50 protein-coding genes and 1 pseudogene are annotated in these 57,671 nt (G+C 63.4%); 23 read left to right on the top strand and 28 right to left on the bottom strand.

Annotated features, from left to right (window positions below):
- Positions 1-46 precede the first annotated feature (46 nt).
- The 3 genes from AC1DS6_RS30350 to AC1DS6_RS30340 all read right to left on the bottom strand — a co-directional run bounded on the left by AC1DS6_RS30350 (position 47) and on the right by AC1DS6_RS30340 (position 3,487).
- The gene (locus tag AC1DS6_RS30350; RefSeq protein ID WP_477103771.1) at positions 47-1,306 is read right to left on the bottom strand and encodes a Zn-dependent hydrolase; all 1,260 of its coding nucleotides are present in this window, start codon (positions 1,304-1,306) and stop codon (positions 47-49) included.
- The gene (locus tag AC1DS6_RS30345; protein WP_477103770.1) at positions 1,303-2,538 is read right to left on the bottom strand and encodes a diaminopropionate ammonia-lyase; all 1,236 of its coding nucleotides are present in this window, start codon (positions 2,536-2,538) and stop codon (positions 1,303-1,305) included. Before AC1DS6_RS30345 ends, AC1DS6_RS30350 begins: the two co-directional genes overlap by 4 nt.
- A 70-nt stretch (positions 2,539-2,608) precedes the next feature.
- Complete coding sequence (locus AC1DS6_RS30340; protein ID WP_477103769.1) at positions 2,609-3,487, bottom strand: MurR/RpiR family transcriptional regulator; 879 nt, start codon at positions 3,485-3,487, stop codon at positions 2,609-2,611.
- Positions 3,488-3,792: 305 nt separating this feature from the next.
- Here AC1DS6_RS30340 and AC1DS6_RS30335 point away from each other — a divergent pair, with 305 nt between their 5' ends.
- From AC1DS6_RS30335 to AC1DS6_RS30320, 4 genes are all read left to right on the top strand, one after another.
- Positions 3,793-4,587: a transporter substrate-binding domain-containing protein gene (locus tag AC1DS6_RS30335; protein ID WP_477103768.1), complete on the top strand. Its 795-nt coding sequence runs from the start codon at positions 3,793-3,795 to the stop codon at positions 4,585-4,587.
- A gap of 130 nt (positions 4,588-4,717) precedes the next feature.
- Positions 4,718-5,377, top strand: coding sequence for an amino acid ABC transporter permease (locus AC1DS6_RS30330; RefSeq protein WP_477103767.1), 660 nt, complete (start codon positions 4,718-4,720; stop codon positions 5,375-5,377).
- Between the two features lie 18 nt (positions 5,378-5,395).
- Entirely contained in the window at positions 5,396-6,046 is a 651-nt protein-coding gene (locus tag AC1DS6_RS30325; protein WP_477103766.1) for an amino acid ABC transporter permease, read from the top strand.
- A 14-nt stretch (positions 6,047-6,060) separates the two neighbouring features.
- On the top strand, positions 6,061-6,825 hold the full coding sequence (locus AC1DS6_RS30320) for an amino acid ABC transporter ATP-binding protein (protein WP_477103765.1): 765 nt from the start codon (positions 6,061-6,063) through the stop codon (positions 6,823-6,825).
- 156 nt (positions 6,826-6,981) lie between these two features.
- Here the strand turns inward: AC1DS6_RS30320 and AC1DS6_RS30315 are convergent, their stop codons facing one another.
- Positions 6,982-7,899, bottom strand: a complete 918-nt coding sequence (locus AC1DS6_RS30315; protein WP_477103764.1) for a sterol desaturase family protein — start codon at positions 7,897-7,899, stop codon at positions 6,982-6,984.
- A 367-nt stretch (positions 7,900-8,266) separates the two neighbouring features.
- On the opposite strand from AC1DS6_RS30315, the gene AC1DS6_RS30310 reads away from it, so the two are divergent.
- The 13 genes from AC1DS6_RS30310 (at position 8,267) to AC1DS6_RS30250 (ending at position 22,846) form a co-directional block, all read left to right on the top strand.
- Positions 8,267-9,034 (top strand): DUF4410 domain-containing protein, encoded by a 768-nt coding sequence (locus AC1DS6_RS30310; RefSeq protein ID WP_477103763.1) that lies wholly within the window; start codon positions 8,267-8,269, stop codon positions 9,032-9,034.
- 323 nt (positions 9,035-9,357) lie between these two features.
- Positions 9,358-10,152, top strand: a complete 795-nt coding sequence (locus AC1DS6_RS30305; protein WP_477103762.1) for a class II aldolase/adducin family protein — start codon at positions 9,358-9,360, stop codon at positions 10,150-10,152.
- Positions 10,153-10,209: 57 nt separating this feature from the next.
- The gene (locus AC1DS6_RS30300) at positions 10,210-11,775 is read left to right on the top strand and encodes an ABC transporter substrate-binding protein (RefSeq protein WP_477103761.1); all 1,566 of its coding nucleotides are present in this window, start codon (positions 10,210-10,212) and stop codon (positions 11,773-11,775) included.
- A 31-nt stretch (positions 11,776-11,806) separates the two neighbouring features.
- The gene (locus tag AC1DS6_RS30295) at positions 11,807-12,781 is read left to right on the top strand and encodes an ABC transporter permease (protein WP_477103760.1); all 975 of its coding nucleotides are present in this window, start codon (positions 11,807-11,809) and stop codon (positions 12,779-12,781) included.
- A complete protein-coding gene (locus AC1DS6_RS30290) occupies positions 12,778-13,620 on the top strand; it encodes an ABC transporter permease (RefSeq protein ID WP_477103759.1) in 843 nt (280 codons plus the stop codon). Before AC1DS6_RS30295 ends, AC1DS6_RS30290 begins: the two co-directional genes overlap by 4 nt.
- Complete coding sequence (locus tag AC1DS6_RS30285; RefSeq protein ID WP_477103758.1) at positions 13,617-15,278, top strand: ABC transporter ATP-binding protein; 1,662 nt, start codon at positions 13,617-13,619, stop codon at positions 15,276-15,278. The genes AC1DS6_RS30290 and AC1DS6_RS30285 overlap by 4 nt, the downstream gene beginning before the upstream one ends.
- Positions 15,275-16,279: a 2-hydroxyacid dehydrogenase gene (locus tag AC1DS6_RS30280; protein ID WP_477103757.1), complete on the top strand. Its 1,005-nt coding sequence runs from the start codon at positions 15,275-15,277 to the stop codon at positions 16,277-16,279. The genes AC1DS6_RS30285 and AC1DS6_RS30280 overlap by 4 nt, the downstream gene beginning before the upstream one ends.
- A 78-nt stretch (positions 16,280-16,357) precedes the next feature.
- On the top strand, positions 16,358-17,767 hold the full coding sequence (locus AC1DS6_RS30275; protein ID WP_477103756.1) for an aspartate aminotransferase family protein: 1,410 nt from the start codon (positions 16,358-16,360) through the stop codon (positions 17,765-17,767).
- On the top strand, positions 17,767-18,699 hold the full coding sequence (locus tag AC1DS6_RS30270; RefSeq protein WP_477103755.1) for a DMT family transporter: 933 nt from the start codon (positions 17,767-17,769) through the stop codon (positions 18,697-18,699). The genes AC1DS6_RS30275 and AC1DS6_RS30270 overlap by 1 nt, the downstream gene beginning before the upstream one ends.
- Before the next feature lie 4 nt (positions 18,700-18,703).
- Complete coding sequence (locus AC1DS6_RS30265) at positions 18,704-19,438, top strand: GntR family transcriptional regulator (protein WP_477103754.1); 735 nt, start codon at positions 18,704-18,706, stop codon at positions 19,436-19,438.
- A complete protein-coding gene (locus tag AC1DS6_RS30260; RefSeq protein ID WP_477103753.1) occupies positions 19,435-20,463 on the top strand; it encodes a histone deacetylase family protein in 1,029 nt (342 codons plus the stop codon). Before AC1DS6_RS30265 ends, AC1DS6_RS30260 begins: the two co-directional genes overlap by 4 nt.
- Positions 20,460-21,533, top strand: coding sequence for a phosphotransferase (locus AC1DS6_RS30255; RefSeq protein WP_477103752.1), 1,074 nt, complete (start codon positions 20,460-20,462; stop codon positions 21,531-21,533). Before AC1DS6_RS30260 ends, AC1DS6_RS30255 begins: the two co-directional genes overlap by 4 nt.
- A 20-nt stretch (positions 21,534-21,553) precedes the next feature.
- On the top strand, positions 21,554-22,846 hold the full coding sequence (locus AC1DS6_RS30250) for an aspartate aminotransferase family protein (RefSeq protein WP_477103751.1): 1,293 nt from the start codon (positions 21,554-21,556) through the stop codon (positions 22,844-22,846).
- Between the two features lie 1,130 nt (positions 22,847-23,976).
- Here AC1DS6_RS30250 and AC1DS6_RS30245 read toward each other — a convergent pair.
- The 10 genes from AC1DS6_RS30245 to AC1DS6_RS30200 form a co-directional block, all read right to left on the bottom strand.
- The gene (locus tag AC1DS6_RS30245) at positions 23,977-25,038 is read right to left on the bottom strand and encodes a phosphotransferase family protein (protein ID WP_477103750.1); all 1,062 of its coding nucleotides are present in this window, start codon (positions 25,036-25,038) and stop codon (positions 23,977-23,979) included.
- A gap of 164 nt (positions 25,039-25,202) precedes the next feature.
- Complete coding sequence (locus tag AC1DS6_RS30240; protein WP_477103749.1) at positions 25,203-26,276, bottom strand: porin; 1,074 nt, start codon at positions 26,274-26,276, stop codon at positions 25,203-25,205.
- Between the two features lie 204 nt (positions 26,277-26,480).
- Entirely contained in the window at positions 26,481-27,422 is a 942-nt protein-coding gene (locus tag AC1DS6_RS30235) for a Bug family tripartite tricarboxylate transporter substrate binding protein (protein WP_477103748.1), read from the bottom strand.
- 147 nt (positions 27,423-27,569) lie between these two features.
- Positions 27,570-28,550, bottom strand: a complete 981-nt coding sequence (locus AC1DS6_RS30230; protein ID WP_477103747.1) for a Bug family tripartite tricarboxylate transporter substrate binding protein — start codon at positions 28,548-28,550, stop codon at positions 27,570-27,572.
- Positions 28,551-28,808: 258 nt separating this feature from the next.
- A complete protein-coding gene (locus AC1DS6_RS30225) occupies positions 28,809-29,612 on the bottom strand; it encodes an SDR family NAD(P)-dependent oxidoreductase (protein WP_477103746.1) in 804 nt (267 codons plus the stop codon).
- A 56-nt stretch (positions 29,613-29,668) separates the two neighbouring features.
- Positions 29,669-30,469 carry an enoyl-CoA hydratase/isomerase family protein gene (locus AC1DS6_RS30220; RefSeq protein WP_477103745.1) on the bottom strand — a complete coding sequence of 267 codons (801 nt, stop codon included), beginning with the start codon at positions 30,467-30,469 and terminating at the stop codon, positions 29,669-29,671.
- Complete coding sequence (locus AC1DS6_RS30215; RefSeq protein ID WP_477103744.1) at positions 30,466-31,746, bottom strand: acetyl-CoA acetyltransferase; 1,281 nt, start codon at positions 31,744-31,746, stop codon at positions 30,466-30,468. The genes AC1DS6_RS30220 and AC1DS6_RS30215 overlap by 4 nt, the downstream gene beginning before the upstream one ends.
- Complete coding sequence (locus AC1DS6_RS30210; RefSeq protein WP_477103743.1) at positions 31,728-33,203, bottom strand: carotenoid oxygenase family protein; 1,476 nt, start codon at positions 33,201-33,203, stop codon at positions 31,728-31,730. Before AC1DS6_RS30210 ends, AC1DS6_RS30215 begins: the two co-directional genes overlap by 19 nt.
- A gap of 45 nt (positions 33,204-33,248) precedes the next feature.
- Positions 33,249-34,997, bottom strand: a complete 1,749-nt coding sequence (locus AC1DS6_RS30205) for a class I adenylate-forming enzyme family protein (protein WP_477103742.1) — start codon at positions 34,995-34,997, stop codon at positions 33,249-33,251.
- A 3-nt stretch (positions 34,998-35,000) separates the two neighbouring features.
- Positions 35,001-36,440 (bottom strand): carotenoid oxygenase family protein, encoded by a 1,440-nt coding sequence (locus AC1DS6_RS30200; protein WP_477103741.1) that lies wholly within the window; start codon positions 36,438-36,440, stop codon positions 35,001-35,003.
- Between the two features lie 117 nt (positions 36,441-36,557).
- Here AC1DS6_RS30200 and AC1DS6_RS30195 point away from each other — a divergent pair, with 117 nt between their 5' ends.
- Positions 36,558-37,346 (top strand): IclR family transcriptional regulator, encoded by a 789-nt coding sequence (locus AC1DS6_RS30195; RefSeq protein ID WP_045240215.1) that lies wholly within the window; start codon positions 36,558-36,560, stop codon positions 37,344-37,346.
- Positions 37,347-37,388: 42 nt separating this feature from the next.
- Here the strand turns inward: AC1DS6_RS30195 and AC1DS6_RS30190 are convergent, their stop codons facing one another.
- On the bottom strand, positions 37,389-38,165 hold the full coding sequence (locus tag AC1DS6_RS30190) for an IclR family transcriptional regulator (RefSeq protein ID WP_045240214.1): 777 nt from the start codon (positions 38,163-38,165) through the stop codon (positions 37,389-37,391).
- 200 nt (positions 38,166-38,365) lie between these two features.
- On the opposite strand from AC1DS6_RS30190, the gene AC1DS6_RS30185 reads away from it, so the two are divergent.
- From AC1DS6_RS30185 to AC1DS6_RS30175, 3 genes are all read left to right on the top strand, one after another.
- A complete protein-coding gene (locus tag AC1DS6_RS30185) occupies positions 38,366-39,040 on the top strand; it encodes an alpha/beta fold hydrolase (protein ID WP_477103740.1) in 675 nt (224 codons plus the stop codon).
- Between the two features lie 218 nt (positions 39,041-39,258).
- Positions 39,259-39,675: a limonene-1,2-epoxide hydrolase family protein gene (locus tag AC1DS6_RS30180; protein WP_477103739.1), complete on the top strand. Its 417-nt coding sequence runs from the start codon at positions 39,259-39,261 to the stop codon at positions 39,673-39,675.
- A gap of 49 nt (positions 39,676-39,724) precedes the next feature.
- A complete protein-coding gene (locus tag AC1DS6_RS30175) occupies positions 39,725-40,750 on the top strand; it encodes an SDR family NAD(P)-dependent oxidoreductase (protein ID WP_477103738.1) in 1,026 nt (341 codons plus the stop codon).
- Positions 40,751-42,280: 1,530 nt separating this feature from the next.
- On the opposite strand, the gene AC1DS6_RS30170 is transcribed toward AC1DS6_RS30175, so the two are convergent.
- From AC1DS6_RS30170 to AC1DS6_RS30110, 13 genes are all read right to left on the bottom strand, one after another.
- Positions 42,281-43,492, bottom strand: coding sequence for an MFS transporter (locus tag AC1DS6_RS30170; RefSeq protein ID WP_477103737.1), 1,212 nt, complete (start codon positions 43,490-43,492; stop codon positions 42,281-42,283).
- Positions 43,493-43,496: 4 nt separating this feature from the next.
- Positions 43,497-44,705, bottom strand: a complete 1,209-nt coding sequence (locus AC1DS6_RS30165) for an ABC transporter substrate-binding protein (protein ID WP_477103736.1) — start codon at positions 44,703-44,705, stop codon at positions 43,497-43,499.
- Between the two features lies 1 nt (position 44,706).
- Positions 44,707-45,492 carry a GntR family transcriptional regulator gene (locus AC1DS6_RS30160; protein ID WP_447430116.1) on the bottom strand — a complete coding sequence of 262 codons (786 nt, stop codon included), beginning with the start codon at positions 45,490-45,492 and terminating at the stop codon, positions 44,707-44,709.
- 39 nt (positions 45,493-45,531) lie between these two features.
- A complete protein-coding gene (locus AC1DS6_RS30155; protein ID WP_477103735.1) occupies positions 45,532-47,670 on the bottom strand; it encodes an acetate--CoA ligase family protein in 2,139 nt (712 codons plus the stop codon).
- A 199-nt stretch (positions 47,671-47,869) separates the two neighbouring features.
- Positions 47,870-48,631 (bottom strand): enoyl-CoA hydratase/isomerase family protein, encoded by a 762-nt coding sequence (locus AC1DS6_RS30150; protein ID WP_477103734.1) that lies wholly within the window; start codon positions 48,629-48,631, stop codon positions 47,870-47,872.
- Between the two features lie 5 nt (positions 48,632-48,636).
- Positions 48,637-49,359: an ABC transporter ATP-binding protein gene (locus tag AC1DS6_RS30145; RefSeq protein ID WP_477103733.1), complete on the bottom strand. Its 723-nt coding sequence runs from the start codon at positions 49,357-49,359 to the stop codon at positions 48,637-48,639.
- Positions 49,356-50,114 carry an ABC transporter ATP-binding protein gene (locus AC1DS6_RS30140; RefSeq protein ID WP_477103732.1) on the bottom strand — a complete coding sequence of 253 codons (759 nt, stop codon included), beginning with the start codon at positions 50,112-50,114 and terminating at the stop codon, positions 49,356-49,358. Before AC1DS6_RS30140 ends, AC1DS6_RS30145 begins: the two co-directional genes overlap by 4 nt.
- Positions 50,111-51,064, bottom strand: coding sequence for a branched-chain amino acid ABC transporter permease (locus AC1DS6_RS30135; RefSeq protein ID WP_477103731.1), 954 nt, complete (start codon positions 51,062-51,064; stop codon positions 50,111-50,113). Before AC1DS6_RS30135 ends, AC1DS6_RS30140 begins: the two co-directional genes overlap by 4 nt.
- Before the next feature lie 50 nt (positions 51,065-51,114).
- On the bottom strand, positions 51,115-51,981 hold the full coding sequence (locus tag AC1DS6_RS30130) for a branched-chain amino acid ABC transporter permease (RefSeq protein ID WP_477103730.1): 867 nt from the start codon (positions 51,979-51,981) through the stop codon (positions 51,115-51,117).
- 440 nt (positions 51,982-52,421) lie between these two features.
- On the bottom strand, positions 52,422-53,087 hold the full coding sequence (locus tag AC1DS6_RS30125) for a hypothetical protein (protein WP_477103729.1): 666 nt from the start codon (positions 53,085-53,087) through the stop codon (positions 52,422-52,424).
- Entirely contained in the window at positions 53,050-54,033 is a 984-nt protein-coding gene (locus AC1DS6_RS30120) for an AAA family ATPase (RefSeq protein ID WP_477103728.1), read from the bottom strand. The genes AC1DS6_RS30125 and AC1DS6_RS30120 overlap by 38 nt, the downstream gene beginning before the upstream one ends.
- Before the next feature lie 25 nt (positions 54,034-54,058).
- Positions 54,059-56,044 carry a helix-turn-helix domain-containing protein gene (locus AC1DS6_RS30115; protein ID WP_477103727.1) on the bottom strand — a complete coding sequence of 662 codons (1,986 nt, stop codon included), beginning with the start codon at positions 56,042-56,044 and terminating at the stop codon, positions 54,059-54,061.
- The gene (locus AC1DS6_RS30110) at positions 56,025-56,672 is read right to left on the bottom strand and encodes a hypothetical protein (RefSeq protein ID WP_045243260.1); all 648 of its coding nucleotides are present in this window, start codon (positions 56,670-56,672) and stop codon (positions 56,025-56,027) included. Before AC1DS6_RS30110 ends, AC1DS6_RS30115 begins: the two co-directional genes overlap by 20 nt.
- Positions 56,673-56,880: 208 nt before the next feature.
- Here AC1DS6_RS30110 and AC1DS6_RS30105 point away from each other — a divergent pair, with 208 nt between their 5' ends.
- Both AC1DS6_RS30105 and AC1DS6_RS30100 read left to right on the top strand, forming a co-directional pair.
- The gene (locus AC1DS6_RS30105) at positions 56,881-57,285 is read left to right on the top strand and encodes a group II intron maturase-specific domain-containing protein (protein WP_477103726.1); all 405 of its coding nucleotides are present in this window, start codon (positions 56,881-56,883) and stop codon (positions 57,283-57,285) included.
- An 83-nt stretch (positions 57,286-57,368) separates the two neighbouring features.
- A pseudogene (locus tag AC1DS6_RS30100) lies at positions 57,369-57,671 on the top strand (DDE-type integrase/transposase/recombinase); the annotation flags it as partial.

Below are 57,671 nucleotides of genomic sequence, written 5' to 3'. Positions count from 1 at the left end.
GCGTTCAGGGTAGCGGTTCAGGCTAGTGGCAGGGGCTTGGCGTCGATCACGGCCGGTCGGCGAGTTTGAGCACCACCTGCAGCAGGATCTGCGCGCCGTCGATGAGGTCGTCCGGCTCGGTAAACTCGCGCACGTTGTGGCTCAGGCCTTTCACGCTGGGCACGAAGATCATGCCGGCGGGGCAGACGCGGGCAAGCATTTGCGCATCGTGACCGGCGCCGCTGGGCATGCGCATATGGGTGAAGCCAAGCGCTGCGGTTTCCTGCTCGACCAGGTCGATGACCATAGGATCGAATGCCACCGGCTCGAAACGTGCCAGCCGGCGATGGCTAAGAGTTAGGGTTTCCGTCTCGCAGGTTTGCTGGGCGAAGGCGAGGACTTCCGTTTCGGCTTCGGCGAGCCGCCGTTCATCGGTATTACGCAGATCTACGGTGAAGACGGCGCGGTTGGGGATGACGTTGATCAGGTTCGGCTCGAAACGCATGGCGCCCACGGTGGCGATCTGCCGGCCGCCGTAGCGCAGCGCCAGGTCGTGCACGAAATTGGCGACGCGCGCGGCGGCGTAGCCGGCGTCGTGCCGGAGCTCCATAGGCGTGGTGCCGGCGTGGTTGGATACTCCGTCGATGGTGAATTCGGTCCAGGAGATTCCCTGCACCCCTTCCACCACGCCAACCTGCAAGCCCCGCAGATCCAGCACCGGGCCTTGCTCGATATGCAGCTCCACGAAGCTGTCGACGCGCGGCTTGCCTACGGGCGCCTGGCCGTCATAGCCGATGCGCCGCAGCTCGGCGCCTACCGTGACGCCATCGATGCCGGTAGTGGCCAGCGCGTCTTCCAGTGGCATTCCGCCCACATAGACCAGCGAGCCCATCATGTCCGGATGAAAGCGCGCACCCTCTTCATTGGTGAAAAAGGCGACGGCGATGGGGCGACGCGGACGCAGGCCAGCATCACGCAGCGTGGCGACCACTTCCAGGCCGGCCAGCACCCCGTAGTTGCCGTCGTAGCGGCCGCCGGTTCGCACGGTGTCGATGTGCGAGCCGATCATGACAGGGAGCAGGTCTTCGCTGCCGGGATACACGGCCACGCCGTTGCCGATGGCGTCGATGGTAACGGTCATGCCCAGCGCCTGCATGCGCGCCACCGTCCAGTCGCGGCCGAGTTCGTCGGCATCGGTCAATGCCAGGCGGCACACTCCGCCCCCTTCGATGGCACCGAGTTGCGCGAGATCGTCCAGGCTTTGCAGCAGGCGCTCGCCGCGAATGCGCGGCGCGGGATCTGCCTTTGGTGCGCTCTGCTCGCTCATGCCGCGGCTCCGGCGCGCACTGCGTCCGCGCTGCGGCCAACCAGTTCAGCGTACAGCGCGGGATCCGTGTCGGCCTCGCTGCCGATAAACAGCAGCCGGCTCTGGCGGTTGAGCCCGAGCGCCGCGCAGGCCTGCGGGTCTTGCATGGCGGCGATGGCAGCGGCCAGCCCGGCCACGGCGGATTCGCCGGCCACGATCACGGGATCGTCGCCCTGCGGTTGGGCCAGCAGGCGCATGGCTTTTACCGCGGATGCGTCGTCGACCGTGCAGAATGCGTCGGCGCCTTCGGCAAGGATTTCCCAGGCGAGCAGCGAAACTTCGCCGCAAGCCAGGCCGGCCATCAGCGTATCCAGCTCGCCGATGACGGCGGTGACCTTGCCAGCGCGCGCGCTTTGCATCAGGCAGTCCGCCTTGGCGGGTTCCACCACGGTGAAGACGGGGCGCTGCCTGTTCTTGCCATCCTCACGTTCCCAGAAGTAGCCGCAGACGGCGGCGGCAAAGCCACCCACGCCGGCCTGGATGAACACATGCGTGGGCCACGCCGGCAGCGCATGGACGGCTTCGTCCACCATCAGCTGATAACCCTGCATGACATCGCGCGGCACGTCCATATAGCCGGGGTACGAGGTATCCGAGATCACGTACCAGCCATTGACCCGCGCATCGGCATCGGCTTGCTGCACGGCCTGGTCGTAGTTGCCCGTGGTGCGTACCACCTGGGCGCCGAAGCGTTCGATGGCGGTCTTGCGCCCTTCGCTGACGGTGGCGTGGATATAGATCTCGCAGCGGCAGCCGAACAGCTGGGCGCCCCAGGCCACGGAGCGGCCGTGATTGCCGTCGGTGGCGCAGGTCACGGTGAGTTCGGCGCACATGCTGCGCAGCTCCGGCGTCCCCAGGTCAACGATGCTTAGCTCGCGGCCGATCCGGTACCCGATTTCGCGGCAAAGCAGGCGTCCCACGGCATACGCACCGCCGAGCGCCTTGAAGCTTCCCAGCCCGAAGCGCGAGCCTTCGTCCTTGTAGTGGATCTGGCCGACACCCAGCGCGGCCGCCAGGTTCGGCAGGGCTTTCAGCGGCGTGGGCTGGTAGCCCTCCCAGGCGGAGATCTCGCGGCGGGCGGCGGCCAGGGCCGGCTCGCTCAGGATGGCGGCTCGCTGTGCACCATAGGGTTCCGCGCGGCTCAGGGCCGGGTTGGGGAAAAGATCGAGCGAGAGGTTGGGGAGCTTGGTCATGCGTGTGTATTGGTCCAGTCAGAATGCGTTATTGCGTGATGTTGATGGCGGCGCTGCGTGCCAGACGATCTCAGTGGCCGGTCTCCAGGTCCCCGAGCACGTCGTGCGCGCGCTCCACGCGCGCCATGCGTGCGCGCGAACGTTTGCGGGAGCGGCCTACCATGGCGGTGGCTAGGTAGTTCACCAGGCTGACGGCGGCAACGTAGGAATCGAAAACCTGGCCGCCGTGGTGCGAGCAGCGCAGCACGGCGGCGGCCTTGGCGGCCAGCGTGGAAACCGGGGTATCGCTGAGCAGGATGAGTTTGGCGCCAGCCTCCCGGGCCAGTGTCACCATGCCGTTCAGGCGTTTCGCACGGCGTCGGAAGTCCACCGCCAGCAGTACGTCCTTGCTGTCGATTTCGGCCACCAGTTCGGCATCCTTGCCCGCTTGCTCATTGAGCAGGTACACCTCGCGGCGCACCTGCGAGAGCAGTGCATTGGCATAGAAAGCCAGCATGAAGCTGTTGCGGTAACCTACCACCCACACGCGGCGCGCGCCGGCCAGTTCGGTGAGCGTGGTTTCCAGCGCGCGCTCGCTGAGTTGTTCCGGCAGGCTGGCGAGCCGCCGGCTGTCGAGTTGCAGGTGCGCCTCCAGGCCGGCCACGACCGATTGCGCGCCCCCCGACTCGGGCGGCAGCCCGTTGTGTTCCATCAGGTACAGCGGCGATTGCTCGGAGACCTGGTCCCGCAGCGCTTGCCGGAAGGCGCTGAAGTCCGCATAGCCGAGGCGGCGGAAGAAGCGCGCCGCGCTCGCCTTGGAAACGCTCGCCAGCTCTGCCAGTTCGGTGGCCGAGTAGCTGAGCAGGTCTTTCTGCCGCATGAGCAGCACGTCGGCCAATTTCTTGTCCGCTGAAGAGAGTTCGCCGTAGCACTGGTGGATTTGCGCTTCCAGCGCGGGTTGAATGGCCATGTCGGGTCCGTGCCTCCGTTCCGCTTGCCCGCACCAAAGTGGTCCGGGCCTGCACAATGATGAAACCTTGATTTCATGTTTTGGTGCGCATGAAACCGTTGTTTCAGTGTTGGCGGCCTTTCATGCAAGGGCAATGCCAAGTCAGTGGCGCTGTCGGGGAGGCGTCCGCCAAGTGCTTGATTTCAAGGCAATGCCGTCGAAAGAACCCCCTTCGCATTCGCCCGCGCGGCCGGCATCGCCAGCAGTGGCACACAACTTGCGTTTCAGTCCCTCGTGTTCCCCGACCGACTGACAAAGGTGCCTTTATGAAACGCAGACAGTTCACCGCCATCGCCAGCCTGATCGCAGGCGCCGCACTCATCGCTATGGCACCCGCCAAAGCCGACGATTCCCTGAGCGCCGTGATAGGCAAGAAGTCGATTGCGATCGGCATCCCGACCGACTTCGCGCCGTATGGCTTCATGGGCACTGATCTGAAGCCGCAGGGCCTGGACGTGGCCGTGGCGCAGATGGTCGCCGACAAGCTCGGCGTCAAGGCCGATCTCGTCCCAGTGAGCACGCCGAACCGTATCCCTTACCTGCAGACCAAGAAGATCGACCTGATCGTCTCGGCGCTAGGCAAGAACGCCGAGCGCGCCAAGGTGATCGACTTCACGATCGCGTATGCGCCCTTCTACCAGGCGGTGTTTGGTCCGAAGGCAATGAGCATCAAGAGCTTTGCCGATCTTGGCGGCAAGACCATCGCGGTCACGCGCGGCACCATCCAGGACGATGTGCTGCAGCAAGTGGCGCCGCCCACGCTGAAGATCCAACGCTTTGAGGACGACAACTCCACCGTGGCCGCCTTCGTCTCGCAGCAAACGCAACTGCTGGCCACTGGCGCCGCCGTGGCTGCCGCGGCGATTGCGAAGAACCCCAAGGTAGAGGCCGAGTACAAACTGCTCCTCAAGGATTCACCCAACTTCATCGGTGTGCGCAAGGGCGAAAACGCGCTACTGGAGAAGGTCAACGAGATCCTGCGCAAGGCAAAGGCGGATGGCACGCTCAACGGCTACGCGCAGCGCTGGCTCGGCCGCGGCATGGGCGAATTGCCGGACTGATCGCAAACGGGTGAACGGGTAAGCGGATCGCATCGTTTCCGGCCCCGTGCGCGAGCCCCACGTTGCCGGCGCACTGGCCTGCCTCGCGGGTCAGTCCCGCCGTAGACAAAGAACTCTCTAGCTGCACTGCATGATCTCCTTCGACTTTGCGCCGGTTCTCTCGCAATGGCCCATGCTGCTGCGTGGCCTGTTGCTGACGATTCTCCTGACGGTGTTCTCCGGGGCCCTCGGCACGCTGGTCGGCATCGGCTGCGCCTGGGCGCGCATCCATGGTTCGGCATGGCTGCGCGCACTGGTGGGCGGCTATGTAGAGGCAATCCGCAATACGCCGTACATCATCCAGCTGTTCTTTATCTTCTTCGGCCTGCCTTCGATTGGCGTGCGGATGCCGGCGGAAGTGGCGTGCGTGCTGTCGATGACGCTAAACCTCGGCGCCTATGCATGCGAGATCATCCGCGCCGGGCTGGAGTCCACGCCGCGCGGGCAGATCGAAGCCGCGCAGAGCCTGGCGCTCAACCGCTGGCAGATCTTTACGCGCGTGGTGCTGCCGCCTTCGCTGTCGCGCGTGTGGCCGGCGCTGGTGAGCCAGGTCATCATCGTGATGCTGGGCTCGGCGGTATGCAGCCAGATCTCCACCGAAGAGCTTTCCTATGCGGCCAATATGATCGCCAGCCGCACTTTCCGCAATTTTGAAGCCTATATCGTTGCCACGTGCGTTTACCTTGGCCTGGCCGTGGTGCTGCGCGAGATCCTGAACTGGGTCGGTCCGCGCTTCATCTTTGGCCGCTGAGATCGGGAGGCATACACCATGGTTGACTTTTCACTTTGGGACATTTTTCGCAACCTCCTGCTGGCGCTGCGCTGGACAGTGGGGCTGTCGCTGATCGCTTTCGTCGGTGGCAGCGTCGTTGGCATGATGCTGCTGGTTGCACGCATTGCGCGCTTGCCGGGCGCAGTGCGCGGCGTGGCGCTTTACGTACGGCTGTTCCAGGGCATTCCGTTGCTGATGCAGTTGTTCCTGTTCTACTTCGGGCTGGCGTTGCTGGGCGTCGAGACCTCGGCGCTGTTCGCGGCGGCACTGTGCCTCACGCTATATGCCAGCGCCTATCTCACGGAGATCTGGCGCGGCTGCATCAACGCCATTCCCAAGGGCCAGTGGGAGGCCTCCGCCAGCCTGGCGATGAATCTGCGCGAGCAGCTTCAGCACGTGATCCTGCCGCAGGCCGCGCGCATCGCGGTGGCGCCCACGGTGGGATTCCTGGTCCAGGTGATCAAGGGCACCGCGCTGGCCTCGGTGATCGGCTTCGTGGAAGTCACCAAGGCTGGCCAGATGATTTCCAACGCCACCTTCCAGCCCTTCCTGGCTTACGGCTGCGTCGCGCTGCTGTACTTCGCCCTGTGTTTCCCGCTGTCGTTGTGCAGCCGCCGCCTTGAGCGCCGCCTGCAGCCCAAGCATTGAGGTCCGGTCATCCCATGTCCAAGCAAACCGAAACCACCAAGCCCTTTTCCCTCGTCGATATCCAGGGCCTGCGCAAACGCTTCGGCGCCAACGAAGTGCTCAAGGGCATCGACCTGCAGATCGGGCGCCGCGAGGTGGTCTGCATCATCGGCCGCAGCGGCTCGGGCAAAAGCACCTTGCTCCGCTGCATCAACGGACTGGAAAGCTTCGATGAAGGCGCGCTCAGCGTCGATGGCCAGGCACTTCGCCATGGCGACGCCCGCGCCATGCGCGACCTGCGGCAGAACGTTGGCATGATCTTCCAGAACTTCAACCTGTTCCCGCACCTGAGCGCCGGCCAGAACGTGATGCTGGCGCCTACGCTGGTGAAGGACACACCCAAGTCCGAGGCCGGCAAGCGTGCACTAGCACTGCTCGAGCGCGTGGGCCTTGGCGACAAGTTCCACAGCTTCCCCGACCAGCTATCCGGCGGACAACAGCAACGCGTGGCAATCGCCCGCGCGCTGGCTATGGACCCGGCCGTGCTGCTGTGCGATGAAGTCACCTCGGCACTCGATCCGGAGCTGGTCGGCGAAGTGCTGGGCGTGGTGGAAGGCCTTGCGGCGGAAGGCATGACCTTGGTCATGGTCACGCATGAGATGAACTTCGCCCGCAAGGTCAGCGACCGCGTGGTCTTCATGCATCACGGGAAGGTGCATGAGATGGGCTCGCCGGAGGAAATCTTCGGGGAACCGAAGTCGCCGGAACTGAAGCAGTTCCTTTCGGGGCTGCATGGTTGAGCCTCTGGAAAGCTGCGCCGGAATTTGGCGACGCCAGAGGCTGGAGCCAACACCACAGGCCCGCGAACCTGATGGCGCTTGGCCCAGCGATAGACGCCCGGTGATGCCCCGGGCGTTCTTTGATCAGGCTTGGCTTGTGGACTGTGCCGCCGTCATTTAGCGGTTCGTTACGGGCACCGCGGCGTGCGCTTCCTGGACTTGCCGGCGCAGATTCTCGGTGGTGTCGCCCTTGCCGTCCGGGCTCCAGCCCGGGGGCAGGGCCAGATAGCTGATTGCGTCCCACAGGTTGCGTGCCGAAGCGATGTCCCGTCCCAGGCTGACCCAGTGTTCGAACTGGTTGACGATCGGGTTGTGCGTCGTGGTCGGCGTGGTCAGGCCGTAGACGCAGGGTTCGTCGTCGCGTTCTTCCACATAGGTGCCGAACAGGCGGTCGAAGATGACCAGCACGCCACCGAAGTTCGCATCCAGATAGTCGATGTTCGAGGCATGGTGCACGCGGTGAGCCGAGGGGGTGTTGAACACGTATTCAAACCAGCCGAGCTTCGGGATCCAGGTGGTGTGGAGCCAGAACTGGTACAGCAGGTTGAAGCTCAGGGCAGCCAGCACGACTTCCGGACGCACGCCGAGCCAGACCAGCGGGACGAAGAACACTGCGGTGCCGGTGAGCTTGCCGGTCCAGCCAAGGCGGTAGGCCGTGCCCAGCGTCAGTTCGTTCGGCGAGTGGTGAACCGCATGCGTTGCCCAGAAAAAGCGGATGCGGTGCGAAGCGCGGTGGTACCAGTAGTAGCAGAATTCCTGGCCGATGAAGAGCAGCAGCACCATCAGCGCGCTGTTGATCTCGACCGTGAAGATGCGATGTTCCCAGGCGAACGAGAAGATCGGCGTGGCCAGCGACAGCGGAAGCAGCGCAATCAGCTTGCGGCCGGCGAGGTCGGCCAGCGACATCCAGACTTCGTGCCAGGGGTAGGCCTTGCCTTCCTTGCGCGCCTTGCGGGCCAGGAAGCAGGCCTCGACCAGTGAGACTGCCACGATGAACGACGTGACGAAGAACGCGATTTTTGCGAAGTTATGCATGTTCATTCCAATGCAGTGAGTTGGACGCATTGTCTGCGGGAGGGGCCGCGTTCGCGTCGGTGAGGCAAATGTAGTAGCCGGCCGCGGCGAACGCCATGCGGGAAATATGTCGCCGGATGTCACAGCATCCCGCCTGCACGCGCCGGTCAGAGTCGTGACATCGCGCGAAATAGTTGCCGCCTGGCGTGCAGCGCCTGCGTTTTCCATACTGTCGTCAGCGCGATGCACCGCACAGCACGCAGCAAGAAGCGATGAGCGGCAGACGTGCAGATATGTACTCCGATGGTTTGCGATCCGGTGGATCCAATGATTGTCGGTGACAGCTTCCCGACAATTCCCGGCCGACCGTGCCGAAGAAGGATCCGACATGCAAACCTCTTTCCAATTCCTGCTGAAGAAGAACGCCACCCGCATGACCATCGCCGCCGTCGCGGCCGGCTCGCTGCTGATGACCGGCTGCGCCAGCGCCGGCGTGGCTGGTGTCAGCCAGACCCTGGCGCAGCCGCAGGCGCGTGCCGACGTCATCTACGTGCAGGCCTTCGATGCCAGCCCCGACCAGGTGAAGCTGGACAGTGGCATCGCACAGAAGCTGAAGACGATGGTCAGCGGCAGCGCCCCGGCGAACGAGCAAGTGCAGGCCGCACAGGCAGCGCGCGAAGAGGTGTCCGACGAGATCGTGCGCCAGCTGCGGGCCAAGGGACTGAACGCGGTGCGCAGCGATGCCCCGGCGCCGGCCAACGGCAATGCGCTGATCGTCGCGGGCAACTTCCAGAAGCTCGACGAAGGCATGCGCCGCCGTCGCATGCTGATCGGCCTCGGCGCGGGCAAGAGCGAAGTCGGCGCTTCGGTCCAGCTGCTGTACAAACCTGCCGACGGCACGCCAGTGCTGCTGGAGACCTTTACTGCCAACGCCGACAGCGGCCATATCCCGGGCATGGCCGAAACCGCTGGCGCAGGCGCCGCAGCCGGCCATCTCGCAATGAGCGCCGCAGCGGCTGCGAGCGTGCACGGCGCCACGGAAGCGAAGCGCACCACCCTTTCCGGCGACGCGCAACGCCTGGGCGATTCGATTGCCAAACAGGTGCTGGCAGCCAATGCGGCCAACGGCTGGGTCACGGCCGCGCGCGCCCAGTAAGCAGTCGCCCTGCTCCCTATTGGCGCCGCCCCCGGCTTGCGGCGCCACCTCCCGTTCAGAATGCCCATCCGCCTGCCTGCCCGGCGCCCTTCTCTTGTGCGTCGCACCATTCGCGGGCACGGTTCACGCTTCCGGCGCCCCCGCGCTCCGCCCTCTTTGCGACAAAAAACCCTTATAAATCAGATTCTTAAATCCACATCCCGACAGACTCGCACGAGGATGGGAAAGGTGGTCCGGAATTTGCGTTATTGGTGTAACTGCCTACTGTCGACAGTTGAATATCGACCTACAGTCACCCTATCGCCAATCCGAGGACATAAAATATGGGCAATAACGTCTCTTCCCGCCTGGTTCCTGCCATCTCCGCGGCTGAGCAACGGGTGCGCGAGGATCTCGCCGCCGCATACCGCCTGGTCGCGCTGCATGGCATGGACGACAGCATCTACACCCATATTTCGGCGCGTGTGCCGGGCACGGAAGACCGCTTCCTGATCAACCCCTTCGGGATGTTGTTCCGGGATATCACCGCCTCATCGCTGGTCTGCATCGACCTTGACGGGCACATCATCAGCGGGCCGCCGGGGCAGGACGTCAATCCCGCGGGCTTCACGATTCACAGCGCAGTGCACGCCGCGCGCCACGACGCGGCCTGCGTACTGCATACGCATACGGTGGCTGGCGTGGCGGTATCTTCGCTGGCCTGCGGCCTGCAGCCGTCCAACCAGTGGGCGCTGCAGTTCCACGAACGCGTTGCGTATCACGATTTCGAGGGCATTGCGCTTGACCATGAAGAGCGCGTTCGCCTGATTGCCGATCTCGGCCCCGATAAGCGCGCCCTGATCCTGCGCAATCACGGCCTGGTGACGCTTGGCCGCAGCGTGGCGGAGGCCTTCATCCTCATGCACAACCTCGAGCGCGCCTGCCGCGTGCAGGTGGCGATCCAGTCGAGCGGCCAGTTGGTCAATCCGGTGCCGGAGGCCATCCGCGAGAAAACTGCGCGCCAATACGAAAGCGGCGATACCAACCGCCTGCCCGGTTCACCCGACCCGTACGCGCGTGAGTGGCGCGCCTTGCTTGAGCGGCTGGAACCCGCCGCTTCCACGTCGTTCCGCGACTGACACCCTCACGCTTTCGTCTTGCCAGTTCCACATACCAAGCCCCCAGGAGAGTCCGCCATGAATCGTCGCCAACTGATCAAAATGGGTTTCGCCACCGCCGGGTTGTCGCTCGCGGGTGTGCCGTTCCACGTTCTCGCGGAGGGCAAGAAGGGCGGCGTGATCAACGCGCTCGTGCAGCCGGAGCCGTCCGGCCTGATGATCGGCATTACCCAGAACGGCCCCACCCAACTGATCTCCGGCAACATCTACGAGGGCCTGCTGCGCTATGACGAAAAGCTGGAGCCGCAGCCGGCGCTGGCGACGTCCTGGGCGGTCAACCCGACCGGTACCGTGTACACATTCAAGCTCAAGCCCAAGGTCACCTGGCATGATGGCAAGCCGTTCACCGCGGCCGATGTGGTGTTTTCCGCCGATGTGTTCCTGCGCAAGACGCACGCCCGGCTGCGGGCCAACCTGGCGGCCGTGGAGAGCATCCGCGCAGTGGACCCGCTCACGGTGGAATTCAAGCTGAAGTATCCGTTTGGCCCGTTCCTCGGCATCTTCGAAGTGGGCACCATGCCCATGGTGCCCAAGCATATCTACGAGGGCACGGATTTCCTGACCAACCCGGCCAACGCCAGGCCCATCGGCACCGGACCGCTGAAGTTCAAGGAATGGGTGCGCGGCTCGTACATCCAACTGGTGCGCAACGATGCGTACCACCAGCCCGACGTGCCGCTGGTCGACAGCGTGTACTTCCACGTGATTCCCGATGCCTCCGCACGAGCCGCGGCGTTCGAGTCCGGCAAGGTCGACCTGGTGCCCGGCGGCACGGTGGAGTACTTCGACGTGGCGCGCCTGAGCAAGCTGCCCGGCGTGCAGGTCACCACCAAGGGCTGGGAGTTCTTCGCGCCGCACTCGTGGCTGTGGGTCAATAACCGCAAGGCGCCGATGGACAACATCAAGTTCCGCCAGGCGTTGGCCTTTGCCATCGACCGCGATGCGATCGCCAAGGTGGCATGGCAGGGTTATGCGAAAACCGCCACCGGCCCCTTCAACAGCCACATCAAGTACGCCAGCACCGATGTGGCCAAGTATCCGCGCGACCTGGCCCGGGCCAAGCAGTTGCTGACCGAATCCGGCTACAAGGGCGAAACGCTGCGCCTGCTGCCCCTGCCCTACGGCGAAACCTGGACCCGCTCCGCTGAAATCGTGCGGCAGAACCTCCAGCAAGCTGGCGTGAAGATCGAGATGACGCCCACCGACGTGGCCGGCTGGGGCGAGCGCCTGAACAAGTGGGACTACGACCTCGCCTTCACCTATGTCTACCAGTACGGCGATCCGGCACTGGGCGTGGCGCGCAACTACACCTCGGATAACATCGCGCAGGGCTCCCCCTTCAACAACGTCGAGGGCTATCGCAACGCCAAGGTCGACGAGTTGTTCCAGGCCGGCGCGCGCGAGATGGATCCCGCCAAGCGGGCCGCGATTTACCACCAGGTGCAGAAAATCCTGGTCGACGAAATGCCTGTGGTGTGGATGCACGAGCTCAACTTCCCCACCCTGTTCCGCTCCCGCATCAACAATCCCATCAGTTCCGGCATCGGCCTGAACGACGGCCTCGGCCGCGCCTGGCTGGCGTGATGGCAGTCATCTTCATCTCGGGGGCAAAGCCATGAGTCGTACGCAGCGCATGCTAGGCCGGGTGGTACAGGGCGTGATCGCGATCCTGGTCATCGCGACCGTCAACTTCCTGCTGATCCGGGCCGCGCCGGGCGATCCGGTCTCGGTGATGGCTGGCGAGGCCGGCGCATCCGACCCTCAGTTCGTCGCGCAGTTGCGCACCCAGTTCGGGCTGGACAAGCCGGTGCCGGAGCAGTTGGCCACCTACCTCGGCCATGTGGTGCAGCTGGACCTGGGCTACTCGTACCGGCAGCAGCAGCCGGTGCTGGACCTGATCCTGCAGCGCCTGCCCGCCACGCTGATCTTGACCGGCAGCGCCTTCCTGCTCTCGGTGCTGTTCGGCGTGGTGTTGGGGGCATGGGCGAGCCGGCGCGCGGGGAGCTGGGTGGATAACGCCATCACCCTGTTCGCCCTGGTGTTCTACGCCACGCCGCTGTACTGGCTGGCGATGATGGCGGTGCTGCTGTTCTCGGTGAAGCTGGACTGGCTGCCCGGCTTTGGCTACTTCACCGTGGGCGCGGACCTGCACGGCCTGGCGCTGGTGTTCGACATTGCCTCGCACCTGGTGCTGCCGGCGCTCACGCTGGCCCTGTTCTACATGGCGGTGTATGCGCGCATGACCCGGGCCTCGATGCTGGAGGTCGCGCAGATGGACTTCGTCAAGACCGCGCGTGCGAAGGGCGTGCGGCCAGGGCGTATCCAGCGCGCCCACATCTTGCGCAACGCCCTGCTGCCGGTGGTCACGCTGGCCGGCATCCAGGCCGGCGGCATGATCGGCGGCGCGGTGCTGACCGAGACCGTGTTTGCGTGGCCCGGCATCGGCCGCCTGATGTTCGACGCCCTGCTGCAGCGCGACTACAACCTGCTGCTGGGCTGCTTCCTGGTCACCGCGGCCATGGCCGTGTTGTTCAACCTGTTGACCGATTTCGTCTACACCCTGGTCGACCCGCGGATCGAGATGCAATGAAAAATACTTTCTGGCGGCGTTTCTGCCGCAACAAGGCAGCCGTGCTCGGCATGGTGGTATTGGCGGCCTTTGCCGTGCTCGCGCTGTTCGGCCCGTGGATGGCGGGGAACGATCCCTGGGACATGGTGCAACAGCCGTTCCTGCAGCCCATGCAGGAGGCCGGCTTTGCCATGGGCACCGACACCATGGGGCGCGACATCCTGGCGGGCGTGATCCACGGCGCGCGCATCTCGCTGCTGATCGGTGTCGTGTCCACCGTGGTCTCGCTGCTGATCGGCGTGACGCTGGGCGCCATCTCAGGCTACTTCGGCGGCTGGATCGATGCAGCGTTGATGCGCTTTACCGAGTTGTTCCAGGCGGTGCCGAGCTTTGCGCTGGCGCTGGTGCTGGTGGCGATCTTCGAGCCGTCCATTGGCTCCATCGTGGCCGCGATCGCCATCGTGTCCTGGCCGCCGGTGGCGCGCCTGGTGCGCAGCGAGTTCCTCACGCTGCGCCAGCGCGACTTTGTGCAGGCCGCCAAACTGGCCGGGCAATCGACGCCGCGCATCATCCTCTCGCAGATCCTGCCCAATGCCAGCTCCCCCATCGTGGTGATGGCGTCGCTGATGGTGGCGACCGCCATCCTGCTGGAATCCAGCCTGAGCTTTCTCGGGCTGGGCGACCCTAACCATATGAGCTGGGGCTATATGGTGGGCTCGGCACGCACGGTGCTGCGCCAGGCCTGGTGGATGGCAGTATTTCCCGGCACGGCCATCCTGCTCACGGTGCTGGCACTCAACATGGTGGGCGAAGGCCTGAACGACGCACTGAACGCGCGCCTTGGCGGGAGCGGACGATGAGCACACCGGTACTTGAAATCCAGGGCCTGAGCATCCGCCTGCCGGCCGGCGGCGACCGCGCCCTGGCGGTGCAAGGCGCATCGCTGACGCTGGCTGCCGGCCAGACGCTGTGCGTGGTGGGCGAGTCCGGCTCGGGCAAATCCATGATCGCCAATGCGGTGATGGGCCTGCTGCCAAGGCCACACGTGGAACCGGTTGCCGGGCGCATCCTGTTCGAGGGGCAGGACCTGCTGCAGCTGGATGACACCGCCATGCGCGAGTTGCGCGGCCAGAAGATCGGCATGGTGTTCCAGGAACCCATGACGGCGCTCAACCCGGTGATGCGCATCGGCGACCAGATCGCTGAAGTATTCGACGCGCACCAACGTCTGGGCGCGGCCGAGAAGCGCAGGCGCATCGTGGCGGCGCTGGCCGATGTCGGCCTGCCCGATCCGGAACTGCTGTACGACAGCTATCCGTTCCGCTTGTCGGGCGGGCAACGCCAGCGCGTGATGATCGCGTGCGCCATGGCGCTGGAGCCGCGCCTGCTGATTGCCGACGAGCCCACCACCGCGCTCGACGTGACGACCCAGGCGCAGATCCTGCAGTTGATCCGCGACCTGCAGAAGCGGCGTGGCATGGCCGTGCTGTTTATCACGCACGATTTTGGCGTGGTGTCCGAGATCGCCGACCAGGTGGTGGTGATGCAGACCGGCACCATTGTCGAAGCCGGGCCGGCCGCGCGCGTGCTGACCGAGCCGCAGCATCCCTATACGCGCAAGCTGATCAGCGCGATTCCCGGTGGCCATTTGCGCCAGCCGCCCGTGCAGGCGGAACGCAACCGCGTGCTGCAGGTGCAGGACCTGTGCAAGACCTACCGCACCGGCGGCAGCCTGCTGCGGCGCGGGCGCGAGGTGCAGGCCGCGCGCAACGTGAACTTTGAACTGCTGCGCGGACAGACGCTCGGGCTGGTGGGCGAATCGGGCTCCGGCAAATCCACGGTGGGTCGCTGTATCGTCGGTCTGGCGCCGTTCGACAGCGGCCGCATTGTGATCAACGGGCGCAACCTGTCGCAGGGCAGCGGCTTGCTGCAACGCTCCGGCGGCAAGCTCCAGATGGTATTCCAGGATCCCTACGCCTCGCTCAATCCCCGCCACCGGATCGGTGCGGCCATTGCCTCCGGCCCGATCGCCCAGGGGGTCTCGCGCGAGGAGGCGCGGGCCCGCACGATCGAGCTTCTCGGGCTGGTCGGGCTGGGCCCGGAGGCTGCCGAGCGCTATCCGCACGAGTTTTCCGGCGGGCAGCGCCAGCGCATCGGCATTGCCCGGGCGTTGGCCATGCAGCCGGAGCTGCTGGTGGCGGACGAGCCCGTCTCCGCGCTGGATGTGTCGGTGCAGGCGCAGGTGCTGGAGCTGTTCGCCAAGGTGCGCGAACAGTTCAAGCTGGCCATGGTCTTCATCACCCACGACCTGCGCGTGGCGGCCCAGATGTGCGACAAGATCGCCGTCATGCAGCGGGGCGAAGTAGTCGAGTACGGCGAGACGGCCCGCGTGCTGAGCGCGCCCGAGCATCCGTACACGCGCAAGCTGATCGAAGCCATCCCGCGCCTGACACGGGCGCAGGAGATTACCGAGGCACGGGAGCCGGACCGCCTGCAGGCGGTCGGAGGCTACGCATGACGCGCACCGGCCCCGAAGATGCAGCCGCGACATTGGGCATGAAGGACATGACGACTGGCGAACCGCCCTGCGTGGCACTGCTTAGCAGCGTGCTCGACATGAGCTACCTGGTTCCCGCCTTTCGCGCGGCGGCGCCCGGGCTGGACCTGCGCGTGGGGCCCGACCTGGGTGCGCTCGACGAGATCGATGCCGCGGTCTGCTGGGTGCCCCCGCCCGGGTTGCTGGCCGCCATGCCGAAGCTGCGCCTGGTGCAGTCGCTGGGCGCGGGCATCGACCACCTGCGGAGCGATCCGGACCTGCCGTCCGGGCCAACCGTGTGCCGCATCGTGGATACCGCGATGGCCGGCAGCATGACGGCCTATGTGACATGGGCCGTGATCCAGCACCAGCGCAGCATGGGCGCCTATCTGGCCAGCGCGGCAGCCAGGCAATGGCAGGAGCAGCCCATCGTGGCGCCGTCGCGGCACCGCGTGGGCATTGCAGGGCTTGGCAGGCTGGGCATTGCCAGCGCCCGCGCACTGCAGGCGGTGGGCTATTCGGTGCGCGGCTGGAGCCGTAGCGCCAAGACTGACTTGCCCGAGGGTGTCGATGCGTTCCACGGGCAGGACGGCCTGGATGCCTTCCTGGCAGGCTGCGACGCGCTGGTCTGCCTGCTGCCGCTTACCGCGCAGACGCAGGGTTTCCTGTGCGCCGACCTGTTTGCCCGCCTGCCGCGCGGCGCGCATCTGATCAACGTGGGCCGCGGCAGCCATCTGGTCGAGGCCGACCTGCTGCGCGCGCTGGACGAGGGCACGCTGGGTGCTGCCACGCTGGACGCCTTCCAGCACGAGCCGCTGCCGGCGGAGCACCCGTTCTGGCGGCATCCGCGCATCGTGGTCACGCCGCATGTGGCGGCCCGCACCGATTCGGCTACGATCGCGCGCCAGACGCTGGATAATCTGGCGCAACTGCGCCGCGGGCAGCGACCCGCGGTGGCAGTGGATCCGGCGCGGGGATACTGATCCTGATGAGCCTGGCCTTGCCATGCCGCTGCCCTCCCCTCCAACACACCAGACAACGACAACAGGACGTCACCTGACATGACCGTCGCCTTGCCCTCGCACGCCGCCCTTGCTGCCGACGATATCGCGGCCCATCTGCACCCCTTTACCAACCTGGCCGCTCACCCCGGCGTCGACCCGCTCGTCATCACGAAGGGCGACGGCATCTACGTGGAGGATGACCAGGGCAAGCGCTACCTGGAAGGGATGTCGGGCCTGTGGTGCAGCTCCCTCGGGTTCAGCCATGCGCGCGTGATCGAGGCTGGCGTGCAGGCGATGCGCACGCTGCCCTACTATCACACCTTCAACCACCGCTCCAACCCGGCGGCCATCATGCTGGCCGAAAAACTGGTCGCGATGGCGCCCGTGCCAATGTCCAAGGTGTTCTTCGCCAACTCCGGCTCGGAGGCCAACGACACCGCAGTCAAGCTGGTCTGGTACTACCACAACGCCATCGGCAAGCCAGACAAGAAGAAGATCATCGCGCGCACCAACGCCTATCACGGCGTCACCGTGGCAGCGGCGAGCCTGAGCGGCCTGCAAGCCAATCACCGCGATTTCGACCTGCCCATCGACCGCATCCTGCGCACCGGCTGCCCGCATCACTACCGCTACGGCGCACCAGGCGAGAGCGAAGCGGCATTTGCCAGCCGCCTCGCCCGGGAGCTGGAAGCGCTGATCCAGGCGGAAGGCCCGGATACCATCGGCGCCTTTATCGCGGAGCCGGTGATGGGCGCGGGCGGCGTGATCGTGCCGCCGGCGACCTACTTCGCCGAGATCCAGGCCGTGCTACGCCGCCATGACATCCTGCTGATCGCCGACGAGGTGATCTGCGGCTTCGGGCGGACCGGCGCGATGTTCGGCTCGACCACCTACGGCATGCGGCCAGACATCCTCACCTGTGCCAAGGCGCTGTCCTCCGGCTACATGCCGATTTCGGCCGTGATGGTATCGGAGACGGTGCACGCGGCGATAGCCGCCAACAGCGGCAAAATCGGCACATTCGGCCATGGCTTCACCTACTCGGGTCATCCGGTCACCACGGCGGTAGCGCTGGAAACGCTGCGGGTCTATGAGGACGACAGCATCCTCGACCACGTGAACGCGGTCGCGCCCCGCTTCCAGCAAGCGCTCCAGGCATACGCCGGACGCCCGCTGGTGGGCGAGGTACGCGGGGTCGGCCTGCTGGGCGCGATCGAGCTGGCGGCGGATCCGGCGGCGCGGCGCGGCTTCGACCCCGCGCTGAAGGCTGGCCCGCGCCTGGCACTGCTGGCGCAGGAGCAAGGCCTGATCGTGCGCGCCATTGGCGACACCATCGCGTTCTGCCCGCCGCTGATCGTCACCGAGGCGCAGATCGACGAACTATTCGCGCGTTTCGAAAATGCCATGGCGGCGCTGAAGCGTGAGCTCGCGGCCAGCAGCAATGGCGGCAACAAGGCTGCGGCCTGATGACCGGCCCCGCCAATCCATCGCTACGGCTTACCACGGCAAGCGCGCGCCGCGACGGCATCCTGCTGTTTTTCTGCGCGCTGGTGGCGTTTGCCTGCTACGACGCCTTCTGCAAGTGGATGCTGCGCGACCACTCCGCGCCGATGATGAACCTCACCCGCTACGTCTCGGTGAGCGTCATCGCGCTGGTGTGGCTGGTGCGCGAAGGCGACCTGAAGCTGTGGCGCACGCCCTGCAAGTGGCTGTTACTGGCGCGCGGGCTGGCGCTCGGGATCGTGGCCAGTTGTTTCATGGCCGCGCTGGTGTACATGCCGCTGGCCGAGGCAACGGCGATCTACTTCACCGCGCCGCTAATCATGGTGGCGCTGTCGCCGGCGGTGCTGGGCGAGCGGGTGGGACGCGCGCAGTGGGCGGCCGTGCTGGCCGGCTTCGGCGGCATGCTGCTGATCGTGCGGCCAGGCGGTGACCTGCCCTTCGTGGGTACGGTGCTGATGATGGTCTCGGCCGTGTGCTACGCGGCCTTCCAGCTGCTGACGCGCCGGCTGGCCGGCGTGGTCGCCGGGCCGGTGCTGTACGCCTGGACCGCGCTGATCTGCCTGGTGGTGACCGGCGTGCCCGCGCTGGTGACGCCGCCTGAGGTCATGCCGTCCGCGCCCGATATCATGCTGATGATGGCCGGCGGCGCCTGCAGCGGCCTGGCCCAGCTCCTGCTGCTCGCCGCCTTCCGGCGTGTGGCCGCCTCCACGCTCGCGCCGCTCAATTACTTTCAATTGCTGCTCGCCGTGCTGATCAGCACCTTTGTCTTCCAGCGCCCGCCCGACGGCGTCGCGCTGGCGGGCATCGTGCTGATCATGCTGTCGGGCGGCTACCTCGCATTGCGCGGGCGGCCGGTGCCATCAGGACAGCCGGTCGTGGCCCGCCCCAAGGACTAAGCCCATGTCTGATTCCATCTACAAAGACACCTCGCCCTCCTCTCCATTTGCCTCGATCGAGGTTTCCGACCTGGTGGCGGCGGTAGAGGCCCAACTCACCCAGGCCATCGTCGAAGGGCGGCTGCCGCCCGGCAGCCGTATCGTCGAGGCGGACATCGCCCGCCGCATGAATGTCAGCCGCGCGCCGGTGCGCGAGGCGGCCCGGCGTCTGGAGCGGCAGGGCGTGCTGATCTCGCGGCCGCGCCACGGCTTTGCCGTCCGCACGGTGACTGTGCGCGAAATCGACGACCTGTTCCAGGTACGGCTGAACCTGGAACTGATGGCAGCGTCGCTGGCCTGCAAGCAGGCGCCCGAGGCCGGCCTGAAGCAGCTCCTGGCCATGGTCGAACGCATGGTGCTGGAGGCCGACTCTTTGCCGCAGATCGAGCGGGTGGCGCGCGACCTGGCCTTCCACACAGCCATTTGCGAGCTGTCCGGCAATGCCTACCTGCATCGGATGTTCTCCCAGATGCAGACGGAGATCCGCATGATCGTGGCGTTGATCGACAGCGTCTACCACGACCCGAAGGCCGTGGCGGAGACCCACCGCCCAATCGCCGAAGCGATCTCCCGGCGCGACGAAGCCGCCGCGCAAGCCGCGGTGCGGTTCCATATCGAAGACGCCTGGGTGAATGTCCGGGCGGTGTTCATGCAGAAACAAGGCGCCACCGAGGCGCCTCCGATGGAGTCCGTCCTATGAAAGTCGCCTACAGCGATCAACATCTCGACCACGACCCGCACGCGTTCATGGTGCGCGGCAAGATGAAGCGTAGCAACGAGCAGCCAGAACGCGCCCTGCGCCTGCTGGCCGCGGTGCGCGCCGACGGCCACGACGTGATCGCCCCCGCCGGTCACGGTCCGGGCCCGCGCGCCGCGATCCACACGCCGGAGTATCTGCGCTTCCTGGAAACCGCGTACGACCGCTGGCAGTTGCTGCCCGATGCCTCTGAAGAAGTGCTACCCAACATCCATCCGTTCCCCGGACAGCCCTGCACCTATCCGGACAGCGTGGTCGGCCAGGCGGGCTTCCATATGGGCGACGCGGCCTGCTCCATCGGGCCCAACACCTGGCGCGCGGCGGTCGGCTCGGCCGACGTAGCTACCCACGCCGCGCAACTGGTAGCAGACGGCGAACGTGCCGCCTACGCGCTGTGCCGCCCGCCGGGCCATCATGCCTATGCGGACCGCGCCAACGGCTTTTGCTACCTGAACAACACCGCCATCGCCGCGCAGCATCTGCGTCGCCACCATGAACGCGTCGCTATCCTCGATATCGATATGCACCATGGCAACGGCACGCAGGGCATCTTCTATCGCCGCAACGATGTGTTGACGGTGTCGCTGCATGGCGATCCGATGCTGTTCACGCCCTTCTTCACCGGCCATGCGCATGAGCGCGGCGAGGCGGAAGGGCTGGGTTACAACATCAACCGCCCGCTGGCCCGCGGCACCGGCGACGAGGCCTATCTGGCGGCCCTGCGCGACGTGTGCCAGAGCATCCGCGCATTCGCGCCCGGCGCGCTGGTGGTGGCGCTGGGACTGGACGCCCACGAGCGAGACCCGTATCAGGCACTCGCGGTCACCACGCCCGGCTTCGCCCTCATCACTGCGGAAATCGCCCGGCTCGGCCTGCCGACGGTGCTGGTGCAGGAAGGCGGCTATCTCTCCGACGACCTCGGCCCCAACCTCTCCAGCGCGCTGCGCGGCTTCGCGAGCGCAGCATGAATGGGCCGGCAAATGCGGCGCTGGCTGCCGGCCCCCAAGCGGTGGATGTGCTGAGCGAAGGCTCGCCCGAAGTCCCGTTGGCGTGGGCCATGGACTTGCTGGCGCGGCAGTACGGGCTGGCGGGCCGGCTCTCCGCGCTGACCGGCGAACGCGACCGGAACTTCCTGCTGGAGACCCCGGCGGCAAGCTATATGCTCAAGGTCTCCCATCCCGCCGAGTTGCCGCTGGTAGCGGACTTCCAGACGCAGGCGCTGCTGCATATTTCAGCGACCGATCCCATGCTCCCCGTGCAGCGTATTGTGCCGACCCTGACGGGACAGCCCTCACTGGTCGCGCGGCCGGCCGGCGGCGATGCACGCGTGGTGCGGCTGTTCAGCTACCTGCCGGGCGAGCCGCTGCCAAAGGCGCAGCGCTCGCAGGCGCAGGCGCGGGAACTGGCGCGCACGCTGGCCCGGCTCGACCTTGCGCTGCGCGGCTTCCGCCATCCCGCCGGCGAGCTTGAGCTGCCGTGGGATATCCAGCGCGCCGACCGTGTGCGGGGCCTGCTCGACTGCGTCCCGGACAAAGCGCGCCGCGAGCTGGCGACACGCGCGCTGGATCGCTTCGCCACCAACGTACAGCCCCGGCTGCCGCGCCTGCGCGCCCAGCCGATCCACAACGACTTCAATATCTATAACGTGCTGGTCGACCCGCAAGACCATGCGCGCATTGCGGGTGTGCTCGATTTTGGCGACATGGTCCATGCGCCGCTGATCGACGACCTGGCCGTCGCCGCCGCCTATCAGCTGGATCCGGCCGGCGATACGATGGCCACGCTGGCGGACTTCGTCGCCGCTTATCATGCGGTGCTGCCGCTGGAAGCCGATGAGATCGACGTGCTGTTCGACCTGGTGCAAGCCCGGCTGGTGATGGTGGTGGCCATCAGCGGCTGGCGCGCCGCGCGGCATCCGGAGAACGCCCCTTACCTGCTGCGCAACAATGCGGTCTCCTGGGACCGGCTGGCGGCCTGCGACGCCATTCCCACCGAACAGGCACGCGACGTCCTGCGACGAGCTTGCGGGCTGGCGTGACCACGACACCAAGGAATCCGATGACCCCTTCCGTTCCCGAACTGGCCGAGCGGCGCGCGCGTGTGCTCGGGCCGGCGTACCGCCTCTTCTACGAGGAGCCGCTGCACGTCGTGCGCGGCGAAGGCGCGTGGCTTTACGACGCCGGAGGAGAGCGCTACCTCGACGCGTATAACAACGTCGCATCGGTCGGCCATTGCCATCCGCAAGTGGTGGAAGCCATCGCCCGTCAGGCAGCCCAGCTGAACACGCACACGCGCTACCTCCATGAAGGCATCCTGGATTACGCGGAGCGCCTGCTGGGCACAATGCCGGATGCGCTTGGCCATGCCATGCTCACCTGCACCGGCAGCGAGGCCAACGACCTGGCAATGCGCATCGCCCGCGCCCACACCGGCGCGCAAGGCCTGATCATCACGCGCTTTGCCTATCACGGCGTCACCGCATCCATTGCCGAGGCATCGCCTTCGCTCGGGCGTTACGTGAAGCTCGGCGACAGCGTGCGCACCGTGCCGGCTCCGGACAGCTACCGCGTCCCGCCGGCGCAACTTGGCGCCGTATTTGCCGAGGGCGTGCGGCACGCCATCGACGACCTGCGCGCACAAGGCATCCGCCCGGCCGCGCTGCTGGTTGACACCGTGTTCTCCAGCGACGGCATCTTCACCGATCCCCCCGGCTTCCTGAAAGACGCCGTCGCCGTCATCCGCGCGGCCGGCGGCGTGTTCATTGCCGATGAGGTGCAGCCTGGCCTGGGCCGCACCGGCGACGCGTTCTGGGGATTCCAGCGGCACGGCGTGGTACCCGACATCGTTACCATGGGCAAGCCAATGGGCAACGGCCACCCGCTCGCCGGGCTGGCTGTGCGCCCCGAGGTGCTGGAGGCGTTTGGCCGCGAGTGCCGCTATTTCAATACCTTCGGCGGCAACCCGGTCTCGGTCGCCGCCGGCATGGCGGTGCTGGACGTGATTGAGCAGACGAAACTCACGGCGCAGGTACGGCGCGTTGGCGCGCACCTGCGCGAGCGGCTGGCCGGCGTCGCGGCGCGGCACCCGCTGATTTGCGATATCCGTGGGGCCGGCCTGTTCGTCGCGGTGGAATTTGTGAACGGTAGCGATACCGGGCAGCCAGCGACAGCGCAAACCGCCCGCATCGTCAACGGCCTGCGGCGCCGCCATGTGCTGGTCGGTGCCACCGGGGAACATGCCAACATCCTGAAGATCCGTCCTCCCATGGTGTTCACGGAGGCGCATGCCGACCTGCTGGCCGATACCCTGGACGCGGTGCTAACCGACGTGGAGTACGCACCCCCGACATAGGAAACGGTCGCAATGCCTGCGCTGCGTCGGCAGCGGCTGTTGAGGGAAGCCATCAAAAAGGGCCTGGGATATTGATTGACATGGCCACGATACGCGCTGCTGTCCTATCCATGGAAACTGCCGCCGAGCAAACTCGTCGAGTTCATGGTTCAAGAGTCGTGAAGTGTAGTAACAATGTTCCGCTTGCGAAGTAAAGTTGATCCGCGACCTGATTACGCTCATTTCGCCGTCTCACGGCTTTCCTTTACTGCTGCAGTTCGGGGAGCGCGTGTCCCCTGCGCTCCTACTCTCACGCCGCCAAAAGGCTGCCTGGCTTTTTGTTCAGCGGCTTAGATTGCAGCCTATTTTGGCCATGATGCGCGAGAACGCTCCTTTTACTCAACGAGATCGAAGCCGCCTAGTCTGTGCGAAACGTAGTAAAGATGCGCCCAAGCGACGGACCTGCGATCGTTTCAACATTACTTCGCGCTACCGGATGGTATCAACATTACTACTTGAAAAATCGTAGTAATGTTGGTGCGTAAAATCGCAAACTTATTGATTTTACTGGCTTTGCGCTCGGACTTTGCGTAGCATCTTTACTACACTTCACGGCGGGCGGCAATTTTTTACTCCATTTGCACAAAAAAAGAACGGCCGCCCCGGCCAGATTCCGGGTGGCCGCAAACGAGCACCAGCTCGGTGTCGATCCTTAGATTCGGTATGAAGTCAGGCTAAGGCGCGCCAGATCCTCCACCTGCCTGACATTACCGCCACTTGGCCGCTCCTTCTTGAACGTCTTGCCGAACTTCCTGATAAAGATGAGCCGCCGACGGTTTGGGTGATCATGGCCACATGCTGAAGCCCTTGCGCAAGCACCTGACCCCGCCTGTCAATATTTGATCTGGGTGGACACTATTTGCAAAATTCGGTGCCGCAGTGAGGTCTGCTTCGAAGCTACGGTGTTTGGCCATCTTCAAAAATGCGGTCTGGAAGTCAAAACTATGGCTCCCCAAAGCGTATCCCGCGGATGGAAGGGACGCATGGGCCCGTTTCCTGGCCGGTACGTATGCGTCGATGCGGCCGGGCAGCCGGGTCGCGACCACCAATGCGCGCCGCAAATGTGCCAACACGAAATCTTGGTCCAGCTCTCAATCCACCCGTTGCGCCTGCGCCCAAGCCAGCTCGGCCACGCGCGCAAAGCGTTCGCCCATAGCATGCGCGTCCGCATTGGACGCCGTGCCGCGCGCAACTCTGCCCTTGATGCCATGCAGGATCGCGGCGAAGCGGAACATGTTAAAGACGATGTAGAAATCCAGGTTCGAGATACCATCCCGGCCTGTGCGCCTGCAATAGGCGTCGACATATGCCGCCTCGTCCGGCAATCCCAAGGCTGCCAGGTCCAGCCCCGAGATGCCACCCAGGATATCAGGCGGCATGCGGAACATCATTACATGGTAGGCAAAGTCGGCAAGTGGATCACCGAGGGTCGACAGTTCCCAGTCCAGCACCGCCAGCACCCGGGGCTCGGTAGTATGAAAAATCATGTTGTCGGCCCGGAAGTCGCCATGGGCAATGGCAACCTCCTCGGCGGCAGGCAGATGCCGAGGCAACCAGTTGGCGAGCAGATCCATCGCGGGATGCCGACCGGCCACTCCGTCGCTCAGGTACTGGCCCGACCAGCGGGCCACCTGGCGTGCCACGTAACCGCCAGGCTTGCCGTAATCGCTCAAACCGATGAAAACGGGATCTATCGTATGCAGCCGGGCCAGCGTCGCGTTCATCGCGTCCATGTACGACGCCCGGTCATGCCGTGACACATCGGAGAAGCTGGCATCCCAGAAGATCCGCCCTTCAACCATATCCATGACGAAGAACCAGCTGCCAATCACCGACTCGTCGGTGCAAAGCCCGTGAATATACGGCACCGGGAAATCCGCTTGGCCGAGCGCCGCCATCACTCGCGCTTCGCGCTCCACCGCATGGGCGCCCTTCAGCAAGGCACCGCGCGGTTTGCGCCGCAGCACATAGCTGCGACCAGGCGTGGTCAGGCGGAATGTGGGGTTGGACTGCCCGCCCTTGAACTGGTCGATCGTGAGCGGCCCCGCATAACCCGCCACATTCTGTTCCATCCAGCGCTCCAGGGCCGTCTGGTCGAACTGATGCTGCTCGCGCACCGGCACCGTGCCGGCGAAGTCATGCCTGTTAGCCATGTCTGTCCTCGGCGTCGAAAGTGTTACGCTTGATCATCTTCGCTAGCGTCCATTTATAAACTGCGATCGAGCCGTCATAGGTTCGAAGGCATACGGCCAGTCCCGGCCATATGCCTCTACTCAGGGGCCTACACATCTTGCGTGCCGAGACCAGCGCCCATATCTCAGAACTTGTGCCGAATCCCCAGCGCAACCCCGGTTTGGTTGGTTTTCCCCGGTGCGAGCGTCTGCAGCGAAGCGAAGTTGAGCGCTGCGTTTTTTGCGTAGGCTGCCGCGCCATAGACGTCAGTGCGCTTGGATAGCGAGTAGATTCCCTGCAACACGTACTGTTGCGCATTGGCCGGGTTGGCGACGCCTGCCTTCGACTTGATGTCGTCGTAGTAGTAGGCGAGCGTCAGCCCGAATGGCGGGGCGATCTGATAGCCGATGCCGGCCCAATACATATTGTCGCGCGACGAGGTAACACCGTTTGCGGCGACATCCTTGCCCCAGCGGTAGCCAGCCGAGAGCCGGATCGGTCCCTGCGTGTAGGTGCCGGCCACTGCTGCCTTGCGCGACTTGGCGATGCCGGCGGCGGCGTCGGGGCCATTGCCCTGATCATAGATCGCCGAGACCGCAAACGGCCCCGACTCGTAGCTGACGCCGCCGCCCCAGGATGCGCTGGCCTGAATCGAGCCAGGCTGTTCACCGAACGCGTAGTGAGCCTGCGCCGTCAGCGCGTCGAGGGCGATGCGGTACTTGACCGAGTTATCGACGCGCAAGGGCCCGAGCAGCACCGAGAACGGTTCGTAGGTGCCCGAGTAGTAGAGCGGCGTAAAGTTGGCCAGGATGTCAAAAAACGTCGTGTATTGCCTGCCAAACGTTAGCCGTCCATAGCGCGATTCAATGCCGACAAAGGATTGCCGGTTAAACAAGCGCGAGGTGTCGGCCATCGTACCGGTGTCGATATTGAAGCCGTTCTCCAGCACGAACAGGGCCTTCATGCCGCCACCCAGATCTTCCACGCCGCGCAAGCCCCAGCGCGGGCCGGACAGGCCCGCAGAGGTGAGCTTGACCGCCGACTTGGCGCTGTTATCTCCCGAAATTGCGGAACGATTGTTGCTGCTGTACTCCAGATAGGTGTCGGCCACGCCGTAAATCGTAACACCGGATTGCGCGAGTACGGCCTGCGCCGACATACCCGTTGCACCCATCGCCATAACCGATGCCAGAAACCGAACCCGTCCAATCTTGTTCAAAACACTCCTCCTTATCGATGTGATGTGCAACCTGCGAAAACCCATCTCTCGGCGGCAAATTCGTTTTTACTGCCTGCCTGCTCACCAAAAGAACGCTTTCTGACGATAAAACTCAAAAATGTGGGATACACGTCGCTGGTCCCTACGCAATGTTTTCGCCCCTGGGCCCTTACCGAGGCGAACAAGGGCCGTCTTTGCGAAGGCTCAGTCCAGCCGGATTCCGGCCGCCTTAATCAAGGCAGACCAGCGTGCCTGGTCGGCGCGGACATCGGCGGCGAATTCCGACTGGGGCTTGCCGCCGGGCTCGTAGCCCAGGTCAGAAAATTTCCTGACAACCTCCGGATTGCGCGTCACCGCCGAAATCTCGATCTGCAACCGCTTGATGACCTCCGGGGGCGTTCCCGCGGGGGCGAAGAAGGCGCCCCAGCCGAGCGCTTCAAAACCGGGCAAGCCAAGTTCCGACAGCGTGGGGACTTCGGGCGTCAAGCGGCTCCGCTTGGCGCCGGATGAGGCGATGATGCGCACCTTCCCGGATGCGATATAGGGACGCACGGACGGGTAGTCGGTCCACATCGCGGCGACCTCACCGTTTGCCAGCGCCTGCACCGCGGCACTGCCGCCCTTGTAGGGGACGTGCAACATGCCCGCACTTAACGCCTGATTTAACGCGTGACCATACAAGTGTGACGACGAAGCGTTGCCGAACGATGAGTATTCCCACTTCTTGGTGGTAGCGTTCGCCTCGCTGGTGAAACCTGCGAAATCGGTGGCCTTCACGCGGCTGGTGCTGACAGCCAGCCACAGCGGTGCACTAACCAAGGTGGTCACGGGAACGAAATCGCGCAGCGTGTCATACGGAATCTTCGGCATCGCGCTGGCAGTCTGCAGCAGGATCGGAATCGTGAACAGTAGCGTATAGCCGTCAGGCTGGGCCTTGGCGACATAATCGCTGCCGATCACGCCACTGGCGCCGGGCCGGTTATCGACCACGATGGCCTGCTTCATACTGGCCTGCAGCGCCGAACCGGCAATACGCGCGACCACATCGGTACCGCCACCCGCGGGAAACGGCACCACGACCCGCACTGGCTTGTCGGGGTACGATTGGGCCGCAACCGGGCCGCACAGAAGAACCAGCATCGACATCAGGGCACGCCGGCGGGGGAATGAAATCCACGTCATGGATCACCTCAAATGAATTCGGAAGTAAAAGGGGGGCTCTGCGCGCACGCGCAGTAGCAGATGTCATGGCATGTTGCGATCGAACGGCCCCATCGGGCCGGCGGCGGCAGATCAGTCCGGTTGAATCCCGGCCTTCCCAATCAGCTCGGCCCAGCGCACTTTTTCGGCGCCGACTCCCCTGGCGAACGATTCCTGGGACTGGCCGCCGGACATGTAGCCAAGGCTGCCGAGGCGTGATACGACATCAGGCTGATGGAGAACCTTCACGGTCGCCGCGTGCAGCTTGCGGACGATCTCTGGCGAGGTCTTGCTGGGGACGAACAGCCCGGCCCACGTCGGCAAATCGAAGCCCGGATAGCCTTGCTCAGCCAGCGTCGGTACCTCGGGCGTCAACGGCGACCGCTTGCCGCCAGTGACCGCCAGAAGGCGGATCTTGCCCGATGCCAGTTGCGGCTTCAGCGTAACGATATCCAGAATCGTGAGTGACACCTCGCCCGCAACCAGCGCCACGCTCGCCGGAGCAGAGCCTTTGTAGGGCACGTGGATCATGTCCAGCTCGGCCACCGCGTTGAACTGCGAGCCGAGCACATGTGCGGAGGAGCCGTTGCCAAGCGAGGCAAAGCTATGCTTGCCTGGATGCGCCTTGACGTCCGCCACGAACTCCTTGACGGTGCGCGCCGAGGTCCGCGAGGTACTGACCGCCACCCATAGCGGCGAGGTGACCACGTCAATGACCGGCGTCAGGTCTGCGATCGGGTCGTATGGCAGCCTCTTGAACAGCGATGGCGTCTGCACCAGCAGCGGCACCGTCAGCAGGATCGTATTGCCATCCGGCGCCGACTTGGCCACCACGTCGGTGGCAATCGTGGCGCTGCCTCCCGGCCGGTTTTCGACGATGACGGTCTGCCCCAGCTCGACGGAAAGTTTCTCAGCCAGCAGACGGCCCAGCACATCGCCGCCGCCGCCGGGCGCGAACGGGACGACGATCCGGGCCACCGGCTTCGACTGAGCCCATACGGGGTTGCCGAGCGAAGCGAGGCACGCGGCCTGGGCAGCGAACGCGAGGAACGATCGGCGGGTTTTCGTGGACATGCTCTTGTCTCCCGTAGACGGCTGTCATGGCCGCCTTTCTTATGGTCTGAAATGGTGGGGCCTGCAGTGCCAGCTTCCCTTTATTGCAGAATTAGAGCGCACAACGCAGGCGGTGGAAAATAGCTTCGAAAGAACAGCTCACATCGTGGGATTTTCCTCGTCAGCGTGTGAGGGCAGCGGACCTCAAGAGCATTCCGCGCCACCCTGCACTGCTCGCCGGATAAAATCGTGGCGTCGGCACGGCCAGCAGATCGGCATTCATAGCGGACTCACCAGATGTCCGCCATCCACCGCCAGCGTCGTCCCGGTCATTGCTGCGCCAGCATCCGATGCCAGCAGCAGAAGCGGCCCGTCCAGATCGGTCAGCTGGCAGAAACGCCGGCTGGGAATGCGCAGACGCAGCTTCTCGCCGGCCTCGCTGCGCAGGAAGTCTTCATTCATCTCGGTCATCACGTAGCCGGGGAGTAGCGCATTGACCCGGATCCGGTGCCGCGCCAGTTCCAGCGCCAGTGCCTTGGTCACCTGGATCACGCCAGCCTTCGAGATGGCATAAGGTGCAACGCCCGCCGTCACCCTGGCGCCAAGGATCGAGGCGATATTGACAATGCTGCCGCCGCCGGCATTCGTCATGCGCCGCCCGGCTTCGCAGGCGACCAGCCAGCACCCTTTCAAATTAGTGTCGACCACCGCATCGAAATCCGCCTCGGTCTGCTCCAGCGCCGGCCCGGTCAACGCGACCCCGGCATTGTTGACGACCACCTGCGGAGTACCCCACGGTATCGCGTCGAAGCAGGCCTGGATGCTTTTCGCGTCGGTCACATCAAGCGCCAATGCGCACGCCGTTCCGCCCGCCTGGCAGATCGCTTCGACGATCGGTTGCAGCTTGTCCACGCGACGCGCGGCGAGCGCGACCCGCGCGCCGGCCGCCGCCAGCACAGATGCAAAGTGCTTGCCGAGTCCGCTCGATGCGCCGGTGACCAGCACCACGCGCCCATCCAGCCGGAAGCGCTGCGATGGCGCGACGGCTGCAGCGCTGTGTGTGTCCTGCAATTCACTGTTCATGTTGTCGCCCGACTCTTTTACCGAGCGGAACCGCAGTCCGCTCGATCCGATTGATGTCAGCCAAAGTTAGCCTGCCTCTTCTGTAGCATCGCCGTCACGCCTTCGGCAAAATCCGCGCTTGCGGCACATAGTGCGAAGCTTTCGGCCTCGGCGCGCAGCTGGGCCTTCAGATCGCGCTGGCCGGCATCGAGCAGCAAGCGGCGGGTCAGCGCCAGCGCCAGCGGCGGACCGGCTGCCAGGCGACGCGCGATGCCCTCGGCCTCGGCCATCAGCTCCGCCGGTGCCACCACGCGGTTGACAAGGCCGGTGGCGCATGCGTCTGGCGCGGACAGCGGCTCGCACAACAGCGCAAGCTCCAAGGCGCGACGCAGCCCCACGACGCGCGGCAGGCGCCAAGTGGTGCCGCACTCGGGGCTCGCGCCGACCAGTGCGGCGGCGACATTGAAGCGCGTATCTGCCGCGGCGACGATGAGGTCCGCGGCCAGCATCACGCCGATGGCACCTCCCGCCACCGCGCCGTGTACGGCGGCTACCTTCGGGAATTCGAGACGATCCATCACGGCAAGCGCGCCGTGCATTTCGTCGACAACCTCGGCCGGGCTGCCATGCGCCGAGGTCATCGCCTGCAGATCGCCGCCGGACAGGAAGGCACGCCCTTCGCCGCTCAGGATCAATGCGCGCACATCGGTGGCGGCCGCGAGGTTTTCGCAGGCAAGGCGGAAGGCCCGCGCCAGCGCAAGGTCGACGGCGTTGCGCGCCGCCGGCCGGTTGAAGCGGATATGCGCAAGGCTCCCATCCCGCCATGCCAGCACCGACATGGCGGCCTCCGTATCGGCACTCTCAGTGAGCGGCTTCACGCTTCCCCCTCCCGCTCCACCACAAAGCTGGCCACGGTGGCGCACGACCCGCCGATATTCAGCGTCTGGAGCCGCTTTGCGCCTTCGATTTGCGCCTCCCCTGCCGTGCCGGTCACCTGGCGCGCGGCATCTAACAACATGCGCGCGCCGGTGGCGCCCACCGGGTGCCCACACCCAATCAAACCGCCGCTCATATTGACGGGGCACCGTCCGCCCGGTTCGATGCTGCCGTCTTCCACGGCTTGCCAACTCTGCCCCGGCGGCGTCAGGCCGAGGTGGTCCAGCGCCACGTACTCGGTGGTGGTGAAGCAATCATGGGTCTCGACCCCGTCGATCGCCTCAATACCCGTCACATTGGCCCGTCGCCAGGCATCCTCGATGGCGTGGCGCAGGTGCGGGAATACATAAGCCTGGTCACGGCTGCGCTCCAACTTGTCCTGCAAGCGCAGGCCGGCGGTGCGGTGTCCCCACCCTGCGATACGCGGCAGTTGGTCGACCGATGTGCCGCGCCGGCGCGCATACTCCTGCGCGAAGCGCGGCGAGGCGAGTACAATGCCGCAGCCGCCGTCGGTCACCTGGCCGCAGTCTTGGCGGCGCGTGCCCGGCTCGATCAGCGGGTTGGCTTCGTCGTTGTCGGTGAAACTGTCGGCGTTGAACTGCCAGTTACGGGTCTGCGCCAATGGATTGCGGCGAGCATTACCGTAGTTAATCTCGGCAATGCGATTCAGGTATTTGCGGTCCAAGCCAAAGCGGCGCTCATACTCCTGCGCGATGCGCCCAAATGCCGCGGGCCACATGAAGGTGCATTCGATCTCTTCGCGGCCTTGCCACGCGGCGGAATTCTGATTTTTCGAGGCCTCGTGGCCCGAGATGTTTTTAAACTCCTCGGCGCCCACCACCAGCACGCAATCATAGCGCCCGGCTTCGAGCTCCGCCATCGCCGTCAGTACTGCCAGCGACGACGACGCGCAGGCGCCCTCATGGCGCATGGCCGGTACGCCCCACAGTTCCGGCACCACTTGCGCCACCATCGCGCCGAGATGCGCCTGCTGGCGTTGCAGTTCACCGAACGCGTTGCCGACGTGGATGCTCTCGATCTGCGCTGCATCGAGCGCGCAGGCGTCCAGGGTGCCGAGCGTGGTGTCGCGGATGATGTCGGAGATGTCCTGTCCGTGGCGGGACCAGACCTTGGCGAAGTCGGTCTGGTAGCCGCCGAGGATGTATGCGGATTGGCTCATGTCAGTGGCTCGGTTGGGGTTCACAGCAAGCCAGCCCAATCGGACTGGATGTCCCTCGCGTCGGCCCAGCACGCATGCGTGCCGCTACTGATGCGATGGGGTAAGAAAATGCGCGCGACTGGCCCTGCGGCGAGATCGCGGGCGTCCAGCACCATGCATTCGGAACGCTCGGTGTTCATGTCCGTGACGAAGCTGACCACATAGCCATCGTCCTCGCCCTGCGCGTCGTGGCACGGCGCCATCGGCGATTCGCTGCCGAAACGGCCTTCGCCGAACAGGTACTGTTGCGACTCGCAACTGGTGTGGTCATAGCGCAGGATGCCGTCGAACAGGAACGCTCCGGGGTGCGCAAGCATGTTGTATGAGTAGCGATACGGCTTGCCCCAGTACTCCATGTTGACCATGCCGAATTCGAGATAGCGCTCGTCCAGGCGGCGTTCGCGCGTAGCGCCGGTGCGCAGGTTGAAGCGCCATTCGTACAGCGTCGGGCCATATCGGTCCGGCCCCATGGTGTTGCCGGTGTTGTCGTATCCGGCCTTCGGCATTGGCGTCTTCTGGTGATAGCCGTGCAGCACCACCTCGTCACCGTCTTCCCAGGCATTGAGCCAATGCAGCACGTAGGTCGGGCTCGCCTCGAACCAGCGGATCTGCGCCGAGGCGGCCCTGCGGCGCGGCACGATGGCAAAGCGCGATGGCTTGTCGGGATAGTAGGTAAGCTTGTGCTTGCCTTGCGGCAGCAGATTCTTGTCCCAATGCAGTGGAAAGTCATTCAGGATGGCGAAATGTTCCGTGAACGCCATGTCGTGCGGAAGCCGTGGGCCCGGCAGCGGCACCGGCACGTAGTGCACCAGCCGGTTTTGGCGGTCGACTTCGCCGTAATGCATGTACGGAGCGTCCTTGCTGTAGTTGAAGAAGAGCAGATCGCCGGTGTGCGGATCGACCTTGGCATGGGCAGAGAGGCCGCAGTCGCGCAACACGTCGGCCCCCCAGGCATCGACCCCCTCCAATTCCAGAGTGCGTGCATCCAGCCGGTACGGCTCGCCGCATTGATAGAACATCGCGAGGGCTTTGCCCGCATGGACGATGACGTCGGTCGCGGCACTGTCGCGCAACCCGCCGCGCGCCCCCCAGCCCGGCAACTCCGACAAGCTCGGCTTGTCAATCAGGCCGGCATACAGCGCCCGCCCGGCTTGTTGCTCCTGCTGGAACGCCTTGGTGCGGACGAAGCGGTTGCGGTATTCGCAGCGACCGTTTTGGAAACTCATCAGGTGCAACATCGCGTCACCATCAAAAGGATGGAACTTGCCGAGCGGCTGGTGCACCGGGTTCTGCGTGTTGCGCAGATAGACGCCATTGAGGCGTTCCGGGATCGTTCCCTCGACCTCGAGGTCAATGGCATTGACTTCGCGATAGTTAGGGGTGAACGGCCCGGAAGTATAGGGATGCCCTTCGAGCGCTAGCGTAGGGTGGATTTCTCCGACGACTTCGACATGCATGGTTGACTCGCTATATGAAATTTGATCGATCCGGGCGATTCAGCGCTACCCCTGCACCGTCGTACTCGTGTGCTGACTTACGCTAGTCAGCAACTGGCGCAACTCCCGCTTGAGCACCTTGCCGACCGGGTTGCGCGGCAGCTCGGCGGTGATCAGCAGTTGCTCCGGCAGCTTGAAGGCTGCGACACCTTCCGCGCGCAAATGCGCCACCAGCGCAGGCAACGTGACGGTAGCTCCCGGTTGAGGCACCACTACCGCGCAGACCCGTTCACCCAGTGTCGGATCGGGGCTGCCGATTACCGCCACCTCCCTGACATCGGTGTGGCCGAGCAGCAGGTTTTCGACTTCCTCCGACGAGATATTCATGCCACCGCGGATCACGATGTCCTTGTGGCGCCCTGCGAAGCGATAGAACTGATGACGATCCCCAGCAATTTCGAATAGGTCTCCGGTGCGGTAGTAGCCTTGCTCGTCGAAGGCGCGCGCCGACAGCTCCGGGGCGTTGAAATAGCCACTGAAGATCGCCGGTCCCTCGAAGCGGAGTTCGCCGACGTGGCCCGGCCCATCGATCTCCGTGCCGGTATCGGGATCGACGAGGCGGGTTCGGATTCGCTTTGCATTGGAGTGCGACCAGGTGTAACCGGGCACTCCCATGCGCGGGAAGTACAGCGCGCGCTGGCTGCGGTCGGGGATGTCCTCCGGTGTCGACGACAGTGCCGCGCCTTCATTAGAGCCGAAGTAATTGACGATTTCGACGTTGAAGCGCTGCGCGAACTGCGCCACCAGCCAGTCCGCCAGCGGGCCGCCGCCCGAACCGATGCGTTTCAGACGCCGCAGGTCGACTTCGCTGAGACGTTCCGGCTCCTTGAGCAGCCGGCTCAGCACGGCCGGCGCCGCCACCGTATAGTCGATCAGGCTGGTTCGCAACTGCGTGAGGAATACCTCGATGTCGAATGGGTGATGATGATGCAAGCCGCCGCCAATCAGCAGCCACGCGACAAGGCTGGTCGAGACTCCCGCCATGTTGACGAAGGGGAAAGGAATCAGCAGCTGGTTGCCGGGCTGCAGGCGGCCGGCCTCCACCACCGATTGGCCGACCACTAACCACTCGTTGTGGTTGCGCGGCACCCCCTTGGAGCGAGCTTCCGTGCCAGAGGTCCAGCAGATGGTAAAGACGTCATGCGCCGTCAGGCCAATCGCGTCCATGTGCGCGCATAGCGCCGCCGCGTTCCACCCAGTGGTAGCCGTTAGCGCGGCGTCAAGGTCGCCGATCGCGGGCGGCAAGGCGTCGTCCGAACCGTCCCGATAGCACCAGACTTGCTCCAGCGCGGCGCATTGCGTCATGTAGGTGGCCCACTGCCCGGCCGCTTGGAAGGAACCGACGCGCTGCGTCGTGATGGCGAACCTAGCGCCGGTGGTGCTCAGCACATGGGACAGCTCATGCCCGCGGTACTGCATCGGCACAGGCGACACGATGACGCCGGAGATGGCACAAGCAAGATATAGCGCGTGCAGCTCAACGCAATTCGGCAGCTGCAGCACAATGATGTCGTCCTTGCGCAAACCTTGCCGGTGCAGCCAGGCGGTGTAGCGACCAACTTGCTCAAGCAATTCGCCCCACGTCCACTGTTGCGCCTCGTTGCCCCACAGCGCAGGCCGGTTAGGTGGATCGGCGACCGCAAAGGCGGTCGGCTGCCGCACCGCGGTCTCGACGAACATTGCGCCAAGAGTCCGCTCGCCCCACCACCCGCGCGCGACATAGTCTTCGATTTTGTCCCTGGATACCAAGATCATGATTTACTTCCAACGATTGAGCGTCGCTTGACTGACAAAGGTGGCGTGAAAACCGTTGGGGACGCGGCGTGGCAACAGCACGCGCGCTACCGGTCCTTGGGCGAGGTTCGCGCCCCTGCAATCAAACACCTGAATTTCCGAGCGGGCATCAACGGGGTTCCAGACAAAGCAGACCAAGTAGCCGTCGTCTTCGGCCATGCTGTTGTCGCGCGGCGCGAAGCCGGGCTCGTTGTAGAAATGGCGCGGGCCGGCGCTATACGCGACGTAGCCGCCGGTATCGAGGTCATACTTGACCAGCCCCGGGAAGCGAGGCTCTTCGTGACCGCCATGCGGAAACACCACGTTGTACGACCAGCGATTCCTGCGCCCCTGATACATGCTGTTGATGACGGGAAATTCGGTGTTGAGCACGTCGTCGATCGGGCCTTCGCGCGTCTCGCCTGTCTTCAGGTTGAAGCGCCACCGGTAGAGGAGGAAATCGCGCTGCCGCAAATGGATGGTCTGCTCCAGCCTGCGCGCGTCCGGCTGACCGTCGGGGCCGGCGTGGATGCGGTACGGCGTGCCGATCATCACGATCTCGTCACCGTCTTCCCATGCATTGACAACGTGCAGCATGTACGTTGGCTTGGCGCTGAACCAGCGAATCTCATCGGCGCGGCCATGGCGCGGGATCACAGCAAAGCGCGACGGCTGGCTGACATCGAAGCGCAGTTTGTAGCGGCCGGCGCGCTGCGCCTCGGCATCTGGCCGCAACGGGAAGTCGTGCAGAATGCTGTAGTGCTCGGTGATGGCCATGTCGTGCGGAAGACTTGGCGCGTCGAGCGGAATTTCGGTGCGATGCACAAGCTTGCGATCCGGTCCGATCACGCCATATTCCATATACGGCCGGGTCAAGCCATAGTCGAAGAACAGCAACTCGCCGGTGTGCTCGTCCGGTTTGGAATGCGCCGAGATCCGTGTAATGGCGCCGCCGAAATCGGCGGGGCCAATGGTCTGCAGACTGTTGGGATCGACCGCGTACGGCATACCAGAGCGATACCACATGGTAATCAGCCGGCCCGCGTGGTACTTCACATCGGTGTTGGAGGTGTTTTTCAGCGGCTCGTCGGGCCGGTCCGCGCGCAGCGGCTCCTTGAGTCCCTTCCACAGCGCGCGCCCCGCGGCCTTCTCTTCCTGCAACGCGCTTGTGGCGATCCATCGGTTGCGATAGCTCACCTTGCCGTTGCGGAAGCGCACCGCATGCAGCATGCCGTCGCCGTCGTAGGCGTGGTAGCGCCAGTCAGGTGGGAAGTAGTTGTTGGGTCCGTTGCGCACATACAGCCCATTCAGATCCGCCGGCACGCAGCCGATCACAGGCAGCTCGTCAAAGGAGTCTTCTTTTTGAATGCCAGCGTTGTTCCCGCTTAGGGCTGGATTGTCGAGGACGGGCAGGTCGTCTTGCATACTGAGTGCCTCCGGCGGTGAAGATCGATGGCGCTAGTCTAGGGATCGGCCTCAGGAACGCGACTGATATTTTTGATATACTGATGTTTGTTTCGATATGTCATAAACAGCCTGACCATGTCCATTCCGCGCCGCGTACCGCTTGACCTGTTCGCATACGAGGGAGATCGCCAGTTCGCGACGACTTTGGCGCGCGGGATCGCGCTTTTGCGCTGCTTTACGCCGGAAGAGCCGGTTTTGGGTAACAAGGAACTCTCGCGCCGACTGGAGTTGCCGGTCGCGACCATTTCGCGGCTGACCTATACCTTGGTGGCGATGGGCTATCTGGCCCAGGACGAGCCACACGGCAAGTACCGGCTCGGAAGTGCGGTGCTCTCGCTGAGCTACCCGCTGCTTGAATTGTTCACGATCCGCAGGCGCGCACGACCCTACCTGCTCGAACTTGCTGAAAGCACGGGAGGCTCCGTGTCGATCGGCATCCGAGACCGCCTCAGCGTCGTCTATATCGAGGCGATCCGGTCGCACCACCACAAGGTCTATCCGCTGGATGTGGGGACGCGGCAGTCCCTCGCTGGGACCGCGATCGGGCGAGCCTATCTGATGTCATGCGCGCCATCGGAGCGCGAGGCCTTGATAAACCAGTTGCGCATCCGCGCGCCGGAGGAGTGGCAGCGGCACCAGGTGGAGTTGCGCCGCAACCTGGCCGAGTACTCGCGCTGGGGGGCCTGCGTGTCGGTTGGCGAGATCTTTCCTGATGTGCAGGCGGTGGCCGTGCCGCTCGGCCGGATTGATCGCGGTGAGCCCGCGGCGCTTAACTGCGCCTTCCAGGGACGTCCAATGAACCGATCCTGGCTGCTGGAAGAGATTGGACCGAAATTGCAAACTTTGGCCCGTCAGCTGATGTGACACCAGGCGGGGCCAGCCGCCCCTTGCCGTATAAGCAGTCTATTAACCCTCGCCGCGCCAACCAAACGCGTTGACTTCTTGCACCAGCAACTCGCCCAGTTCCGCGCGACGCTTCGCCGACATCCTCGAGTTGATCGCCGCGATACTAATCCCTGCATAACTGTTGCGGGTGAGCGCGAACGCGTATCCTACACCGCTCATTTCGACATGTGGATCCGCCGACTCCGAGTAGCCGAGCTTTCGTGCCCGTGCGATCAACTGGCGCAGCTGGCTCGCGCTGATACCAAGCCGGCTGTAGTCCTTGCCATTCCTTGCGAGCATTTGCGCAACCTCTTCATCGGGCAGCATCGCCATGATGGAGACACCCACTGCGCTGGTGGCGAGCAGGCGCCGAACGCCGACCTGCACGATGAAGGCCTTGACCGGATAGTCGCCCTCCTCTCTGCACAGGCAGACGGCGAAATCACCGCTGCGCACGAGTAGAAATACCGTGTCACCGGTCTGGCGAGCCAGCCGCTGCATCAACGGGCGAAAACGGTCGCTTACGCTGGACAGCCCGGCGGACGAGAAGCCCCATTGCAGAGCCTCGATTCCGAGCCGGTAGAGCTTAGTGGTACCGATGCGCTCGACGAAGCCCTCTTCGATCAGACACGTCAGTAGACGATGCGTCGTCGAGCGATCAAGTCCTGACACCGCGATCAGATCGCGCAGCCGGATGCCGGAGCCATGATTGGCGCCGACATGTCGCAGCAGCGACAGGGCTCTGGCGGCGCTTTGCGTGCCGGAAACGGGGGTCGAAGCAGTATTTTTCTCATCCATTGAGCAAATATACCAAATTTCACTTGCAGGTCGAATGTACGTCCCTTGTAATCGGGACAAACGGGGGCGTCGGTCGCTGGCACGAACCATTGCGATGATGAAACGCGCTGTCATGGCAAGCGGGGAACAACGCGCGACGCCCAGACTCGAGTCGAACGGAGGCTGCATTGGAACGCATCAGACTATGGTTGCTACCCGGCATGATGAACACCGCCAGCGTGTGGGAGCCGATCGCCGCGGAACTCGCCGACGTGGCGGACACCCGCATTGCAGATCTGAGTTGGCAAACCAGCATTGCCGAAATGGCGCAGAGCGTGCTGGCGCAGCAGCAAGAGCGCTTCGCGCTAGCCGGCTTTTCGATGGGCGGCTACGTGGCGCAGGAAATCCTGGCGCAGGCGCCATCGCGCGTGTCTCACCTCGCGCTGCTCGGTACGTCGATGCGGCCCGAGAGTCCAGAACAGACGACCGCCCGGAAGACGCTGCTCGATGCCATTCAGGCGGATTTCTCAGCGCTGACGCACAGGCTGCTGAAGCTCAATCTCCATCCCGCGCATGATGGGGACAGCGTCCCAGCCCAAGCGGTGCGCACGATGTTCGAAACGCTTGGTCCCGACGTCTGCGCTCGCCAGCTCCGCGCCATCATGTCCCGGCGCGATACACGTGAGGCATTGCTTGCGGCGCAAATGCCAGTCGCCGTGATATGCGGACGGGAAGATCGCGTCGTACCGCCTGCGTTATCTGAGGAAATTGCCGCGCAGCTACCCGGCGCCAGCCTGACCTGGATCAAGCAGGCGGGACATATGGCGCCGCTCGAACAACCCTCAGCAGTTGCCAGTGCTTTACGGGAGTGGCTGCGGAAGCGAGGCGCCGCGTAGTGGCGTCGTTTTCTCGACATGCGAGATATTTTCCAGATTGATCTGGATAGACAGCACAGCAAGCACTGTAATCCAACTGCAAAGACTCTCGGCCCGGGGGCTAGCAGCATTCGATGGCAGCGGAGGCACGGGCGCGAGACCACGCAGGACCAGCGGCGACCGATCCAAGTCAGGGGCGGCAGCCGGCAATTCAATCGATAACGGAAAAAGGAATCCAGATGGCCACATCCACACTTTCGACCGAACAGAAGAAAGAAATCTTCAGGGAAATGGCACAAGCCTGGGAAGCAAAGGATTGGCAAAAGTGCGCCAGCCTGATCGCCCCGGACGGCGTGTTGCATTCGGTGATGCTAGACCCTTGCGTGGGACGGCAAGCATTTCTGGAGCGCATCGAGAAAGCGGCAAAGCCTAACAAGCATGTCAAGCTGCATATCCAGCGCATGGGTATCGCCAACGAGGCGCTCTTCGTGGAGCGGATCGACGAAATCATCATCGACGGTGTTGGCCGTTCGGTTCCGACGGTCGGCATCCTCGAATTCGACGGCGCGCTGATCTCGCTGTGGCGGGAGTACTACGACCGTCCGACGCTGCTGAAGGCCCTCGGCCTGAGCGCCGATCCTCACGCGCTAGGCTGACCCGCGGCACCGCGCAACGCATTCCAGCTCAACTATCCGTTCCAGTATCATGGCCAAGACCCCACTCAAGAAGATCATCGCGTTCTATTGCCGCTTCACGCTGAGCTACAGTGCGATCGGCTATCACGCTCGCCGCATGTTCTGGCACAGAATCAAGCCGGATTTCCGCGGGCACACCTGGCTGGTCACTGGAGGCTCCGAAGGGATCGGCGCCTCCGCTGCCCGGCAAGCCGTCGCGGCCGGCGCCACCGTCATCTGCGTGGCGCGAGATGCCGCCAAGCTGATGGCCTTCGCCGCCTCGGTGACGCGACCGGAAGCGGTACAGGTCGAGACAACGGACTTCTCACTGCAGGCTGACGTCTGGGCACTGGTTGACCGCCTGGAGCAGCGCGGGGTGCGCATCGATGTGGTGGTCAACAATGTGGGCATCCAGAAGCGGGACCAGATCATCACCCAAGAGGGCCTTGAGACCTCGTTTGCAACCAACATCCTAGGCCACTATCTGCTGTTGCGCGAATTGCTGGGACGCAATATGCTGCGCGACGATGCCACCGTGATCGAGGTAGCGTCGGGTGGCATGTACAACCACGCGATGGTGGTCGACGATCTCAATATCACCGGCCCCGGCTATCTCGGCGTGCGCGCCTACGGCCTTGCCAAGCGCGCGCAGATGATGCTGATGACGCATTGGCGTGCGGTCTTCGCCCGCACACAGAAGTCCTTCTATGCGATGCACCCCGGCTGGGTTGATACCGCCAGCGTCAACCGCTCGATGCCGCGCTTCGTCGCCATCCTCAAATCCGTGCTGCGCGATCATAAAAAGGGCGCCGACACGATCGTCTGGTTGGCCAGCCGCCGGCCAGTGCAGGTACGCCGCGAGGCGATCTGGTTCGATCGCAAGGAGCGGCGTCCGCATATCTACGCACATACACCTAAGTCCACTGCGACACCGTCCGATGTGGTGGCCAAGCTCGAATCGCTGGTGCTTCCGCGCGGCGATTCTGAATTTGTGAACTTGGCGTCAGTGAATTCGATAGAAATCCAAGCCGTCGTAGGGGGAAGGTCCAGCTCCTGAAGAGACAGTGGAGACACCGGCAGATGTGGAAATTTTTCCCGCCGATTGCCTCGCGATGCCGGCCAACCGTCTTTGGGCCCAGTGACAAGTCAAGTTCGAAATGAACTGTTGTTGGGCATGCGCGACGGGGCGTTTCAGCCGGGCGATTGGAAGCAATGGCGAATGCTGACCATCGCGCCAGCCTGGTTCTGACCTGGTAACGTATTGGCCGTGTGCATCGTAGGCGTCTTGTCATTCAAGCCGCTCAACTAAGTCCGCATAAGGCAGTTACATCGGCCCTGCGCTGGATGGGCCCCGCAACATCAATTAATAAATGGAGCCTCCATCAGGGTGATTCAATCAGACAGTCTCCTCGGGCGCGGATGTACGGGTATTTCACTCATGGAACTGATCCTCCTCTGCGTCCTTACTCACTGTCGTCCGGGTTCTTCCCAATCATCTTCGCCGGCTGCCTTCCCCGACCCACTTCTGTGGCCGATCGCTCGGTCACGTGGTTTTGGCCACGCGCAGGTACTACTCAGCCGTCCGACTACTTGCACAGCACCGCTCGCCACTTCGCTCCTCGCTTATAGGCTCACTTCCCGCAGACTGTGCCATTTCTCCTGAGGTCACACGCTGTTCTTCCGTACCGTGCGGCGGCTTGTATTGTAACCACGGTTTGCAGAGGGCAACCGGTGTCCATGGGACTTCCACCCAATGCTTCAGCACCCCAAGCGATGCTCCAAATACCACCGCGCCAGCGCTTTGCGGTGCTCCGGCGGCGTGGGCCGAATCCGGCCGGGTCGCCACCCCTGCCCGCCATAGCAGGTGCGACAGTGCGCGCAACGGTATGCGCGCTTCGAAAAGCTGTACGTTCACGCGATACGGCGCTTCATACCCGCACCGTCGACATGCCCACTCCATTAGACAGCGATGCGCCGGGCATCGAGCCGCACTCCCGGTTTGATGCAAGATGCTGTGGTAGCCGCGCGCCATGCAGGAGCGACAGTAGCTGAACACTTCGCTATAGCGTCGCCGCTCGGTTGCCTCGACCGACTTCCTGTCGAACAGGTAGCCCAGCGATGGAGTAAGCTTCGCCTCGTCGAGCGTGAGGATAGGAAAGCGCGGCGGCCGTAGAGGCGTCTCACAACGCGGCGGCGATGAGCACGCGTCCGGTTGCATGGTGTGACTGGTCAAAATGGCGAATGCGTTGTCAGGTGGTGTTGTGATGCGGCTGATGGGGCCGGACATCGATCGAACCATGGGAGTCGCTCGTCTCGATCTTGTGGAAATTCACGAACCTGCTCTGCGGCAGAATGCCCTCATAGGGTTCGTTCGGCTGAACGAAACCCTGGGCCCCAACAAAAACGCTGCGCATGGCATGGACATAACCGCAATGCCGTACCGCTTGAACCCATAATGCACTCGGGGCAGTAGCCCGGGCAGTCCCTCACAAGGGTTTTAGCGCTCCCTGAGTCAGTTCTGAGTGAGCGCGGCTATTGCTGGGCGCTATATCCGCAGCATTGTGCCCGAGACCTGATTCGCTGAAGCTCAGACCTTAACGTGGTCCTGCCGCTTCCTAAGCCTAAGCAGCCGGCGCATGCCGATTAGCCCGAATATCGGTCCCGGCAGCATGATCCACGCCACATGCGGCCCCAGTGCCGGAAAGGAACCCGTGGCAATCGGGATCGATACGGTTGTGAGTGCGAAGCCCAAGCAGTTCTGGATGGTGAGCGCGCTACCCAGCAGTTGCGGCGGGCAAGCCTGTATCGACATGGCCGAGAATTGCGGTGAATCGGCGATCACCGCGATACCCCACAGAAGAAGAATCGCCAGGACTAGCGCGCCAGGCGCTTGTTCGAGCATCGGATACAGCGCACATATGAGTCCGGAAGTGGCAAGCGCAACCCAGGCTACACGCGCCGAACCTACGTGCCGGCTTAGCATGCCACCAGCGATGCTACCCAGCGCGCCTACCCCGATTACCGAAAAAGCCCAGGCAGAGATCGTGCCGGGCGCGGCTGCGGTGCCATGCGCAAGAACTGGAGCCAGCAACAGCGGCACTAATGTCCAGAAGGTGTAGAGCTCCCACATGTGCCCGAAATAGCCGAGGGCAGAGGCCCGGAACGCCGGCACGCGGAATGCCTGCAAGACCTGGGCGCCACGTAGGACAGGGCCAATGCCGCGCGGCTGTACGTGCGGCCCATCCCCGAGCAAACCTACCAGCAACGCCGCAAGCAGCGCTAGACAAGAGGAGGTGAGCATCACCGACTGCCACGGTACCGACGCGCCCAGTGCTCGGATACCATGCGGCAAGGCTGTCCCGAGCGTAAGCATCCCTACAAGCAGACCCAGACTTTGTCCTGCGCGTAATGGATCCCAACTGACGACGAGCTTCATGCCCAGCGGGTAAATACCCGCCAGTGCCAAACCGACGGCGAACCGAAAGGCCATTGCGCCGGGCAGTCCTTGGCTGAGCAACGCGAAGCCGGCGTTACAAGCCGCGCCGAGGAGTGCACACACCACGAAGATTCGGCTCGCGGAATAGCGGTCCGCCAGGCCGCTAAGCGCGAATCCCAATGTCCCGGCGATGAAGCCGCCCTGCACGGCGTTGGTAAGCCAGCCGATATCCGCCGTGCTAAGGCCCCACAGCCGCTGCAGATCGTCAGCTGCGCTGTTGGCACTGAACCAGAGTGAGGTGCCAAACAACTGCGAGATGACGATCCAGGTCACCGGCCTGGCTTGGAGCGCTGCAGCGGCCATAGAGTCAGAGCTCCTTGCAACCGGTCTGGGCCGCATCAACCTTCACCGTATCCCACGGCAACGGCTCGACCACCTTCCAGCCGACCTTGGCGCCGTAGGGCGAGTCCTTCAGCGCGACAGTCTCCGAGAAGTAGGTGCCTACGGTGCCTTGGTGGTCCTGCTTGCGAATAGCGAGCTTGCCGACGACCGTATCCACTGATGACTTTTCCAGTGATGCGATCAGGTCCTTGGGCGACATTGACGGCGACGCGTCCATTGCAGCCAGCGCAAGGCGCATTCCGGCGTACGCCTGGATCGCCTGTGGGCCAGGCACGTTGTGGAAGGTGGCAGTGTATGCTTTGACGAAGCGCGCCATTTCCTTGTTGGTGCTTTCCGTCGTCCAGGAACCGAACAAGCCCGCGGTTACGAGCTGCGGGACGTCGCTGCCGAGCGCGGCAAGCATGGAGTCCGGCATGCCCAACGGCGGTAGCATGAACTGCTTCAGTCCAAAGCTGCGCACCTGCCGAATGAAGGCGGGCATGTCATCGCCTACCGCCAAGGCCAGGTAGATGGCATCGGCGCCGCTGCTCTTGATCTGTGAGATAGCGCTGGACCAGTCAGCCGTTCCCATTGAGCGGCCAGCCTCCCCCACGATCTTGACGCCCGGGATTTTGGCGAACTCTGCCTTGTTGCTCTGGCCCCAGACAACGTCGTGGTAGACAATGAACCATTTTTTTTGAAGCAACTCGGGACGCTTTTGCATCAGAACGCGTGTGGCATTCCCCACCATCGCATCGTTCGGGTTGGTGCGGAACACAAATCGGTTGCACTGCGCGCCAGTCACCTGAACCGCTTGGGCATTCGTGGTCACAATGGGAACATTCAGCCGATCAGCTTGCGCGGCCAAGCCCAGCACCAGAGCACTGGTGGCGCCGCCAACCAGAATGGGGGCCCGGTCCTTGATGACAAGTTTTTGCGCTTTCATCAAGCCGCTGGCGGCGTTGCCCTGATCGTCCTCTATCACAAGGCGTACCGGCTTGCCTTTGACAGTCGGATGGTCCTTGGCGGCCAGTTCATAGCCGTTTTTCATGTCGATGCCTAGGGGCGCGAGCGCACCGGTGGTCGGAACGATGACGCCGATCACCACGTCTTCCGCCGCGTTGGCCGCCGCGGGCAACAGCGCAGCGCACCTGATTGCTGCAGCGCAGAACGCAAACGTCTTGCTGACTTTCATGTCATCCCCTCTTCGAAGTGCCCGCTGCCAGCTTCACCTGGCGGGCGGTCTGATTGGCGCCCGCGGTTGCGCTATAAGGTGAGCCAGGCGGCTCGTCTTCCGCGATTTCACGGTCCTTGTCATACACGGCCATAATCCAGCGCCGCGCAGCTTCCTCGGCCTCGCGACTGTCGCCCCGCTCGATGGCGGCCAAGACCGCTTCCCAGTCCGCGATCCAGCTGGCGCGGTTGCCCTCGTCTCGCATTACCTTGCGCGTGATCGGTAGCGTCAACCGACGCAGCGACGTCAAAAATTTGCGCGCGTACTGGTTCTGTCCGGCTTCGACGAACTGCACGTTGAGCCGGAACATAAGCGCAAAGTATGTGTCAGTGTCCTCTTGCACGCTTGCCTTGAGCGCATCGGTTCTTTCGTGGAGCACCTTCACTGTGGCGGCATCGCGTTTCGACGCCGCCTCTGCGGCAATCAGGCCATAGAGCACGGCGCGTACGTCGAAGGACTCTTTCATGGTCTGCGGTGTCAATACCGCAACTGTGGCGCCGCGGCGCGGCTGGACATCCACCAATCCTTCGACCTGGAGTTGTTGCAGCGCTTCACGCACGGGACCCCGGCTGACATTGAAAGTCTCGGCAATCGTTGTCTCAATCAGCGGCTGGCCGGGAGCATACACGCCGCGGATGATGTCATCCGCCAGGCTGTTTGCAATTTGCTCGGCCAGCATCAGCGGTACTTTTGCGCCTCGGCCATCAGGCAGGTAGTTGTCTCGCCCTGAATCGTCTTTGTGGGCCATATCTGTCCTTAATTTCGTTTGCCGCTGCCGCGGCACTAATCAATGCGGCTTTGTCGAGAGCAAAAGCAGTTTCTGCAACGCCCGGACCGCCCTCGCAGTGGAGGGGAAGACCGCGATGCCTTGTTCCAGAAGCTCCACGCGTTTGCGACGCACGAGGTTCTCCTGTGTCTTGTCGCCGGTTGACCGTAGCGCCACGCACACATGGGGACCGCTGGAACTGGCGTTGGCAATGCTGGCACAGATGGATTCGATCTCCTTCACACCGTCGGCCTCGCTGTCCGAGAAATCCATGATCGAGCCCATTTCCACATATACCACCACCGCGTCGACGGCGGGATCCTTCTTCAATTGGTCGACGATGTCGCCGAAGATGTGTCGCTCACCTTCTTTCAGCCCCCACACTGGAATGTCAATCGGATTGGCGACGCTGGTGCCGGGCAGCCCGAAACGGCTGAGCGCATCAGCGGTAGCATCCGAGAAGGGCGGTACCTCAAGGCCTGCCCGTGCAGCGGCGTCGCAGCACGTCACACTGACACCGCCGCCAGAGCCAAAGATACCAAGGCCTGGTCCGCGCAGGCGGCCATGCGCGCTATGGATGAGGAAAGCATCCATCAGCTCGTCAACGCTATCGACCTGCAGCACGCCGGACTGCTTCACCGCGGCACGCCACAGGGTCTGGTCCGTGGCCAGCGCGGCGGTATGGCTGCCGGCAGCGACTAACCCTTGCTCAGTCGTGCCACCCTTGAACAGGATCACCGGCTTGCTAATCTGTCGCGCCAGGCGGAAGAACAGACCGGGGTCACGGATCGACTCACTGTAGAACGCGATCAGCGTAGTGGCCGGATCCGCTTCGCAAAACAGCAGGAAATCCACCAAGTCGAGGTCAATGCAGTTGCCGCAAGAGAGTACCCGTGCCACGGGAACGCCTTGCACCTGGGCGCGTCGCACCACGTCGCCCGCGAAGGTGCCGCTCTGAGAAATGAAGCTGATCCCGCGCGTGGCCGTCGGGCAATATTGTGCCGCACCCATCGCCATGCGGCTCGTCGCGCTGAACGTTCCGATGCAGTTGGGGCCAACCATACGCATGGTACCGTTCGCAAGCACTGCTGCGATCTCACGTTCCAGTGTCTCGCCCTTTGAGGGGTCGTCGCCTGCTGACCATTCCGAAAAGCCCGCGGTGAGCACCTGTACAACCTTCACGCCCTTTTCCTGACACTGGCGTAATGCGTCGGGCACCTGAGCGGCGCCGAGCGCGATATAAGCGCGATCTACTTGTGCCGGCACATCGAGGATCGCGGGGTATGCCGGCAGGTCGCAAATCGTCCTGGCCTTGGGATGAATCGGGTAGATTGGTCCGTGAAAGCCGAAATCCAGCAGGTTCCGGATGCTTCGGTAGCCGAGCTTCGTCGTGACAGTTGACGCGCCAATGAAGGCAATGGACTGGGGGTCGAACAATGACTCGGCGCCCTCCAGTCCCGCACGGCGGCGCGCAGCCGCCTCCGCTACTTGCGTCGCCGACAGGACCCGCGGGCCCAACTCCTTCGCCAGCGGCATGACGACCGCGTCCACTGCCAGGCAGCCGCTGGGGCCAACGATCACCGGATTGATATCGACGTCCCCGACTTCGCCGCGCACGATCAGCCCATCCGGACCTGCCACCGCCATAAGGCAAGAGTGCAGCGCCGCGCGCGCGTCCGGGTCGAGCGGGATGCACGCGGGCGGGAAGGCCTCGTCAATGAAGGCGGAGGCGGCGCGCTCGGTAAGCGGGGCCAGTGCCGCAGCGGGAGCAGCTTTTTGCTCCACGCCGGTACCCCCGGGACCCAGCAACACCACGGCGCCATAATCGCGATCAACCCGAGCCCCGATGAAAACCTCCAATCCCTGGGGCACGCGCTCTTCGACCAGTACACCTTCCAAACGCGCCTGTGGCGATGAAGCTCTGCACGCATCCAGGATATCGTCGAAGGCTTGACCTACCTCCGCCAAGGGAACCCCCACGCGCACGCCGCCGGCGGCCGCCTTATGCACAATGTCGGGTGATACCACCTTCATCACCACGGGGCGCTCAAGCGCTCGCGCCGCTTGTATCGCCTCGGCTGCAGAGCGGGCCAATTGCGGTCGGGTGGTTGCGATCCCGCAGGCGCGCAGCAGTTCTTTGGATTCAATCTCGTTCTTCATGGTTGTCCATTCGAAGGTAACTTGAATTAGCAAGCGGGCGCACGATTCAAATCAAGATCTTGCCGCTCTGGAACCAATGCAACGGCTCAGACGCGTGCCGCAATGTCACTGCGGTAGCGCACATCAGGTGGAGACGGCGCGGCGCAAGTTCGACTGGCAAAGGGGAAGTCTTCATTGGTCTGTGGAGAAGAGAGCGGGTCTATTGAAAGCGTGGCGCGCGCTTCTCTAGAAAGGCGCGGATGCCTTCGCTTGCATCGGGTGCGCGCTGCAGTTCGGCACTTACGCGCCATTCGTGCTCACATGCCGCGTCGGCGCCGGCGTACAGCCCTGTCTCGAGTCCGGTCTTTACCTCCCGTACCACGCCAGCCGAATGACGCGCGATCTCGCCGGCCATGGCCAGCGCAGCGTCAAGCGCACCACCTTGCGGCGCTGCGCGGCTGGCAAAGCCGAGGCGCAGTGCCTCGTCAGCTTTCATCTCGCGGCAGGTCACCAGCAGTTCGTGTGCCACCGGGCGCGGCAGCAGTGCCGGAAGCCGGCTTAGCTGTCCGCCAATCGGCAGCAAGCCAATGCGGGCGCCTGGCGCGGCAAAGCTGGCATTGGCCGCACATACGCGGAAGTCGCAGTTCAGCGCCAGAATAAATCCGGCCGCGAATGCATATCCGTTGATGGCGGCGATGGTCGGCGTACGCATGCGCGCAGGCATGAGGAAAGGCTCGTTGAGCGAAGCATCCGAGGCTTGGTCCTGATGCGTGAGCATCTCTTTCAGGTCATGGCCGCTGGAGAACGCGACATCGCCCTCACCAGTGATCACGACGCATTTCACCGCAGGGTCGCGCTCGGCGGCGTCGAGATGGCGTCCCAGCGTCTGTGTCATCTCATGCGTGAAGGCATTGCGCTTGGTCGGGTTGTCGATCGTGAGCACGGCGATGCCGCCACGCAGTTCGAGTCGGATGGCAGGCATCAGAGTCACTCCACAGTGAGTCGCTTTTCCAGGGAACCCGGGTCAGCGAGCACGCGTTCACGCGTCTCGCTGAAGACGATATGGCCGCTCTCGATGACCCGGAAGTGATCGCCGACGGCGGTGGCCAGCGCCAGGCTCTGCTCCACCAGCAGAACGCCAATTCCGCGCTCGCGCATCTCGAGGATGGCGTCATGGATTGCCTCCACGTAATTCGGCGCCAGCCCCTCGGTGGGCTCATCGAGCAGAATGTAGCGCGGGTTGGCCACCATCGCTCTGGCCACCACCAACATCTGCTGCTCACCGCCGCTTAACGTGCCGGCCAGTTGATCCATGCGCTCTGCCAGGCGAGGGAACAATCGCGTCGCATCGTCAATGGTGAATGCCTGCGAGTTTTCCGTAGCCGGCTGGCGCGCTACCTCCAGGTTGTCTCGCACGCTGAGGCTGGCGAATACCTTGCGGTCTTCCGGCACCAGCGTAACCCCGGCGCGGGCGCGTCGGTGCGTCGAACCGTTCAGTGGGCGACCGTCGCATACGATCTGTCCTTCCTGCCGGTCCACCAGGCCCAGGATGGCACGCAGCGTGGTAGTCTTGCCCATGCCGTTCAAGCCCAGCAGGCAGCTTACCTCGCCGCGCCGCACACGCATCGATACGCCATGCAGGATGTGGCTGCTGCCATACGAGGCCGACACCTGGTCGAGTCTGAGTTCGCGGTTAGTGATGCCGTTCATGATGCAAAGCTCCCGTGCAGGTACGCGCTCTTGACCGCAGCGCTTTCGCGAATGACCGCCGGCGGGCCGTCGGCGATCACCTTGCCGTTTTGCATCACGGTGATCGCATCGGACAGCGCCATCACCATGCCGACGTCGTGCTCTACCAGCACGATCGTCAAGCCCATTTCGTCGCGCAGTTTCAGGATCAGCTCGCCAATGCCATGGCGGTCTCCCTTGGACATGCCAGCCAGCGGCTCGTCCATCAAGATCAACCGCGGCTTGAGCGCCAGCCCGATGGCCACGTCGAGTGCGCGCTGCGAGCCGTGGGCCAGCTGCTTTGCAGTGAGGGCTGCCTTATCGGCCAGGCCGACGCCGCGAAGGTGCTGGTGCGCTTCGGCGGCGATCTCGGCTGCATCGGCACGGGAACACCGTATGCTGAAGTTCAGTCCGCGGCTGGAGCGAATCGCCAGCGCAACGTTCTCGCACAGCGTCAGTTCAAGAAAGACGCTGGTGCGCTGGAAGGTGCGAACGATGCCGCGGCCCGCGAGGCGTTCGGGCGTCCAGCCGGTGACATCGTTGCCGTCAAACGACACGCAGCCGGATGCCGGCGGGATCGCGCCGGTGATCAGGTTGAACAGCGTGGTCTTGCCTGCCCCGTTTGGCCCCAGGATGGCATGGATGGTTCGCGGCATGACGCTCAGCGAAACGTCTTGCACCGCCTTCAGGCCACCGAAGTGCCGCGACAGGCCAGTAGTTTGCAACAGCGCGCTCATCGTCCCGCTCCCTTATCTGCCCGTCCGGCCCGCGTCGCCCACAACGGCCGCAGCAATCCGTACAACCCGCCCGGCGCCACCAGTACGATCACCACGAACAACGCGCCGAAGTACACCAGCCACGCGTCTGTGATACTGCTGATCGCGTGCTCGGCAAAGGTGAAGGCCACCGCGCCCAGCGCGGGCCCCACCACGCTGCCGACACCGCCCAGTACGACGTACATCAGAATCTTCCCGCTCTGGAACCAGTGCAGCGATTCTGGCGTGATAGCGCCGTTGAACAGGACGAACAGTGCGCCCGCCATCGAAGCCAGCATGGCCGAAATGACGTAGGCGGTGAGCTTCAGGCGGAACACGTCGATGCCGATAAAGCGCGCGCGCTCGGCGTTGTCACGCAACCCCAGCCAGGCTTTACCCAGCGGCGTGGCTCGCAGGTAAATCACGCCCGCTACCATGGCCACCAGCACTGCCAGCAAAAGCCAGTACCAGGTGTTTTGGCCAACTATCTTCAGTCCGAACAGGGTGGGGGAAGGCACGCCCTGCAGGCCGTCCTCGCCCCCGGTGATACCGGCCACCACAAACACCAGCGAGTACAGTACCTGGCATAACGCCAACGTCAGGATGGCAAAGGCCTTGCCGACCTGGCGCAGGAAGATCAGTCCGACGCCGGTAGCGAACAGCAACGCCACCAGTGCCGCCATCAGCAGCAACAACAGCAGATCGGCGGTCACCCCGCGCGCCAGCAGTCCCGCAGCGTAGGCACCCAGGCCGAACCAGGCGGCATGACCGAAGGACAGGAGGCCGGTATTGCCCGTCAGCATGTCCAGGCTCACCGCCAGCATCGCGGCGATGAATGCATGCGAGAACAGCACGACGACAAAGGGCTGCTCGGTGAGCCACAGGGGAAGAAGCGCAGCAGCAATGACCACCAGCACTGCAGCAACGGACATCAGGTTGATGCGACGCGGCGGCACCCCAACTGGTAGAGACGAGGTCCTCATCATTCTGTCCTCCCTTCGCCAAACAGGCCACGCGGCCAGCGAACCAGCATGGCCATAAGAATTATGAACAGCAGCATCATTGCCGCGTGGCCGCCGGTGAAGGCCTCGCCAAGCACGACCACGAGCCCCACCAGGTATGCCGATACCACGGCGCCTCGAAAGCTGCCCAGCCCGCCGAGAATGACGGTCATGAACGACAGGATCAGCATCTTGTCGCCAACGGTTGCGTAGGCATTCAAGATCGGCGCGGATGCTACCCCTGCGATGCCAACGAGCGCAGCGCTCACGCCAACCACTGAATGCATCAGCACGTTGCGATCAATACCCAGGCATGCGGCCATTTCGCCGTTGTCATTCGCGGCCCGGACGCGCAGTCCCCACCGGGTTGTTTTCAAGACCAGCATCAAGGCGGCAGCCAGCGCGATTGACAATAGCGAGGCAAAGACCCGATACACCGGCAATGACACGCTGCCCATCTCCAACGTTCCGGCCAGCGCTGCAGGCGGCACCAGCACCTGGATGTCCCGGCCGCCCGCCTCGTACAGCAGTCCCGTAATTAGCATGGCCAAGCCAAAAGTCAGAAGAAGACCGTCCATCATGGGGCGGTGACGGATGCGCGAGAACAGAGCCCAGTCGATCGCCACGCCGACGGCGCCGACTGCCAGCGCCGTGAGCGGGAGCACCCACCACAGGGGTAAGCCCTTCGCCACCAGCCAGACGCCTGCCATGGCACCGATGCTGTAGAGAGCGCCGTGCGCGAAGTTGATGATTCGCCCGACGCCGTAGATCAGCGTCAGTCCGAGGCTGGATAACAACAGGATCGATCCGAAGACCACCCCGTTTAACAAGAGTGATAACAGAAGCACCGCCGGCCTCCTTGAACTGTTATTTGTTAACAATCGACTGTTACCAATTCTAGGCGCGCGCCGGCTTCCTTGAAGATGGGACTATTACCGACGGGGTTTACCTTGATAGACGGTGGGACGCACTTGCTCGGCTTGCGTAGACCAAAGGAAAGTTGTCACTGTTTCCGAAGTAATGTTGTCAATCTGCAAGACAGCGGCAGAGCGATCCGACGTAACATCAATGAAATCAAGGATTTACATCAGGCGAAGTAAAGTTGTCACCACCTGAGGTTCGCGAAGGTGTCAATCAGGTGTGCGACGCGACTGGGCAGCCCTAAAACTCCAGGCCCCCGACCATCTGGTGACCGCGATCGGCGACCTAAACGGAATCGAAAATCCTGACCGCCTTACTGCAGCGGCTGTCTTGTGATCGCGGTATGCGCTCAAGCCAGTGTCCGTGACTAACCAAGGCTCCTGCATCCCAGGCCATGCTCAAAGTAAGCCCGCGCCAACGCCTGGCGGTGCTCCGGCTTCATACGTCGATCACTGCCGGGTCGCCATAACACCTGCCGAACATAGCGTACGTGGCAATGCGCGCAACGGTATGGCGCCTCAAGCAGTTGCACGTTTACGCGATACGGCGTCTCATACCCGCACCGTGGACATGCCGACTCCATTGGGCAACGATGCACAGGACATCGAATCGCGCTCTCCATTTGATGCAAGAGGCAGTGGTAGCCGCGTGTCATGCAGCAGCGACAGTAGCGGAACACTTCGCAATAGCGTCGCTGCTCGCCTGCCTCGATGAGTGCCATGTGCAGCGCTTTTGTTGGCAAGCCCAGTGCTTCGTTCAGCCGAACGATATCAATCAATCCCCGCTGCGGCGGAATGCTCCCGTAGGGATCGATGTCCGGTCTTACCAGCCGCATCATAGCCGCACCAGACAACGCATTCGCCATCTTGAATTTCCACAAGATCGAGACGAGCGACTCCCACGGCTCGATCCACTTCTTGTCGAACACGTAGCCCAGCGCCGGTGTGAGCTTTGCCTCGTCGAGCGTGAGGATAGGAAAGCGCGGCGCTCCCACCTCACAAGGCGGCGGCGACGAGCACACGTCCGGTTGCATGGCGTGACTGGACATAACCGCAATGCCGTACCGCATGAGCCCACAACGCTGGCTCGGGACAGTAGCCCGGGCAATCCCTGATCTCGCTGTCTTTCAGCAGGATCTCGACGGCACGAGCGAACGACTCCATCGGGATCTCGAGTTTGCCTGGCAAACTGGCCTTGTGATGCGCCGTCTCGAACGCCTCCCACAGCGCGTCGGCATCGCTGACCAGCCGATAACCAGCATCAAACGCTTGCGGAACGTAGAATCGGGTAAAGCTCCATTGGCTACGCTCAGGATAAGCCGTCTCATCATAGCCGCTCAGACACGTCGCCACGTCCTTCGCATTTCGAATGCCGTAGAAAGCCAACTCCTCCACCATCAGCCGCGCGACGATCTGCGTCTTGCCTGCCACCTGCATGGCGGTTTTCTGAGCGAGTAATTCCTGCTGCCCGACGAGGAACGTGAACAGCTTAATCTGTTGTCGATCCAACGCATCGTGAACATCGCGCAGCCATTCGTATTCATTGTCGTTGTAGCGCTGCGCCTCATCACAGAAGAGCAGCACCGTGCCACTGCCTGCCCGAGCGGCGGCCTCACGTATCCTTAGAGCGAGGCGCATACGTTTGGCCGGGTTGGCGCCAGCGTTAGGATCCTGATCACCAACAGCTTCAAGCAGGTTTGCGAAGAACGGTCCCTCGGCATGCCTCGGTTTGTGTTCGCATCGTGCGTGGTAGCTGATCATGCGTGGATGATTGCGTGCCAACAGCAATCGCACGTACTCGATCGCCCGTGTCTTACCGATGCGCGACGGGCCGTAGATCATCGCGCCCATGATCCTGTAGCGCAGACATCGAGCGACCAGTTCGTAGAGTTCTTCGATGGCCGGCGTGGCAATGCGATAGTCTCCGGTGACCAAGGGGTGCAGCGATGGATCGATCGGACGCGGTATTTGAAGCGACATGATGACTCCCACGCGAATGACAGGGTTAAAAGACCTGGCCGGTACCGATATTCAGTTTCTTCGGACGTGTCGGTGTTTGCGGCTCGGAGGCCTTGTCTACGGTCGGCGCCGCAGCTGCGTTCGCTGTAGGCTGCGCTGCAGATGTGCCCCGCCCCAGCGCAGTTCGCACCGTCGGCGCGGATGACAGAATTCGCTTTGCCTCCGCCAGTTCGGATGCAGCCTTCCGTGTCTTCTTTGCCTGAGCCAGCTTTCCGTGGACGTATTCCTCGATGGGATTCGCCTCGACTGGCACACGTGACCGCTTCTTGTCTTTCCTCTCCTTATCGATTTGCTGGCGCAGTTTCAGGCTGTGCCGCATCACGCCCCAGCCCCCTTGCGCCTCCAAGAGCCCCAACTCAACGCCGTCAGGTTGGAACGCACGGACACAGCGAAGATCATCGGCATTCAGATAGATAAGCAGGCTCTTGCCGATCAGATCGGTGCTGCAGGCGAGGACGCTGCTTGTGTAGCGCACGCCATACAAGTTGATGTGCGGTCGAACGCCCTGATCGAGGTACGCGCGCACTGTGCAACGCCTGGCCGATTGCATCAGGCACAGCGTGCGGCGACGATGCTCGGGCAGCCATGTCACCAACTGTTCCTTGCCCCGAATGAAATACTCCATCGCCTCAAGTGGCGTGACATTGTTCAGGCTTGTATGCGGCGTACCGTTGTAGCTCGCGATCGCGTATTCGACCAACTCCTCCAACTCGTCAAACGACACAAACAAGCGTAGCTTTCCCTTGGGATCGGCCAGCGCGCGCCGCAAATCACGGGGATGCGAACCCGTATAGCCAGGCAATCTGGAAGACAGTCTGCTCGCAATGGTCCCGAAGAAGCGTTCGATGTAGGGTCGATCATCGGGACTGTACTTCGGCCCTGCGTCTGCACAACAGCCAACGAATTCGCACAAGGCATCCAGTGTCTCCTTGGCGAGGTTCGCCTTCGCATTGTCAAGCTTCATCCACTCCCAGGTGGTGTACGCGAGTTCTGGCAGGCGCTGTGAGGGAAAGCCGTCGTGCGAACCGTAGACCAAACCAGGAATCGTAAAGTCGCGTGGTTGATGCGGTTCCAGAGCCGACTCGATGGTCTTGATGACGTCGTAGCGGCTATACTCGCGACCCAGCGCCAGGTGATAGCCCAGCACCGCACGCGTGCAGACGTCGATGATCGCGAGCAACCAAACGCGTTCGATCTCGAACTCATGTTCAAAGCCCAATGCATCGCGTACTACCACCTTCAGTCGGATATCGAGTCGGTGACCGTCGAACTCCACGACCTGATAGGGGCGCATGGCCGGCCTACTGTCCGACTTATCGTAGTGCGGCAGCCCCTTCAGGTGCGTGGCGCCTGCTGCCCGTGCCGCCGTGCGGAAATCGCGCAGCAACTCGACTTTAAGCCGCGCGGATAGCGACCGAATGGCACGACCATCCGTATTGAAGGGGTAGTCCACCGCCGTCAGACCGAGGGACCGGCATTGCCACAGAAACTCCGCGTGCAGTGCATGCAGGCCAATCAAGCGTGTCTGCAGTCTTCCATCGGTATGAACCTGTTCGAGCGACACGCAGCGCCGTTTTACTTTTAGGAGCAGCCATCCCGAGAGCGTTGGAAAGCGCTCTAAGAAAAGCGCGAACGCGCCCGCTTTACCACTTCCGTCTTCGCTGGGTCGGCCATTGACCGGACTTACGCGGACGTACTCATTGACGCGCACGTGCGCCAACAAGGCGCGGAATCCAAATATGCGTCCGTCAGGATGCGGAGCCAAGCCTCGCTCGATCCACCGATAGATCTGTCGACGGTTGACGCCGGTTACCTTCTCAATGTCCTTTACACGTTCGCCGCGCGCGTAGCGCTCGACGGCCTCTATTCTTCGCTTCGTGACCTCGCGCGCTGCGACGTCAAGCTTAGTCCACGCGATGCTTGGCCACGAGCTCAAATCGATTGATTGAAACTCAGGCTTGCGGCGAATCATGGCCGGCCTCCCCGACTGCAAACTTCGTCATCCACGACAATGGGTCGGTTCGTAATTCCCCAGCATGCACGCGACCGGAATGCAGTAGACTGAAGATGGCGGCGCGCACAAGCACGGGGTCACCTTTCGAGAACTCGCGCTCGATGGCTAGAAGCGGCTTTGGACTGGCGACGAAGCGCTCGACCGCGTCGAGCAGTGACACTGACACGAGACCTCTTGTGGCTACGATGCTTGGCAGCATGCGCTGCCAGTTGTCGATCCAGATGCGTGATGCTGCCTGTTCGGCCGCGTTGACCAGCCGGACATTGAGCACGTCAGCGCTCAACTCGAGGCCGTCCTTCGCTTCTTCATCGATAACTGGATTTGGCAGGAGCACCAACTCCTGACGATCGGAGTACGAGACCAGGAAGTCTGCAAGGTATCGCCGTCCGCGAAACTGAATGAACCCGGGGCGCTCACAAAAGCGGCCGATTGCCGGATCGGATTCGATCAAGACCCATTGGTCGAACGCACAGCGTCGGTAAAAAGTTAGCCTCCGCTTCAGCTTCGGACTGAAGGCTTCGAAGCGGTGCGCGCCGCGCGGGCGGACGAGCGCAACCGGCTCCACTATGTGCAGAGAATCTTCCATAAGATCAATGCCTTACGAGCGGGATTCGAAGTCTAGGATGCCAATTGACGAAATTAATCCGGACTTATGCGAATTGACGACTTTGCTTCGCGGGGAGTGCAAGTAATACTGTCAATTCACCGGCCGGGCCTCTATATACGGCGCGGGTTCCAGGCAGATTCCGGAGTGACAGAATTGCTTCGTTCTACGATTGTCGGGCAACTACGGCATGAACCGGATGGACCTGATGGAAAGCCTGAATCGGCAGATTGCTGGCTGGGCTGCCTTCTATCAATACACCGACTACACGGCCACCATGTTCAAGAAACTAGACCGAACGGTCTTCTGGAAACTCGGGCACTGGCTCGCGCGCAAGTATCGGCGCGGGTTCAGGTCGCTGATGCGCGACTGCATCCGGGCGCCGGAGCCGGGACAGGCTACAACATGGGTGTTACAAGGCCAGAACAGTCGGGGGTGGTATGGGGTGGTGGCGCTTCGGCGTCTCGTTACCAGTCGCAAAGGTCGTTTTACTTGGCGGACCCTGACAGAAAATCCATACATCCTGCGCGATGAGACACGCCGTACCATCGAGTCGCGCTACCCCGATGTCGCCTTTGCTATGAGTAACACTTGAACGGAGAGCCGGATGCGCTGAGAGGCGCAAGTCCGGTTCGGAGAGGAGAGGCAGGGAAATAGTCCGACTACGCCCTGTCTCTTACTCTACTCTGGACCGACGAAGGCTGGCTGTATCTGGCCATCGTGCTTGACCTATTCAACCGCGAAGTGGTTGGCTGGTCGATTCGGCCCCGGATGACGGCAGATATCGTGACAGACGCGCTGGCGATGGCTTGGTTCCGCCGCAAGCCCGCATCGGGATTGATTCACCACTCGGACCGAGGCAGCCAGTATGCTAGCCAGGCCTTCCAGGCCAAGCTGGTGGATTACGGCATGGTCTGCTCGATGAGTCGCAAAGGGAACTGCTGGGACAATGCCCCGAGCGAGAGCTTCTTCAACAGTCTG

The organism is Cupriavidus sp. 05L310, from assembly GCF_056398185.1.
This window is presented reverse-complemented; position numbering and strand designations above follow the sequence as displayed.

Coding starts and splice junctions, on each gene's coding strand:
- AC1DS6_RS30295 (WP_477103760.1), top strand. CDS start 11,807: ATGAGTCGTACGCAGCGCATGCTAGGCCGGGTGGTACAGGGCGTGATC.
- AC1DS6_RS30290 (WP_477103759.1), top strand. CDS start 12,778: ATGAAAAATACTTTCTGGCGGCGTTTCTGCCGCAACAAGGCAGCCGTG.
- AC1DS6_RS30320 (WP_477103765.1), top strand. CDS start 6,061: ATGTCCAAGCAAACCGAAACCACCAAGCCCTTTTCCCTCGTCGATATC.
- AC1DS6_RS30180 (WP_477103739.1), top strand. CDS start 39,259: ATGGCCACATCCACACTTTCGACCGAACAGAAGAAAGAAATCTTCAGG.
- AC1DS6_RS30230 (WP_477103747.1), bottom strand. CDS start 28,550: ATGTCCACGAAAACCCGCCGATCGTTCCTCGCGTTCGCTGCCCAGGCC.
- AC1DS6_RS30275 (WP_477103756.1), top strand. CDS start 16,358: ATGACCGTCGCCTTGCCCTCGCACGCCGCCCTTGCTGCCGACGATATC.
- AC1DS6_RS30325 (WP_477103766.1), top strand. CDS start 5,396: ATGGTTGACTTTTCACTTTGGGACATTTTTCGCAACCTCCTGCTGGCG.
- AC1DS6_RS30330 (WP_477103767.1), top strand. CDS start 4,718: ATGATCTCCTTCGACTTTGCGCCGGTTCTCTCGCAATGGCCCATGCTG.
- AC1DS6_RS30105 (WP_477103726.1), top strand. CDS start 56,881: ATGAACCGGATGGACCTGATGGAAAGCCTGAATCGGCAGATTGCTGGC.
- AC1DS6_RS30265 (WP_477103754.1), top strand. CDS start 18,704: ATGTCTGATTCCATCTACAAAGACACCTCGCCCTCCTCTCCATTTGCC.
- AC1DS6_RS30270 (WP_477103755.1), top strand. CDS start 17,767: ATGACCGGCCCCGCCAATCCATCGCTACGGCTTACCACGGCAAGCGCG.
- AC1DS6_RS30205 (WP_477103742.1), bottom strand. CDS start 34,997: ATGATCTTGGTATCCAGGGACAAAATCGAAGACTATGTCGCGCGCGGG.
- AC1DS6_RS30115 (WP_477103727.1), bottom strand. CDS start 56,044: ATGATTCGCCGCAAGCCTGAGTTTCAATCAATCGATTTGAGCTCGTGG.
- AC1DS6_RS30335 (WP_477103768.1), top strand. CDS start 3,793: ATGAAACGCAGACAGTTCACCGCCATCGCCAGCCTGATCGCAGGCGCC.
- AC1DS6_RS30350 (WP_477103771.1), bottom strand. CDS start 1,306: ATGAGCGAGCAGAGCGCACCAAAGGCAGATCCCGCGCCGCGCATTCGC.
- AC1DS6_RS30150 (WP_477103734.1), bottom strand. CDS start 48,631: ATGCCTGCCATCCGACTCGAACTGCGTGGCGGCATCGCCGTGCTCACG.
- AC1DS6_RS30155 (WP_477103735.1), bottom strand. CDS start 47,670: ATGAAGAACGAGATTGAATCCAAAGAACTGCTGCGCGCCTGCGGGATC.
- AC1DS6_RS30170 (WP_477103737.1), bottom strand. CDS start 43,492: ATGGCCGCTGCAGCGCTCCAAGCCAGGCCGGTGACCTGGATCGTCATC.
- AC1DS6_RS30140 (WP_477103732.1), bottom strand. CDS start 50,114: ATGAGCGCGCTGTTGCAAACTACTGGCCTGTCGCGGCACTTCGGTGGC.
- AC1DS6_RS30340 (WP_477103769.1), bottom strand. CDS start 3,487: ATGGCCATTCAACCCGCGCTGGAAGCGCAAATCCACCAGTGCTACGGC.
- AC1DS6_RS30280 (WP_477103757.1), top strand. CDS start 15,275: ATGACGCGCACCGGCCCCGAAGATGCAGCCGCGACATTGGGCATGAAG.
- AC1DS6_RS30250 (WP_477103751.1), top strand. CDS start 21,554: ATGACCCCTTCCGTTCCCGAACTGGCCGAGCGGCGCGCGCGTGTGCTC.
- AC1DS6_RS30225 (WP_477103746.1), bottom strand. CDS start 29,612: ATGAACAGTGAATTGCAGGACACACACAGCGCTGCAGCCGTCGCGCCA.
- AC1DS6_RS30315 (WP_477103764.1), bottom strand. CDS start 7,899: ATGCATAACTTCGCAAAAATCGCGTTCTTCGTCACGTCGTTCATCGTG.
- AC1DS6_RS30210 (WP_477103743.1), bottom strand. CDS start 33,203: ATGCATGTCGAAGTCGTCGGAGAAATCCACCCTACGCTAGCGCTCGAA.
- AC1DS6_RS30255 (WP_477103752.1), top strand. CDS start 20,460: ATGAATGGGCCGGCAAATGCGGCGCTGGCTGCCGGCCCCCAAGCGGTG.
- AC1DS6_RS30300 (WP_477103761.1), top strand. CDS start 10,210: ATGAATCGTCGCCAACTGATCAAAATGGGTTTCGCCACCGCCGGGTTG.
- AC1DS6_RS30110 (WP_045243260.1), bottom strand. CDS start 56,672: ATGGAAGATTCTCTGCACATAGTGGAGCCGGTTGCGCTCGTCCGCCCG.
- AC1DS6_RS30260 (WP_477103753.1), top strand. CDS start 19,435: ATGAAAGTCGCCTACAGCGATCAACATCTCGACCACGACCCGCACGCG.
- AC1DS6_RS30195 (WP_045240215.1), top strand. CDS start 36,558: ATGTCCATTCCGCGCCGCGTACCGCTTGACCTGTTCGCATACGAGGGA.
- AC1DS6_RS30305 (WP_477103762.1), top strand. CDS start 9,358: ATGGGCAATAACGTCTCTTCCCGCCTGGTTCCTGCCATCTCCGCGGCT.
- AC1DS6_RS30125 (WP_477103729.1), bottom strand. CDS start 53,087: ATGCAACCGGACGTGTGCTCGTCGCCGCCGCCTTGTGAGGTGGGAGCG.
- AC1DS6_RS30200 (WP_477103741.1), bottom strand. CDS start 36,440: ATGCAAGACGACCTGCCCGTCCTCGACAATCCAGCCCTAAGCGGGAAC.
- AC1DS6_RS30285 (WP_477103758.1), top strand. CDS start 13,617: ATGAGCACACCGGTACTTGAAATCCAGGGCCTGAGCATCCGCCTGCCG.
- AC1DS6_RS30175 (WP_477103738.1), top strand. CDS start 39,725: ATGGCCAAGACCCCACTCAAGAAGATCATCGCGTTCTATTGCCGCTTC.
- AC1DS6_RS30310 (WP_477103763.1), top strand. CDS start 8,267: ATGCAAACCTCTTTCCAATTCCTGCTGAAGAAGAACGCCACCCGCATG.
- AC1DS6_RS30165 (WP_477103736.1), bottom strand. CDS start 44,705: ATGAAAGTCAGCAAGACGTTTGCGTTCTGCGCTGCAGCAATCAGGTGC.
- AC1DS6_RS30245 (WP_477103750.1), bottom strand. CDS start 25,038: ATGGCTAACAGGCATGACTTCGCCGGCACGGTGCCGGTGCGCGAGCAG.
- AC1DS6_RS30145 (WP_477103733.1), bottom strand. CDS start 49,359: ATGAACGGCATCACTAACCGCGAACTCAGACTCGACCAGGTGTCGGCC.
- AC1DS6_RS30135 (WP_477103731.1), bottom strand. CDS start 51,064: ATGTCCGTTGCTGCAGTGCTGGTGGTCATTGCTGCTGCGCTTCTTCCC.
- AC1DS6_RS30185 (WP_477103740.1), top strand. CDS start 38,366: ATGATGAACACCGCCAGCGTGTGGGAGCCGATCGCCGCGGAACTCGCC.
- AC1DS6_RS30235 (WP_477103748.1), bottom strand. CDS start 27,422: ATGTCGATGCTGGTTCTTCTGTGCGGCCCGGTTGCGGCCCAATCGTAC.
- AC1DS6_RS30345 (WP_477103770.1), bottom strand. CDS start 2,538: ATGACCAAGCTCCCCAACCTCTCGCTCGATCTTTTCCCCAACCCGGCC.
- AC1DS6_RS30190 (WP_045240214.1), bottom strand. CDS start 38,165: ATGGATGAGAAAAATACTGCTTCGACCCCCGTTTCCGGCACGCAAAGC.
- AC1DS6_RS30120 (WP_477103728.1), bottom strand. CDS start 54,033: ATGTCGCTTCAAATACCGCGTCCGATCGATCCATCGCTGCACCCCTTG.
- AC1DS6_RS30160 (WP_447430116.1), bottom strand. CDS start 45,492: ATGGCCCACAAAGACGATTCAGGGCGAGACAACTACCTGCCTGATGGC.